This is a genomic window from Candidatus Thermoplasmatota archaeon, from assembly GCA_030018475.1.
In the GTDB taxonomy this organism is placed as follows: Archaea; Thermoplasmatota; JASEFT01; order JASEFT01; family JASEFT01; genus JASEFT01.
In genome coordinates this window covers 7853-65523 of the sequence record JASEFT010000001.1, presented here as the reverse complement: position 1 = coordinate 65523, position 57671 = coordinate 7853, and the positions used below count along the sequence as shown (strand labels likewise).

Genomic DNA, 57671 nt, shown 5'->3' with positions numbered 1-57671 from the left:
GAACCTAGTTTAGAACTAGCAAATGCGATAATAGAGAGTGCTCAGAACGCATGTAACGACCCTAGATTTGAGCCTTTAACTGAGCAAGAAATTGATAAAATAGTTGTAGAATTAAGTATTTTAACACACCCTGAGCTAATTGAAGTCAGACATCCTCTTGAATACAAAGAGAAGATTAAGATTGGCGTTGACGGACTAATTGCAGAGAAAGCTCTTTTTAGAGGTATTTTGCTACCGCAAGTTCCTGTCGAGTGGAAGTGGGATGAAGAAGATTTTCTTACACATGTGTGTATGAAAGCAGGCTTACCACCAGATGCTTGGCTGAGTAAAGACATCAAAATTTATAAATTCCAAGCTCAGATATTTTCAGAGGTCTCGCCTAGAGGGAAAATAGTTGAAAGGAAACTTGTTGAGGAATAATTATGAGCTATCTTGTAATAGAAGGTAATCTCTGGCTTGGTGGCGAGTACGAGTTAATGAAGTGCTGCGTTGGAATTGAAAACGGTAGAATTGTAGAAATAAAAAAAGTGCTTAAGGGAGAAAAAAACTTAGATTTCGGCTCTAAACTTATTTTACCTTCAGGTGTAGATGTTCATGTGCATTTTCGCGAGCCTGGTTTAGAGCATAAAGAAGATTTTTTCACAGGAAGTTTAGCAGCTTGCTTCGGAGGTGTAAGCTATGTGGCAGATATGCCTAATACAATACCTAAAGTAGATTCTGTAGAAAGATTTCAAAATAAGTTAAGAATTGTAAAAAATAAGTCGTGTATTGATTTCGGGTTATACGCTAGCGCAGTGAGCAAAGAGCTAAAAAAACTTGCTAAATTAGCTACCGGCTTTAAAATCTACCTGCCTGAAATTGATTTCTCAGTTTACGAAGAAACTCTAAAATTGATAGAAAAAGAAAATATTTCTAAGCCTTTGCTGGTCCATGCAGAAGATAAAAATTTCATTAAACAAGGGCATGCAAAAAACTTGAATGAGCACATGAAGCTTAGTTGGAAAGCTGAACCAGAAGCTATAAAAAAATTATCTTCCTTTACCAAAAGACCTCTACATATATGCCATGTTTCTGCAAAGGAATCGCTCCCTTATCTAGAAAATAAAAATTTTAGTTCTGAAGTTGCACTTCATTATTTATTGCTAAATTCAAACTCAAAACTGAAGATAGAAGGCTTAGGTAAGGTTGTACCTCCTCTTAGAACTAAGGAAGACAGCAACGCACTCTGGCAAGCGCTAAAAGCAAATGAAATAGATATTATTGCAAGTGATCATGCTCCGCATACACTTGAAGAGAAAAAAGATTTTTCAGAAGCTCCGCCAGGCATGCCTGGCGTAGAAACAACCTACCCTTTGCTTCTGAATTTGGTGAGAGAGCAAAAAATATCTTTAGCAAGAGCTGTAGAATTGTTTTGTGAAAAGCCTGCCTCGTTCCTCAAATTGAAAAAAGGTAAAATTGCTAAAGGCTATGACGCAGATTTGATACTAGTTGACTTAAATGAAGTGCAAAAAATCAAAAGCTCTAAGCTACATTCTAAATGCCAATGGAGCGCGTTTGAAAATTTTTCAGTGGTATTTCCGCTATGGGTATTTATAAGAGGCACACCTATAATTGAGAATTTAGAGTTCGTTGGCGAAAAAGGCTATGGCAAGTTTATAAGTAATGAATAAAAAATTAAAATGCTAGAACTGACACCGCATCTAATAATATTTATCATCTCAATGATGCCTTTCGCAGAGCTCAGAGTAGCAATTCTAATGGGACTTCTCTATAACCTACCGCTGTGGCAAGTTTTTTCAATTTCCGTGCTCGGCAATATTTTACCAGTACCTTTCATCATATTATTTTTTAGTTATATAGAAATATTACTGCGCAGATACAAGCGCTGGGATAGAGTTCTTACAAGGCTTTTCGACCGTACAAGGAGGAGAGCAAACCCAAAAATCCAGAAATATAAAACTCTAGGGCTTATAGCTTTCGTAGCTATCCCATCACCATTTACAGGCGCTTGGACCGGCTCCTTAATAGCTTATCTTTTCGGACTTAAACTTACAAAGGCTATATTAACTATCTCAATAGGTGTAATTATTGCAGGCTTGCTCGTAACACTGCTTTGCTTGACAGGAACTGTGTGGCTAACTTCCTAAAAGAGTAAGTAAATTTAAATAACGAGTCTGAGTTATACAATATTATGATACTCTTAAGAAACTGCTCTTGGGTAGTGACTCAAAATGCAAATCGTGAAATTCTGCGCAACGTCGACATTTCTATAGAAGACGATAGAATCGCTGGGATTGGCTGTAACTTAACCACCAAGGACTATATAATTGATTGCAGTGATAAAATAGTGCTGCCAGGCTTGATTAATTCTCACACCCATTTACCAATGACTCTTTTCAGAGGTTATGCTGATGATCTTTTACTACAAGAATGGCTTGAAGATAAGATATGGCCTTTAGAATCAAATCTAACTGAAAAACATGTTTATCGCGGTGCTGTGCTAGGAATGCTAGAGCTCGTCAAAGCTGGAATTACAACTTTCCACGATATGTATTTTTTCGGCACCGCTGTTAAGCGTGCAGCTGAAGAAAGTGGGGTGAGAACTTTCTTCGCTCAAGCTATTGTCGATTTTCCAACTGCTGAGTTTAGGAATTCATCAGGAGCTTTCAGAGCATTTGAAAATTTAGCGAAAAGTAGCTCTGAGCTATTTACCCCAACAGTAGGAACGCATTCTCAATACACCTGCTCTACAGAAACTTTACTAAAAGCGAAAGAGCTGGCGAGAAAATACGAAACTTTGCTACATATCCATGTAGCTGAGACAAGAAAAGAAGTTTACGAATCGTTAGAAGAGCATGGCAGAAGACCTGTTGAATATCTCAACGAAATTGGTTTTTTAGATAAAAATGTAGTTGCAGTCCATTTAGGTTGGATAACTAAAGAAGAGATTTCGATATTAAGCAAGACGGGCGCTAAGGCAGTGCACTGCCCTGTCTCTAATATGAAATTAGGCGTTGGTGGCGTAGCGCCACTTGCTGAGATGTTTGATAACAGCGTAGCTGTTGCTTTGGGAACTGATAGCCCAGTCTCAAATAATAGCTTGGATTTATTTGAAGAAATGAAAGTAGCTGCTCTGTTACAGAAAATGCATAGATGGGACCCTAGAGTAATACCAGCGCAAATAGCGCTGGATATGGCAACTATAAACGGTGCTAAAGCGCTTGGAGTAGAGCATTTATTAGGCTCAGTCGAAGTAGGTAAAAAAGCAGACTTGATATTATTGGAGCTGACGAGCCCCCATTTAACGCCGTGCCATGATATTGTCTCTAATCTAGTATATTCTGCAAAAAGCTCTGATGTAGCTACAACTATAGTTAATGGCAAAATATTAATGGAAGATTATGAAGTTAAAACTCTAAACGAGCTGGAAATCTTAGCAAAAGCTTCTGAATCAGCTCTCGAGTTAGTTAGTAAATTAGAAAAATGAAGCTTGGGGTACTGACTTCGGGAGGCAAAGATTCCTTATACGCTGCCTATATTATGCATTCTCAAGGCTTTGAGTTAAAGTACCTTATCACACTACTGCCAGAGAATCCCTACAGCTATATGTTCCATTACTATAATGCTAAGCTGACGGAATTTCAAGCTTGCTCTATTGGAATTCCATTAATTCAAAAATCCACTAAAGGTGAGAAAGAAGAAGAATTAAAAGATTTAGCTGAGCTAATCAAATCGGTAAAGGATGAGCTTGACGGAATAGTTACAGGAGCTATAGCCTCAGAATACCAGAAGCAGAGAATAGATTTTATTTGCGAAGAGCTTAGCTTACGTTCTTTTGCGCCATTATGGCACAAAGACCAAGAAATGCTGTTAGAGGATATGCTGAGCGCTGGCTTCGAAATAATCGTTACAGCAGTCTCCGCCTATGGATTAGATGAAAGCTTGCTCGGCAGGAAAATCGATAAGAAACTTGTTGAAGATTTAAAAGCTGTTAACAAAAAATATAAAATTCAACTAGCTGGCGAAGGCGGCGAATACGAAACTTTCGTTCTAAATATGCCATTGTTCAAATACAAATTAGAAGTTAGCAAAGCTAGAAAAGAGTGGTCTGGGAGTTCAGGCGCTTGTATAATTGAAGAATTAGAAACAAAAAAATAATAGGGGCTGGGCAATAAACGCTTTCCCAGAGCCCGCCTTAGGGCGCTATATATCTGGGAAGCGCAATTACGAACTCTGGTTAGGATTTTGGAGTATTTAAAGCTTAGGTGAACCCGGCTAGAAAAATGGCGAGTGCTCTTAGAGCTCCTCAGCGACGTGAAAGCCACTCGCCACAAGATGTCTAGTGCTATCTAGCTAATCTCTTTAATTCTTCTTCCAGTTTCTCTTCCAGAACGCTTCCAGGAATATCAGTTAAGTAAATATGACTTGTCAAACCTTCTTTTGTAGCAGATTTCTTAGTGTCTATAAAGCCGTGCTCTTTTAGTTTCTCGCGCATTCTCAGTAACGTTCTAGAGCTTAACTTTTCTAGATTATATTCTTCGCACACAACAAGATATAGATTATCAACTTCACCGCTTGTAGCGTAAGGCTCTTCTTTGACTTTTAGCTTTCTTGCTACAGCCAGCAAGTATGCTTTTTCTTGGTCACTTAGTTCTCTGAGCTTATCATAACTATAAAAAGGATATATTTCTGCCTGCGTAGCTCTAACGCACTCCGGAGTTATCTTGTCAAGATAATTATTTATTGCATACCAGCCTGCGCCTCTAAGCAATTCTACTGCAATTCTAGCGCTCCCCTGCTTAGCTGCTAGTTTTGCAATTAGGTCTATAGAAGCACTTGTAATGCTTTTTGGATAAAATGCTAGCTCGACTCTTTGCTTGATAATATCTATAAGCTGCTTCTCTGTGTAAATGTTCAAATTTATTCTATTCATTACTCTAAACGTATCCTGAGTTGCAATATCTAAGTAATGAAGAATATCGTAAACAGCTATGAGAATTACAGAAATATTGCATTTTGCAATCTCCTTTGCCCTGCCAATAAGATACAGAAAATCTTTCTCTTTGGTTGCTAAAATGTTTGCTTCGTCAAGAACAAGCAGCAAATGCGCTTCGCGCTCTTTTAAAATTTTAACTAAAGCCTTAAAATTTTCGTGCATAGAGAAACCTTTGCCTCTCGCTCGCGCTTCTTTATCAAATTCAGCTATAGTCTCTGTAATTGCACTTACACCGCTCGGCACAACTCTGCAATTTAAGTAAACTGGTTTTACATGCGCTTTCTCAGCTACAATTTTGCTAAATAGTTTTGCAACCGCTGTTTTGCCTGTTCCGGGAGCGCCTGTAATTTCTGCCTTGCATGGAATATTTTTTTCGAGCATCGGCGCGAACGTTTTCTTAAGGCTCTCAAGCTCTTCTTCACGATGAGGCAACTCGTCAGGCACGTAATAGTCAACGAAAAGTTTTGATTCGTCTTTGAAGGAGAAGGGCATACAGAGGAAAAGTAGTTGTGGGATTATAAATGTAATGTGTGAACTGCGTTGAACGAGATCGCTTTTTAGACGGGCTCACGGGGATTTTCGAGACATAGCCTTGAAAATGAGTTGAGGCGTGAAGCGCCTCAACGCCAATCGAACCCCGACTTCCAGGTCTCTCCAGGAAAAAGAAAAGAACTTTCGTTAGTTACTACGCAATTAGTACTAGTAATTGCGTAGCAATCTTCGTATTATTAAGGGATTACGAAGTAATCCCTTGTTTCTCTTTTCTTCCCGCCAGTCGCTTTCTTTTCTCTTTTTAAGAGAAAAGAAAGGGCTGGTCCGAAGCCTGGTAGGCTATCCTTTACCTCATGAGCCCGCGTAAGCAGAGGCGAATGATAAGAGGAAAAACGAAGTTTTTCCTTGATAGCTAAATCGCGATAGCTAAATAAACGTTCCAGTATATTATAGTTTTTAGAATGTGCCAATTCGTAGAAAGATTATTCCCGGCAATAGAAATTAAATTCAAAGACGATAAGAGGCTCAAGCAAAGGTTTAATGTTCTAATGAAAAAAGATAATAATTACAGAATAGGTTCTGTGAATCTAGAGCCTAGTGAAGAGTTTTTGGATGTAATTTTTCAAGAAATAGCGCTTATCGCAGAAGAAACAATTAAGAATTCAAAATGTGAAGTACAAAGATTTGTATTAGAGGAAGGCGAAAATGTAGATTTAGGAGTTAAGCAGGCAGATATCCTTAAAGGGCTGATTTACGAAATTTATTGCTATGATTGTAGCTCAGTGATTTTTCTGAGAATCCTTGCCGAAAGAGCCCTTTTCATTGACAAAAAATGGCTCTCCTTAGATTGCGATGAAATAAAAAATACATTGTGGTTTAGAGAGTGAGATAAATGGTAAAAGCTGTGTTTTTTGATTTTGGCGGTACTCTTATGAGCACCGAGAGTGATAGGAAAGCTCATTGGAAACTAATGAAAGCCGTAAAACGGAGATACAATCTTAGAGCGCCAATAAAAGAGCTAGTAGAAAAATACGAATACTGCACCCATACTTACCCAAACCCTTTAAAGTATGAGCAATCGCATGGCTTGAAGAACATAAATAACGCATTCTCACAAATATTAAAAGAAGAAAATAAAATTCCTGACTACGATTGGTTTTGGGAAGAGTATCTCAAAGCTCATTTGAAAAACGTACGGCTTAACAAACGTGCAAGAGTTATATTAAGAAATATAAAAGCTAAAAAACTTCATTTGGGGCTTATATCAGATGTAGATAATGCCTATCTTCACGAGCAATTAAAAGCGCTAAAAATACTGAAATTTTTTGATTCTATAACTACTTCTGAAGAAGTTGGGGTTAGAAAACCTTCCAAGAAAATTTTTAAAATTGCACTTAAGAAAGCAAAATGTGAGCCTCGAAATGCGCTTTATATTGGCGATTCGATTGAGCGCGATATTTTAGGCGCAAGAGCTGTCGGTATGATCCCAATATTATTTTCCAGCAACTTGAGCTCTAGCTCATTAAAAAGCCCAATAATAAAAATAAATTCACTGTTAGAGCTACGAAATATAGTTTCTGTACAAACCTGCAAGTTCCATGGATTAAAACCTTTCTAATTTATCTTCAAAATGTCTTTGGATATAGTATTTAAAATCGAGGTACTGTTTTATCACTTCTAAACACTTATAAGCCGACAATCTCATCGAATTGAATTTAATTCTGTTCTTAACTGGATTGATTTCTTAGTATATCAAAATTCTGCCCACGCATGCTTCAAACAAATGGGCGCAGTGGAGTGATAGTCCAGAAGTTGGAGTTGAAGGGGGGAACAGATTGCGGAGGTCAACCTAGGCAAACAATAATAGGGTTTTAAATTCTAGAAACGACAATTGGTAACCCCCAGCAAGATTCTTTTCGGAGAGTCCATTTCCATAACAAAATTTAATAAAACAAAAGTTAATCCACCAATTAATATTTCAGAATAGAAGGCGCCGCATGTTTATCCTGAGTCTCTTGATTATCCTCATTGCCGTGGGATTGGGGAGAATATTGTCAAGAGCAATAAAACAGCCGGTAATTCTTGGTGAAATAATTTTGGGCATGATTCTTGGGAACCTAGGCTATCTCGTTTTGGTAGGTCCTATACCTCAGCTTGTAGATATCCAAAGCCTGCAGAGCCTTATTTTCACCGAAGATGACCTAAAGATAATGTCTCATCTTGCAGATATCGGCATAATCCTATTACTATTTTCTACGGGCTTGGCAATAAATTTTGAAGAATTTAAAAGGCTTGAAATTGCTTCAAGCGTTGTCGCTTCCTTAGGCGTGATCTTTCCATTTCTACTCGGTTATTTGGTGGCAATCTTTTTTGGTTTTTCTACTATCATCGCGCTATATCTAGGCGTTAGTCTAGTGGCGACATCGGTTGGAGTCAACGCCTCAATTCTTACAGAATTGAAAATGTTAAGAACTAGGCTTGGCACGTTGATTATGGGCGCAGCAGTGGTAGATGATGTGATAGGCGTAGTAATGATAAGCGCTCTTGTGGGTATCGTGGTAACTGGTACTATACCTCTAGCAAGAATATCTCTACTTGTTGTTTTTGTTGTACTATTTTTCCTGATAGCTCTTACTTTGGGAATAAAAGGGTTTAGAAAATTCTCAGAAAAAATACATCTAGGAAAGGAAAGCGTTCTGTTGTTGGGCTTAATCGTGGTTTTACTCTTCGGGCTGATAACAGAAGAAATTGGGCTGGCATCTATTGTTGGCGCTTTTGTGGCAGGCTTGGTTGTTGGACAGTCCCGCTTGGCTGCTGAGGTTAGAGAACACGTATCGTTGATCGGTGGTGCTTTTTTCATACCTATCTTTTTTGTTTTCATGGGTACGAAGTTCGATGTTCGCGCATTCTTAACCATCGGGCTATTCGCAGTCGTTCTTCTAATTGTCGCAATAATCGGTAAGATTGTAGGTTGTGGTGGTGGCGCTAAGATATCTAAATTTAGCGGGCGCGAGTCCTTTGCTGTTGGTATTGCCATGATACCAAGAGCGGGCGTAGAACTAATATTGCTCAAATTTGCATTGGACTATAAGATTATAGGCTCGAATATAGCATCCGCTATACTTATCATGATTATCGTTACCACTCTTATCACACCTCCTTTATTAGTTAAAGCCCTGAAAATGATTAGAAAAGAAAAGAAAGAGAAGGAGAAGGTTTAATACATAAAAAGTCGGTAGAGGGGAAGTATATGCATGAAGAAAAAGTGGTTGTGCCCGAGTTCTACAAATTTACGGTAGAAGAAATTATGGACAAGCGTTTGTGGGACCTGCCTTTAATTGAAAAGGATACAGATGTGGAGCACGTGTTAGCTGTTTTGAGCGGGAAGAGCCACGTTTGGGTTGTCGAAAGTAAGGAAACTAAAAAATTGGTTGGCGTGATAACGGAACACGATATTCTGTCAATTCTCGCGCCTAAGAAGCTGCCATCTTATGTTTTCGGCATACCTGATGTTAGAACCCTGCACGAAGCAACTGCAGGTAGCATAATGTCAAAGAAGCTTATCAAATGCGCCCCAAAAACTACAATTAAAGCTGCACTGGATTTGATGTCAAGATACGGCGTGAGGCGCCTGCCAGTAACGGAGAATGACGTTATCATAGGCGAGATCACACTTCATCACATAATAGCAAGATATCATATTTTTGTTCAGTCTATAAAGAAACAGGAAAAAATAGAAAGAAAGTAGTAGGTAAAATTGGGCTGTTGGTTGGCTCTTAGTTTATCACTATTTACTCCAAACACCTACATTCACTCCACGTATTTAACCCCCGTCACCCCTGATGGCTCCCTTTTTGTTACATCAATATGATTATGAGTACTTAATTTTCACCTCCATTTTCTTCTCGGTTTTGGTATATGTCCCATTTTTAAGTAGCCTCCAGATCGTTTTAATGAAGGAACAAGTCCTGCATCAGAACATAATTTCTTTGAGTTAGCAAATCTTTCTATTTCTCCAATCTGTGCAGAGATAAAAAACTTTTTCCGTTTCAAATTCATTATCACACGGTGAGGTTTGATGGGAGAAGGCTGGGGCTTTGGGAAGGTGATTTTGTTTAACGAGCATTTTGTAAAGGAGACTTATGAGAAACTGAACACAGGTAAAGATCCGAATATTGTGGTTCTTGGTTGTCCGCACGCTTCATTAAGAGAAATATCTGTTTTAGCTGAGAAGCTAAAAGGGAAAAAAACCGAAGAAACCATTATGGATTTGCACCTCAAGGGTTATGAAGGAATGCGCTAACAGAATGGGTTATACGAAGATTGTAGAAAATGCCGGGAGTAAAATAGTTGCAGATACTTGCATGGTTGTTTCACCTATTGAAAGAATAGGCTACAAAACCACAGGTGTCAATTCAGGCAAGGCTGCAAATTATCTGCCTAGTTTTTGCAAGCAGAAGGTTGTTTTCAAAAATATTGATGAGCTGATAGCGAGGTTATTATGAGAGGGAGAACAATCTGTCCAGGAAAAGCAGAAGGTGAAGCGCTCGTTTCAAAAGAGCCTCTTGGTTTTTACGGCGGGATAGATGCAAAGACAGGTACCGTGAATAGAAAAGTGGCACGAGCTCGAGGGCAAATGTGTTAAGGATAAGATACTGGTGTTCCCATGCGGTAAGGGCTCTACAGCAGGCTCTTATGCGATCTACGGCTTGAAAAAGAATGGTGTAGCGCCGAGAGCGATTATAAATGAAGAAACCGAAACTATCGTTGCTACCGGTGTGATCCTACCAGGCATACCATGTGTTGATAAAATTAAAATAGAGCAGATTAAAACGGGCGATAAGCTGGTTGTGGATGCGGAGAAGGGAATTGTGGAACGAGTATAGGGGATACGTGTTTTACTCCATTGCCACGATAAGTTTACTTTTACCACCGGGTCGAATGGTGACACTTGTACCATCCTTTGCACCAACGAACTCAGCAATTGCTTTCGGTATTCGGATAATGAGCGAGTTCCCGGACCTTGAGATCTTTGTTTTTCGCTCCAGACCCCGTATTCCTATCTCTTTTGCCTTCTTTTCTATTTTATTCATAGCATTCTCTGTAAAGAAAGCCTCGCCGCATTGGTTGCATACATCCGCCTCGAACTTACCAAGATACAAATCCTCATACAAGTAGTCAATTTTTTTTTGATACAAGTTTTCCTTTTTGGCGGATAGGACATTCCATCTTATTCCCTCCAATAGGTCGTTATCACAAAATACAAGCAGGGCAATTTCTTCCATACAACCTCAAGTTTTTTGTATCTTGATATTATTCTATTCCATTTCACTGTCTTAGCACCTTTTAGTATAGTCTCTCGCAACTCTTTTGTAGAGATTCCTCTTTGTACGATTCTATACTCTCCACGTACTGAACCTCTAATAGAGCATTCCTTCACTTAGATATACATGGATATACAAGTATATAATTTCTAAATTGTCAAATAAGGGCGCAAAATTGCTCAGCATAGTCGCAAATATTATATACAACTGAGCACAATAAATTGACTGTGCATAAATTTGTAATTGTACTGGCTGTTTTAAGTTCTATAGTTGTCAGTAATATTACTCTCGTAGCTCTGAGTAGTTCTAACAGACTAACAACCTGGGAAGATCCTGTGAATTTGTCTAATAATACAGTCAGCTCAATGCATCCTGCAGCAGCAAGCTGGAAAAATTATGTTCATGTAGTTTGGGAAGATGCTCAGGGCATTAGGTATAATAGAAGTAGCTCTTCGGGATGCGTATGGGAAGAGGTAAATATACCTGCCTCTTCCTTGGGTCGTTCGCCAGCAATTGCTGTATGGCAAAATTATGTGCATATTGTTTGGGTCAAAGGCAATTTTATATATTATCTGAGAAGTAGTACGAATGGCTCTAGCTGGGATTTCTATCCTAAGACGATAATTTCAGCATATTGCTCTGAAGTAAGAATTGCGCTTAACGAAACCGAGCTGTACATAGTATGGCACGATCAGTGCTATATTCGCCTTGCTAACAGCAGCGATAACGGCGATAATTGGTCTCCTGCCTATACTATTGCCTATGGTTATTATATTAAGAACCCTGCAATAGCATGCTGGAACGATAGTGTTTATGTCGCCTGGCAAGAATCTGAAGATTTGTATACTTGGGATATATATTGTAGTTTTAGTACCGATAAAGGCTTGAGCTGGACTGAAAGAAGAGTAACTAACACTTTAAGCTGTTCAGAAAAGCCAGCAATTGCAGCAAATGAAACCGATGCTTGGATAGTATGGCAAGATAACAGAGATGGTAATTGGGAGATTTACTGGGCTAATTTAACTGCGTTAGAGCAAAAAAAGCTTACAACTACTAGCGGCGATTCTAAAAACCCGGCAATTGCAGTAAACGATACAGGTATTTATGTAGTATGGTCTGATAGTACACCAGGTAATTTTGAAATCTATCTTGGAGTGAGTTATAATGGCATTACATGGGACTGCGAAAGAGTAACATATACTAATATTTGCGTGTCAGATTGCCCCACGCTCTGTCTTGATAACACTACTAACATATTCTGGCATGATAATCTTGACGGAGATTTCGATATTTATTATACTAGACCTGAGAAAGAGCGTTATCAACTAAAGCTCGAATGCGAAATTAATTCTAAAGAGTTAAATTTTAACTCCTCTGTTAATTACACTATTATTTTAAAAAATCTAGGTAGCAGAGTTGATAATATAGAGCTGAGATGGGAGTTCTCTAATCAGCAGGTTGATACCCTCAACTGGAGTGCTTCCCTAAACTTAACAGCTCTAATTTTAGAGCCGAGAAAGGATGCAACTGTGAATTTAACAGTTACTGCTAGTACCCCAGATATTAACTCTAAAGCTTATATTTTAGTAATAGCCCACTCTAATTATGGCAATATCGAGGATTCTATAGAGACAGTTACAAGTATTATTCCGATCTACAATCTGGCTTTAGAATGTGAGTATAGTAGCAGTATTGTAGAAGCGGGTGGAATAGCTTATTACACTATATCGGTTCAGAATAGAGGAAATCGCAGAGATAATGTCTACCTTCTGGATTTAATTCAGGTAAGTGTGCCATTCGGCTGGGATTCATCACTTAGCGATTACGAACTGGTATTAGAGCATAGCGAAACTAAATATTTTTACCTTTGCGTTAAAGCACCTGAAGCTGATAAAGGAATTGCAGAGGTAAAAGTAAGAGCGCTTTCTAAATACGACAGTACCAAAAGAGATTACGTTACAACCTACACTGGGATCAAGAATTTTACAATAGATTTGTCTTGTGATGAAGCTACTAAATACGCAGTCCCTGGTGCCACTCTAAACTATACAATTAACGTTTGGAACCTAGTTGGAAGCGGCGAAATCAACTTTGAACTTAATACTACCTTATGGAACGCTTCCCTATCTGAAGATAGAATTTATTTAGCCACAGGAGCTAAGTCTCTAATTTATCTATACCTAAAAGTACCTGAAAATGCAATTAGTGGCGAGTGTTTGAAAGTCAATTTAACTTCAAAGCTAGAAAACTACACTGGCAATATTATTTTGACTGCAATAGTAGCTCCAATTTATAATATTACTGCAATTTATAACAAGACTTTTGTTATAGAGCCTGGCAAAAACGAAAGTTTAAATTTGGGCTTCAAAAATAATGGTAACGTAGAAAATTTACTTAAATTCAAGCTATTAGCAAAGCCACCTAACTGGGAAGTTAGTCTTTCATACTTGAATTTCTCAATACTTCCTAACGAGCTAAAATATTTGGAAATATTGATTTTCGCTCCAAGAGCAGCGTCTGCTGAGGAGGAATATTATTTAGAACTTAACGTTAGCGCCAAAAATGTTAGTTTTATATTGAATATTACAATTGAAGTGGCTCAATATTATGATTTTAATATTGCATGTGAAAAGCCGGTAGTAGCGGGAGCACCAAACACAACAGTAAAGTACAATATTGAAGTGGAAAATTTAGGTAATGGAAAAGATATTATTTTGTTAATAAGCAATTTTGGATGGTTAGAGAATACAAGCTCAGTGTTAAATTTAAGCGAGCGTAAAAATATTTCTGTACGAGTACATATACCTTTTAAGATAGATAATTTTAGCTATGAGTTTGAGCTTTTAATACAATCTTGCGGCAATAATAGTTTAGTCAAAAAAATTACTCTTAAACTAATACTGCTACTACCTGATTTTAAATTTGCAGATATAAAAATTTCTAATTTAAATCCTAAGGCTGGTGAAGAGGTGAGAATAAGGGTAGGTATAACTAACGAAGGTAATATTACAATGCAAAATGTGCTGGTATCGTTATATGAAAATGATGCTCTTTTTAAGAGTGAAGAAATTTCAGTATTAATGGCGAATGAAGTCGTCTACCTATGGTTTACATGGTATGCTAAACCAGGAAGTTATATATTAAGAATAGAGCTCGATCCCGAAAACAGGTTCCCAGAGCTTAACGAAGACAATAACGTTTTCATTCAAAAATTCGAAGTCAGCTTTATAGAGTTTTGGAATATATATCTATACATAGTAGTAGCAATTGCTGTAGCGATAACTATAACTTTAGGATTGAGGGAGCTAAGGAGAAGGAGTAAAAAGCGCCGAGCCACATACATTTATAGTTTGAAAAAGCAATTAATGAAAAAGCAATTAATAAAATAGCTATGAAGAAGCTAATACTTGCAATTCTCGCGCTTATCGCCATACTGTTTTTGATCCATTTTTTTCAGTTTTATCCTTTAAGGTATGCGCAACATGTATTTGAAGGCAAAGAGGAGCAAATACCACTTATAGATACAGATGAAGATGGACTACCTGATATAAAAGAGCTCGGCTATCCACCCGGCTTTCCTGCAACTAACTACACTAATCCGGATACTGACGGAGACGGTATTCCAGATGGGTGGGAAGTAAAATATCGATTATGGTTCGATATGGCTGAAGACAAATACCAGCCTGCAGACCCAAATCGTGCAGACTCTAATTGCGATATTGACAGCGATGGCCTTACAAATCTTCAAGAATATCTAGCTGACACGAATCCTGGTAATAACGATACTGATAGCGATGGCATGCTTGATGGCTGGGAAGTATTCTATGGACTAAACCCACTGGCTAATGACTCTTCTTTAGATTTGGATGACGATGGGTTATCAAACTTAGAAGAATATTTAGCAGGCACAAATCCTAAAAATAACGATACAGATAACGATGGTCTTGGCGACTACGACGAGATTTACATTTATAAAACAAATCCCACAAACCCAGATACTGATAGCGATGGCATGCCTGACGGCTGGGAAGTTTACTATTTACTAGACCCGCTTAGAGACGATTCAAGCGAAGATCCTGACAATGATGGTTACGATTTTGATAGGAATGGAGCAATCGACCAAGATGAAAAATTCACAAATCTAGAAGAATATTTAGCAGGCACAAATCCTCGCAATCCCGACAGCGATAGCGATGGCATGCCTGACGGCTGGGAAGTTTTTTACAGACTAAATCCCCTTGCAAACGATACCTATAGTGACGAGGATTTGGATAATTTAACTAACTTAGAAGAATACTTAGCACTCACAGATCCGAGACTAAACGATACTGATTACGACGGCCTTATAGATGGCGATGAGGTAAAACTTTACAATACATCTCCAATTAATCCAGATACTGATGGAGATGGACTAAACGATTACCAAGAAGTATTTCTGAAATTAGTGTTTCCTGAACTCTACAAACTTTACAATATTAGTTTTACGAATCCTTGCGCTAAAGATACTGATAACGATGGATTGACTGACTACGAAGAAGTATTTTTAAGAAGTTGTTTTAGAGCGCTAGTTTGGCGCTACCCAGATATTAAACCCACAAACCCATGTAATTACGATAGCGATAACGATGCGCTTTTGGATGGCGATGAGGTCAAAGCATGGCTCACTCATCCTAACAACTGGGATACTGATAGTGATGGTATGCCTGACGGCTGGGAAGTAAAATATGCAGTTTACAAAATTGATTTCTATTACTGGAATATCGACCCTAGAAGAAATGACAGTGCCGGCGATAGCGATAGCGATGCACTAACTAATTTTCAAGAATATTTGTTTAATATTCCTAATAACTGGAGTGTTTCAATGAATGGCGTTTGGTGGAACGGCACAAATCCAATAAATTGGGATACTGATAATGATGGTATGCCTGACGGCTGGGAGTTTTTCTATCAGCTAAATCCGCTTGCTAATGATTCTCTTTTGGATGCAGATAACGATAATTTAACAAATTTAGAAGAATATCAATTTAATCTCCCAACAGCCTGGGACGTTCCTTTGAATGGCGTTTGGTGGAACGGCACAAACCCAATAAATTGGGATACTGATAATGATGGTATGCCTGATGGCTGGGAAGCAAGCTATAATCTTAATCCGCTCAGCTCAATAGATTCAGGTAATGACGAAGACGAGGATAATCTCACAAATTTAGAGGAATATTTAGTTTCAATTCCAAGCTGGTGGGCTGTTCCTTGGTATGGCGTTTGGTGGAATGGCACTAGCCCATTAAATCCGGATTGCGACAGCGACGGCTTGCTAGACGGAGCTGAAATGAGCTCCTATTACCAAGAATCTGAAATAGATTGGGATGGCGATGGCAACCTAAATTACAATACCAACCCATTGTCTCCAGACACTGACAGCGACACTTTCCTGGATGGATATAATCTTATAGTGATGAATAACTCAGAGCTTTACAGGTATTTCTTAAATTATAGTATTGCGCATATCGACAACTTGGATGGTACCATAACGTTCTATGGTGAGCTAACTTTAGGGACTAACCCTCTCGTAAAAAATGAGACTGCAGATAGTGACGGCGATGGTCTGACTAACTGGGAAGAAGTAAATATTTACGGCACAAACCCTAACAATCCAGATACTGATGGAGATTGGCTCTGGGATGGCGATGAGCTTGGAATAGTAGAAAGAGACGGCTATCCCAACCTATATATAACAAACCCGCTAAATCCAGATAGCGATTGTTGCGGATGTTGGGATGGCTGGGAGGTTAAATATGGCTTTAATCCTACATATGGAAATGACGATTCTGAAGACCCAGATCTAGATGGCTTAACTAACAGATTTGAGTTCTTAGTAACTGACACAAATCCAACACATTGTGATACTGATTTGGATAGGCTGCTCGATGGATTTAATATAACTGTAAATACTGTAACGTGGACGTGTTGGTATATGTTATGCGATTATAATATAACTGAGACCGTAACGCCTACAACAACCGATCAAGGTTTGGAGCGGTATAATCATCTTATGAATCGTGGTATAATCTATAATTGCACCGATGCTCTGGTAATATTCATTGGCGAGCTGAGCATTGGCACAGACCCAACAAACCCTGACAGTGACGGTGGCGGTGTAAGCGATGGTACTGAAGTTGGGGGGGGCACAAACCCAACAAATCCTAATGACGACCAAACAGTTGGGAGATACGTTGCAGAAATTACTATTCTAGAGATTTGGCCTTTAAAAGATTTTTATTATAAAGGCGAACGTTTTTGGGTGAGAGGTAAAGTTGTTAATGCAAGTAATCCTACGCAGCCTATTCCAAACATAACAGTAACAATTTATCTTAATCAATCTGGAATCTCTTACGTTGTAGGTATAAATAAGACAAACGAATCAGGCGAATTTATTGTGGAATGCCAAGTACCTGAAAATATTAGTGCTGGTACTGCTACAATTGCTGCTAAATCAGAAGCCACCTATGAGTATTTAGAAGCTTGGGATGAATGGTAAAAAATGAAAAAATTTTTGATGTTTTCTGGAATTGTACTTTTTCTGTCAGTCTCAATAATGAGTTTAGAAAGCTCACAGTTTTCTGTTATTATAGCTCAAGTAGAAAGAGACGATATCAATATAACGTCAAACACAACAATACACTTATACACACGTGATTGGGTAGAGAACAACACAAGCTTAAGCGTTGAAGGCAGGTTATTTGAAGTGCCAGGCTATAACGGTGTTGGGGGCGCTACTCTAAACATTTCTTGGAATAATACAAAGCTATCAGAACTCGTTACTGTGCTGTCCTCAGACCCTGCTCTAAACGGCACGTTTAACTTTAGTTTTATTCCTAAAGAAAGAGCTGGCTGCTATCCATTAAATGTAAGTTTCGAGGGCGATACCTATAGAAATAGCTCTTGGAACGAGACTAAAATTAAAGTAATGCACCAAGTAGTGATAAATGTAGTGGAGAGCACAACTTCTGTGGTTGTCGGTAATAATATTTCTATTAGTGGCGAACTAGAGGATGATGATGGCACAGCGTTAGTGAACGAGACTGTAGAGTTGCTGCTAGACAATGTTTCAAAAAACGATACTAAAACTCTTTCGCAAGGCTATTTTAGAATTAATTACACTGTTCCATTGATTACAACTGCAGGCAATCATATAATACGTGTTTTTCACCCGCGCTCAGTGTACTGGCTTGAAAAGAGTGCTGAGCTGAATGTTACTGTACAAAGAAAAACTCAAATTCTTTTAAATTCTAAAGTTGTGGGAAGGAATAAAACTGCAGATGTTACCGGGACTTTAGTTGATAATATGAATGTTACGCTCGCAGACGAGAATGTGACTGTACGCTGGTGGGATAACAGTGAAAAAAACGCAACAACCAATGAATTTGGAAATTTCAGTGTAGAGTTCTACGTGGGAGCTCCTCCCTCGAATACTATAAACGTTACTGCTAATTTTAGTGGCTCAAATTATTATGAAAGCAGTTCTAATAATACAACTTACACAGTACAGCGAGGTGCTAATATTATTCTTGAAGGTAAAAGAGCTGTTCGTCGCTATACTACTGAGATTAAAGGTCGTGTCTTCGATGACGATGGAGAAGATATGCACAATGCTAATATCTCGCTGTTCTGGAACGAGGAGCAAATAGGTAGCAATATTACTAATTCCACAGGCTGGTTTTCCTACACCTATCTGGTACCTTCAGACCATTTTCTTGGAAATGTAACTGTAAAAGCAGTGTTTGAAGAGAACGAGACTTTCGCTCGCTCTGAGGCAATTGTAAATTACACAATAACTTCGGAAACAAGAATTGAGCTGAGGTTAGAGCCTAGTAGAGCTATAAGAAATAGTACTGTGGATATTGCCTGTAGTATTTTTGCAGATAATGGTATGATGATAAGTGACGAGGAATTAACAATTAGAATTTTCTGGAATGACAGTCTTATAAACACTACAACTACAAGCGTAGGTAAATTTTCTTTTGCTTGGCTTGTAGAATCAAGTCAGAGCCTTGGTAATGTAAAAATAAGAGCTGAGCTCAATCAATCTTCTAAATACGAATCAAATCACACGGAAGTATATTACGAAATCTACTCTGAGACATATATTCAAGTTGCTGGTAAAAGATCGATTAGAAACGCAACAGTAGAAATTTCAGGAAGTATAGTAGACGATCAATACGTGCCTTTAGAAGTTGATTTAGAAATCCATTGGAATACTACAACAATCACTGCTCATTCTAATTCTTCAGGCTTTTTCAGCTGTCTTTATCATATTCCTTACAATCATTCAGTAGGAAAAGTTAATGTAACCGTTAAGTTTTCAGGAGCAGACTTTTATAATAGCTCTGAAGCTACTGCCATCTATACTATCTATTCAAACACAACGTTAGTGCTTGCTAAAGCAGAAAAAATTTATAAAAATTCAACTGTAGAGATTAACGGTACTTTATTAGATGACCAATGCAGCATTGTTGCAAATCAGTTAATTAGTATTTTCTGGAGAGACAGGCAAATTGGAGCTGCAGTCACTAACTTTAGCGGGTTCTCGTTCTACTACAATATCCCTGCTTTAGATGCTGTTGGCGAGGCTAAAGTTAGCGCTAAATTTAGCGGCACCGATATTTACGAGCCTTCTGAAAATATAACGTATTATAAAATTTACTCAAACACTACAATTTTAGTGTTTATGCCTGAGCTGTTAGTTAGATACGAAAATTTTACGATAGAAGCGCTGCTTTTAGAAACCGATTCTTTACTGCCAATAGCTCGCAAATATATGTTGTTGAGCATTGCAAATCACAGTTTAGGAAATGCATGTACTGATATTAATGGCATTGCTAACTTTACTGGCATACTTACGGGCTCTATAAGCTTAGGCTGTCAAATTATAAAAATCGAATTTAACGGCTCTGGGTACTATGAAAGCTCTAAGTTTGAGGAGTCAATTGCTGTAAAAGAAAGAGTTAAAATTGCTATCGATACGCTACCGGCTATAGAAGCAGGCTGCGAACTTAAATGCTTGCTTTCGCTAAATCCTAGACTTTCAAATGCAAATATAAAGTTAAAACTGAGATTGGTTGATGAAGAGCTAGAAAATATTACAATTGTACTGAAGATTGGCAATAGAGTTGATGAGCTTTTAACAAACGAAACAGGTATGGCAGAGCGAATATTGCAAGCAGATAGTAAAGGTAATCTGAGCTTCTCTCTAATCGTTCCAACCTTTACAGGAACCCTTACATTAGAGGGGATAACTGAGTTTGCAGGTACTGAGTATTATGACTACTACATACCTTCGAGTATAGTTTGTAACGTTAGTGTTTACGAGAGGAAGTTATATGCAATCCCAACTTGGCTCTATCTACTGCCTTTACTAGCACTTCCAATACCTTTCGTGGGCTATTGCATACTACGAAAGCGCCAGATAGCTAAAATGCGCAAAATTATAGAATCTGCGAAAGGTGAGCTAGTTGCAGGAAGCGCTTATATCAAAACAATACTAGAGCTCTATCGCAAACTATGTGTGCATTTGAAAAAATTCGGCTTCTTGCGCAAAAGCTTTGAAACTTTTAGAGAGTTTGAATATGCAGTTAGAAAGGCTTTGCCTATAGCTGAAGAGTGCCTTGATAAGTTTATTGGTATTATAGAAGAAGTACGATACTCGCATCATGAAATTAGCTCTAAGCATAGAGATGCGGCAATAGCAAATTTTAATGCTGTAGAGCTTAGTATAAAAGAGTTAGAAGAGCGGATGAAAAGAAAATGAAGTTGAAAATTAAGATTCTAATTAGTATTTTCATAATAACAACTCTTGCAATTTTACTTATTCCTTCTTACAATACCAAGCAACTTTCAGGTTACGATACTAGCTGGGCAGATGTGTCAATTCTAAGAGAAGAGCTTAAAGCAAGGAACTACATTCCTAAATGTATTGTATCAACGCCCATATTACTACAGAATCTAAATCCCGCTGATACTTTACTTATTGTTACAGGTGTGGAGAAGCCTTATACAGAAGAAGAAGCCTGGGGTATTTACGAGTTTGTGCAAAATGGCGGCAAGGCTATAATTGCAGACGATACCGGCAACATAAGAAATTTAGCTGAAAAATTCAATTTTACATTTTACGAGCACAGAATATATTATGAAAGTTTTACTGATTCACCTGAATTTGTAAATGCTTGCGCAGTGCTCAACGGTAAAAAATATGAGCTTGTATTTAACATTCCTACAGGGTTTAGAATATATGGTGAAGAAATTGAAATAATATGTAAAGCTTTAGAATGTTATATCGATTGGAATGGCAATCGAATCATAGATTTAGATGACGAGCTTATTCAAGACATGCCCCTAATTCTAAAAATCAAGTTTGGCGCAGGCGCTATAGTTTTTATCGCCGATCCCAGTATATTTATTAATCGAATGATAGTGAAGCAAGATAATTTGGACTTTATTCTAGAGCTTGTAAGCTCGCTACTGCCGCAATCAGAGTATGCCGTTGTAATTTTCGATGAAAGCAGACACGGCAGCTATATAGCACTCGCTACCATAATATTCTTAACTTCGTACCAGTTATGGGTTGTATTAAGTTCTATTATTGTTGGTGCTGTACTTGCTTGCGTGATAATAAAATCAAAAGGCAAAATACCTTGGAAGCACGAGTTCAATATTAGAGAATTTAAGTCTTACGAGCCTCAAAATATTTACGAAAGAGCTGCAAAAGCTGTGGTTGAAAAAGTTAAAATAGCTTACAACATATCTCAGATTGAGCTCTTGAACGACAAACAACTAGATAGTATCGACCCTGTAGTTACTAAAATAGTAAGGGGCAAGAGTATTACTCGCGAGGAACTTGTTAGAGCTGTAAAAAAGCTGGGAGTGGGAAGAACATGAATAGTAGAGAGGAGTCGTGGAAAATATCAAATAATATAATCAAAGAAGCAGAGAAAGCAATAGTAGGAAAAGAAAATGTTCTGAAATTTGTTGTGGCTGGAGTACTTTGCGATGGGCATATACTTATTGAGGATTTTCCAGGCTTGGCTAAAACTCTAATGGCGAAAACACTTGCTCGCATACTAGGCTGTAGTTTCAGAAGGGTTCAATTTACACCCGATGTACTGCCGGCAGATATTATAGGTACTTATGTGTATGATGAAAGCTCAGGTGAATTCAAGCTTCGTAAAGGACCTTTATTCACTAATATTTTATTAGCTGACGAAATTAATAGAGCACCCCCTAAAACGCAATCAGCTTTACTTGAAGCAATGCAGGAGAGGCAAGCCACAATAGAAGGAATTACTCATGTATTACCCAAACCTTTTATTGTGATGGCTACTCAAAACCCAATTGAATACGAAGGTACTTACCCGTTACCAGAAGCTCAAATAGATAGGTTTTTAATGCGCCTAAGAATAGGGTATCCTGATAAAAAGGATGAGATTGAGATTATGCGAAGAAGAATAGCCAGGAAAAGCGAAGATGTAAACGTTGATCTTATAGCAAATCCTACGAAAGTACTTGAGTTACAGAAAGCAGTTGAAGAAATCCATATTGATAGCTCTATCCAGGAATATATTGTAGAAATAATCGCAAGGACAAGGGCTGATAAAAGATTGGTTTTAGGCGCTAGCCCCAGAGGCTCTTTAGCTGTTTTCAAAATTGCAAGAGCCATTGCTATACTTAACAACCGCGATTACGTTACGCCTGACGATGTGAAAAGAGCTGTAATCCCAGGGGTAGCGCATAGATTGATACTAAAGCCTGAGATTAGAGTAAGAGGCGTTACAAGCGAGAATGTTCTAGAAGATATTCTGAGGCAAGTACCGGTGCCTGCACTATGAGCAAAGCCAATGTGGACTGAAAAAAGTATTTTAATCTGCGTGCTCGGCATATTACTAATATTTCTTGCGCTTATTTTGAAAAATTTTTCACTTGCTACATTCGCAGTATTCATATTCTCAATGCTCGTAGTGGGAGCTTTTACTATACGAAAGCCCAACTTAAAAGTCACAAGAGAGCTTTCTACTGAAAAGCTGTTTGAAGAAGGCTCTGCAGAAATTACTCTTTATATTAAAGGTAAAGGAACTGTTGAGCTCAAAGACGAGCTTCCTAAAGTGTTTGCGTTGAGAGAAGGTAATAACTGCGCTACTTCAATATTAGAGCCTGCCAAAAGCTATGTTTTTAAATATTCTGTAGAGTGCCCTTTACGAGGCGTTTATACAATAGGCCCTTTGAGTGTTAGAACTGAAGACCCTTTTTCGATGTTTTACAAAGAGAGCCGGCTAGATATTATCTCAGAGCTTATTGTGTTTCCTAAAATAGAGGAGTTAAAAGAATTCGAAGTAAGAGCTGTAGTACCAAGAATGATACCAGGCACTATTCCTATAAAATATCCAGGCCGTGGATTAGAATTTTTTAGTATGCGTGATTATGTAAGCGGAGACCCTTTCAAAGACATCAACTGGAAAGTTTACTCTAGGCTAGGAAAACTCATGGTTGTGCAAAGAGAGCTAGAAACAATTTCTGATGTCACAATTATTTTAGATGCACGCAGCATAACTGGCACTGGCTATATAAATGCAAATCCTTTGGTTTATTCTGCTAGAGCTTGCGCTTCTATTGCCGCCTTCTTCATTAGAAGGAGATGCAATGTGGGATTGATAACTTATAGCAACGCTATTAAAAGTTTAGCACCAGGCTATGGCGAAAGGCAGCTTTACAAAATACTATGCGCTCTTGCTGAAATAAAAAGTGATGGTAGCATTGGTTTTTCTTCTGTAGCCAGAAGTTTAGTTTCTATAGCTACTCCACAATCTGTGATTATTTTGATTTCTAGTCTTGAAGAGGATGATAGTCTAAAGCAAGGTGTAAAGGAAATTTGCGATAGAGGTTATTCTCTTACAGTGCTTACACCTTCAGCTCTAGAGCTAGAGCGCGGACTTGCACTTGAGAGCTTAGAAATCCTAAAATTGGAGCGTGAAATATTAGTTACTGGTCTAAAAGAGTGCGGTGCTGAAGTTATAGAGTGGCGAGCTTCACTACCATTAGCGCCTGTATTAGAGGTGATGGAATCTAAATGGAAGCTAAGATTAACAAGATAGTTTTAGTACTTATTGCTTTTCTACCCTTTATTATCTATTTAAATTACTCACTGCACCTGCCGCAGGTGTTAGAAATAGCGAGCTACGAAAAAATGAGTTTTTTACAAATAATACTTGCAACTGGTTTGTTTTATTTGCCAATAATTCTAGGTATTTACGCAGTGGTTGCAAGAAGTACTTGGGGAGTAGTGCTTTTCACTGCCGCAATGCTCGCAATTGCAACGCTATCGCCAGTGCGTGAGCTGAAAATTATAGAAGTTGTAGAATTACTCATATTTTCGGTGGCGCTACTATGGTTCCTAGAATGGAGTTGTAGCTATGCAAAACTTGTCAATATTAAAGCTTGGGCAAAACTTGCTAAGCCTTATTTGAGTGCTACATCGCTGCTAATGCTACCGATAACTTTAATTGCAGCGTTTGTATTAGCATTTAGCAAACTTATTGCCTGCTTTAGCTTGAAACTTTCAGATTCGCTAGAGCTAAGCTCTGTGTACAGCATTCTTATAAGCTTGTGCATAGTTTTAGGATTTGTTGCTATAATTAAAATTTGGAAAAAGTAAAATGCCAACAATCGCAATAGATTTAGAAGATTTGAATACATTACTAGTTAAAAAGCCGAGCAATTTAGAGCTTGTGAAAATACTCTCGAGCTTAGGTGGCGAGGCTAAAATCATAGATAATAAATTAGAAGTTGAGTTTTTATCAAATAGACCAGACTTGTTCTCAGTGGAAGGTATTGCAAGAGCACTTAACTCCTACATTAACGTCACTGGCTTGGTAAATTACAAGCTGAAAAAATCTAATATAAAATTATTTGTAGATAGCTCTGTAAAAAGCATAAGACCTTTCATTGCTTGCGCACTGGTTAAGAACGTTAATATGACTAAGAGTGCTATTCTTTCATTAATGGAGTTGCAAGAAAAGCTCCATGCCACTATTGGCAGGAAGCGTAGAAAAGTTGCAATTGGAGTGCACGATTTCAATAGAGTTAAGCATCCTTTTACTTACAAAGCAGTTGTGCCTAGCGCTATAAAATTTGTACCTTTAAGTGGTAGTAGAGCTATGGATTTAAATGAAATATTAGCCTCGCATGAGAAAGGTATTGAGTACAAGGATTTGCTTGCCGGGTTCAAAAAATATCCGATAATTTTAGATTCTCATAATGAAGTACTTTCATTTCCACCAATAATTAACGGGGCGCTTACCGAGGTAACATCAAGCACTAAAAGCATATTTATAGAAGCTACTGGGTTGGATTTCAATACAGTAAGTTTTGCAGTCCTGCTTGTAGCTACCGCACTTGCAGAAAGGGGTGGTGAGCTCTATACCGTAGAGGTAGCAGCTGGCAAGAAGAAACTAGAACTTCCAAATCTAGCTACTGAGACAAAAGCTCTGAGTTTAAATGAAGCTAATTCATTACTAGGTACAAAACTTCAGCTTTCTGATGTAATAAAATGCTTGAGGCGTATGGGCTTTGACGCTAGAGCTAAAGCCAAAAATAGAGTGCTCGTTACAATACCGCCGTATCGTAAAGATATATTTCAAACTGCAGATTTAATTGAAGATGTAGCTATAGGCTATGGGTTTGAGAACGTTGCTCTCAAGCTACCTAAAAAATTAACTTTCGGCGAAGAAAGAGCTTTGGAAATTATAACTAACGAGTTAAGAGAAATAATGATAGGGCTCGGCTTCAATGAAGTGGTAACGCTAACACTTTCAAATGAAGAAGAGCAGTTCGATAAAATGCTATTACCAAAGAGTATGGAGGTAGCTGCAATTATCAACCCAGTAACCAAAGAGCATACTATTCTTAGAGTCTCGTTACTGCCATGCTTATTGAGCATTTTGAAATTAAACAAGCGCTACGAGCTACCACATAAAATATTTGAGATTGGAGATGTGATTATTAAAGGTGAAAATATAAGGATGCTCGCTTGTGTTGTAATTCATTCTAAAGCTAGCTTTGCAGAAATGAAATCGATTGTGAGAAGTTTATTAGAAGCTAGAAATTTGGAATATAAGTTAGAGGAGAGTGCACGGCCTCCTTTTATCACAGGAAGATGCGCATCTATAATACATAACAACAAGGAGATCGGCTATTTTGGTGAGCTGCATCCTAAAGTTATTGTAAATTTCGAGCTTGCGCATCCTGTAATAGCTCTTGAAATGCTCGCTTCCTAGAGTAGTTTCTGCATTACATAGCCATCTTCGCCGTCTTTGTAATAATGAGGTATTATTTGGACTATAAAGAACTTGCGCTTTTTGTAAAACTCTATAGCGCCGAGATTGCTAACTCTTACTTCTAAAGTCACTAACTTTACTCCTCTAATAATGCACTCATTTAAAAATACTTGCAGTAGTTGAGAGCCGATACCTTTATTACGATAGGGCTCTTCTACAGCGAGTATTAGAATTCTAGCTCTAGTCGGCTCAGGAAGACTGCCTACAACCAATCCCAAAATCTCATTATTTTCCTCTGCAACAATAAAGCCATCCCGCCACTCATTATAGAATCCGAATAGTATTTGAGGGTCGTAATCTTCTTGAAAAATTTCGTTGACTAGGCGCATCACTGTGAAGATATCGCCGCGCTTGAACTTCCTAATAAGCATTTAGAAAGAGAGAATTACGTAGGAAGATAAAAAACTTTTTCAGTTGTAAAGCCGATTAGAGTACTGAGAAGATGGATGTAGTTGTAAGAGCGTCTGTGCACAAAACAGAAAATGTAGATAAAGTCAGATCCGCGCTACTCAATATTTTTCCGGAGCTCGAACTCGATATTAAAGACAACGAGATTAAGGGCAGGACAAGTTCTATATCCAAATTTAAAGAGCTACTGAGATTACAAAAAATAAGGAAGGCAGCGAAAAGTGTATTGTTGAGCGCTAAAAGAGGCTCTAAATTAGAGTTCAAGCTCAGCAAGCAAGTAGCTTTTATAGGAAAAGTGAATTTTATTACTGATGAGCGTCCGCCTTTAGGTAGTATAGAAGTAAGTATTGCAGCTGAAAATATAGAGGAAGTAATAGAGGAATTGACGGTTTGAAAAAAAAATTAATATGTTTTAGCTAAATAGATAGTTGATTTTGCAGGCTTGCTACAATTAAGGCATTTCTCACCCTTTTCAAATGCCGCTACAGCCAGCTCCAATCCCAGAGTTTTAAAGTTTGTTCTACTCTCTAACTCAAGAGCACACTCTTTTTCGCCACACCATAAAACTTTATAAATAGCGTTCTCACTCAGCTCTTCTATACTAGTTGCAGATTTAATATTATTCTCTAGAAAATTTTTCGCTCTGAGACTGAGCTTTTCCTCTAGCTCCCGCAAAAGCGCCCTTGCACTCTCAACCAATTTATCTCTTTTGCACACTATTCTTTCCTTGCTTGTGCGCTTAACAAAACTAATTTCGTTAGCAGCGAGCTCTCGAGCTCCGAGCTCTATACGCAAAGGTACGCCTCTAAGCTCCCAGTAATAAAATTTGCTGCCGGGCGTGAGTTCAGCTCTACTATCAAGTTCAACTCTAAAATTATTAGATTCTAATTCTCGCTTCACACTATCAGCTTCTTTTAATATTCGCTCCTGCTTGTTATGGATCGGCACGATAACAACTTGGATTGGCGCAATTGCAGGCGGTAATGCAAGACCTCTTTCATCGCTGTGCAACCCTATAATAGCTCCTACAAGCCTTTCACTCATACCGTAAGTTGTCTGATGTACGTATTTGTGCTCGCCAGTGACTGTCTCGTATTTTATATTATAAACTTTAGAAAAGTTTTCTTTGTATTGATGCACTGAAGCTACTTGCAAAGTTTTACCTGTAGGCATAAGTGTATCGAATCCTATAGAGTAGTAAGCGCCTGGAAACTTATCCCAGTCTGGACGCTTAGTTGCTAAATAGGGAATGCAAAGCTTTTCCATTATTTTTTTAATAATTTCAAAATATTCTTTGATTTGCTCTTCTGCTTGCTCAAAGCTATCATGACAAGTATGAGCTTCGAAAAAATGTATTTCTCTAACTCTAATAAAACTCCTGGTTTGCTTGGTCTCGTATCTATAAACATTAACAAGCTGATAGAGTTTAAGTGGCAGATCTGCATGGCTTCTTATCCATAGCGAGAACATTGAGTACATTGCAGTTTCTGAAGTGGGTCTTAGTAAAAGAGGGCTTTCAAGCTCAGTAGTGCCTCCTTTAGTTACCCAATAGACTTGTGCATCAAACCCTTTTATATGCCCTTTCTCTTTACTAAACTGCTCTTTGGTAATCAAAGCTGGAAACATTACTTCTCGATATTTTTTTTTGTCAAGCTCTTCACGAATTAAATTATCGATATTGAGCATAAGCTTCCAGCCGTAAGGAAGCCATACATTCATTCCTTTGATAGGGTAACGCTTATCAGAAATTTCAGCTCTTTCAATAAGCTCGCTGTAGCGCTCGCTAAACTCTTCTTCACCTATCATTAGAAAATAATAATAGTGAATGAATACAAAAAGATATCGTAAAAAAAAAATCAAGTTTGCATTAATACCTTTTCTATTCTCGCTAGCTTAGCGCGCTCTTCAAAGCTCAAATCCTCGAGCGCTATTTTCTCGGCTAACTTTCTTAACTCTTCTTCATTACCCTGCTCTAAAATCTTTTCTGCTCTGCTTGCAAGTAGTTCTAAAGACTGAGCCCTATCGCCAGCCTGCAGATAATGGAAGGCAGCCTCAAGATAATCTTCAATCTCATCATAGTAGTGAGCAGCTGTTTTATGATGTAAAGCCAGCTCTTGCGCTGTTAGTCTGCTACAGAAGAAGTTTTTAATCAAATCATGGGTACTATAAGTATCATTCTCATATACATGGAGTAGTGATTTTTCTGTAAGAGTCTCTACAGTAGTAGGCTCTATACCTGATTTAAAGAGTACTTCTGATGAAAAAGGCGCTTTGAGCACAGAGCTCAAGCTTAGCGCTTTTCGCTCCTGCTCACTGAGCTTTGAAAATATCTCTTCTCGTATATATCTTGCGACATTGCGCTTAACACCTTTGTAATCAATTAGCTCAAGGCATAGCGGATGGCCAGCAGTACTCTCATAAAGCTTTTTCAGCTCTTTTACAAAACCTCTGGCTTTTAAAAGCTCAAAAGCACCTCTCTCATTCAAACCTTCCAGCGTAAGTTCCTTAACTGCTCTTTCTATAGCTACCTCTCTAACAGTATAAAGTTCTTTCAGCCATCTCCCAACAATTAAAAATTTTACTTTCTGGGTGTTTTTCAATCGAGCAAATAAAGATTTGAAAAATACTGCGACTTCGGATTGAGCTTTGTCTATATCATCAAATACCAAGATAGTATTAGTACCGTGAAGTTCGGCTTGCAATAATTTAGATATTTCTTCAAGCTGTGGTTCTTTAGTAGGACTCAAATAGTTGTTAAGTGCTGGCTTGTTCATAGCATACATAAATCGCGATAGTAGCTGGAGAATATCGGTCTGCGTAGTCCATTCTTGCACTGTATACCAAAAAACATTCCTTTCTCCTTTTACAATGTTGATAAATCGAGAGCAAAGTGCGCTCTTACCTATCCCTGCAATTCCTCTGATAGCAATAATTTTAGTCTCGCTATCTTCAACCCAGCTTCTCAGCAGCGCAAGTTCTTTATCACGACCGAAAAAATATCTTAGTTTAGGCGCTTGAGAAGAGAAATCAACAAATTGCGCTGCTTTTGCTAAAGCATTTAAATCTTCAAATGCTAAATACTCTTTTTCAGACGCCAGCTTTAGAATTTTGACAATAGAAAGTTCTGGCAACTCTTTTTTCAAATCACTAACTTTAACTTCCTTCAGTTTGCTATTAAAATCTTTCACAGTTAAAGTTAAATTATCAGCATCGCTCTTCAACTCTTTAGCTTTTTTTATACCTTCACTAGTTAAATAATAAACTTTTACTTTAGCTCTTTTTCCTATTACTCGCGCTGAAGTTGCAAGTATAAATTTTTGCTCCTCAAGCTCTTCAACAGCTCTAGAGACAAGACTTCTAGCAGCGCCAATAGCTAAAGAAATACCTTCTTGCGAATAGCTAGCGTCAATTTCACCATGCATGTCCTCTTTTGGCAATCCGCACTCTAAAAGATGGAGTAGCGTTCTCTCCTTTATAGTAAATTTTTGCACTGTTGGTTCATTTATCTAATAGCATATAAATTTTTGTACATTTACAAGAAACATTTATTAACTACCAAGTGAGATTAGGGTGCTAAAGCGCTAAAAATGGCAAAGGAAAGAAATGAGTGGAGAGAGATTGAGGATTTTATTGAAAAAGCACATAAAAAGAGGTTGAAAGAAATGGTGAAGAAGAAAGTTTTAATTGGCGTAGCGGTTGCTGCGGTAGCTATAGTAGTGGCTGCATGCGCAGTAGTTTTAATGAAGCCTTGGGTAGCGCCTACTGCTGCAGTATACGGAGTTGAGCTGAGCTGTGCAGAACCTGACAAAACCATTAATATCGGTGCTACAGCTACTTACCAAATATCTGTAAGAAATACTGGTAATGTAAAAGATACAATCTCTATTTCTAGGACTTCGCCCCCTACGGGTTGGACTGCTACACTTAGTAGCGAGTCTGTTATATTAGATGCAGGTGGAGAGACCACAATAACACTTAATGTAGTTGCACCACATGCTGTTGGTTCTGCAGCGATAACAGTAACAGGGACTTCTCAAGGAGATCCTACCAAGAGCTCTTCTATTTCTAGAACTACAACTGCAATATCACCTTATGGAATAGAGCTAAGCTGTCTGGAGCTTAGTAAGTACATAACTCGTGGCAGAAGTGTGATATACGAAATTACTGTAAAAAATAACGGAACTGTAAGCGATACAATTAACTTGACAATTACAAGAAGCTCTTTAGATTGGCCTGTGAGTTTTAATTTAAGTCCTGAGATCGTCTTTGCTCCAGGCGACTTTACGAAATTTGCAGAAAAGGCACTTGCGCCAGGCGATTTTGCTGAGCTCACACTTAGAGTCACTGCTGGCGATTTTGCTGAAGGTGCGCAGTTGACGGTCTGGGTAAATGCTACTTCTACTAGTGACCCTACCAAAAAAGATTCAATAGCGCTGACTACGAGTGTAAGAGCTATAACTGGGATTAGTATTAAGGTTGAAAAGAAAAATATCGACGGTATAGGCTACAATAACGATTTGCGCATATCTGTTTGCGATTCTAATAATTTACCTGTAGATAATGCTTCCATTTACATAGATAGAAAATACAAAGGTAAGACAGGCCCTGGCGATTTCGCGCCTGGCGATTTTGAAGCGCTCAACGTGGCTGATGGCTGGCGTGAAGTCAAAGCAATTTATCAAACTTTTGTCTCAAGTACAGTTATAGATGTAGGTAATACACTTTATATTACTACTGAAGTACTTCCCAGCACACGTGGTGTTGGTGGAGGATATTCGCCAGTAGTGACACATGTGTACAACGATACAGGTGCTGTTGCTGATGCAATTATATATATTAACAACAGGTATATGGGGAAGACTAACAGCACTGGGAACTTGAGAGTTACTCTCCCTCACGGTAAGCACATTATAAAAGCGGTAAAGGCAGGCTCTCTATATACTGGCAATGCAACTGCAGAAGTTGGATACTTTATTTATGCAGAATGGCTTTGGGATTGGAATGTATTAGCATTAGATAGCGGCTGGGTCTATGTGAAAGATTCTAATCACACGCCGGTAGCGAATGCAAGCGTAATATTAAACAGTAATTATAGAGGCAACACATCTGCAGAGGGTAAACTTTACCTTTCTAACCTCTCTCCGGGCAAATATAAAGTTGATGTGTACTATGCAACTCTATATGCCTATACAGAATTTACTGTCGGCGATTATATGACTACAGATTACACAATATCTGCCTTTGATGGAGATGGAATTTACAACGATGTTGAGTTCTATGTATGGAATAGCACAAACTATCCTATAAGTAATGCGAAAATATTTACTGACAGCGTATATCAAGGTAAAACTGTTAATGGTACATGCGCTGTCAAGAACTTATCTTCAGGCAACCATGAAGTGCACATAGTCCATGATAGCTTCTTCGACGTGTTCTTCGATATTTACATTGAAGGCGTTGTTGAGGGCTGGAAGAAAGGATACGTTTGCGATGCAAGCTCGTTTACTCCTATAGAAGGCGCATGGGTCTATGTATATTCTGCAGACTACTCATTCTATAACTATACACAAACAGATGCAAACGGCTCTTTCAAATTCAATCTTTCCGCAGGCAAATACGAAATTTACGTTTGGGCTGAAGGGTACTACTCTTATTACGAAAGTTTCAATTTGAAAAGTGGCGAGATTGTATTGAATAATATCCGTCTTAAAGCCCCGACTACTGTGGATGATTGTAGGAAAGAAGGATATGTATACGATAAAGAAAATCACATGTCTATCGAGGGCGCTTACGTGTACATTTATTCTACAGACTACTGGTACTACTGGAATTACACATCTACCGATAGTACAGGCTACTTCAATTTCTCATTGCCGCACGGCAGTTACTATTTGTACGTCTATGCCGAAGGGTACTATTCTTATTACGAAAATTTCACTTTAAATGCGAACGAGACTAAAACGAATCACTTAGCTCTAGAGAAATACTATATACCTAAAGAAGATTCTTGGAAGAAAGGTTATGTTTATGATAACGCAACGAACAGTCCTATAAAAGATGCATACGTTTACGTTTATTCTAAGAGCGCAACATGGTGGTATTATAACTGGACTTCTGCTAATGTTACAGGCTACTTTGAGCTTGGCATACCTAACGGCTCCTATTATATCTATGTATGGGCTGACGGGTACTATAGTTATTATGGCGAGTTTAGTCTCAAGCCAAATTCTACGGAATGGAATCTTATCAAACTAGAGCCCTACTATGTACCGAGAGAAGATTCTTGGAAAGAAGGTAAAGTATATGATAAGAGTACAGATAAAGGAATAAGTAATGCTTACGTATATGTATGCTCTTATAATCAAAGTTGGTGGTTCTATAACTGGACTTATACTAATGCAACTGGCTATTTCAAATTAGGGCTGGCACACGGCTCTTACTATATCTCTGTATGGGCTGAGGGATATTATTTATACTACGAGGAGTTCACTATTCAAAAGAATGACACTAAACAGAATAATATCAGTCTGGAGCCTTATTATGTACCGGAGGTAGACTGTTGGAAGGTGGGTTACGTGTACGACTCAGCTACAAATCAGTGTCTGCAAAATGTTTCTGTGTACATTTATTCCTATGCACCAGACTGGTCTTGGTACTATTATAACTATACTTATACAAACGGAACAGGCTACTTCGAGCTTGGTATTCCTCACGGCAACGCTTCACTCTATATCTACCATTTTGGCTACAGTAGCTACTACGAAGAGTTCGTAATAAAGAAAGGGGAAACATTAGAGAATAAGATATACCTAGTACCTTACGGTACTGAAAAAGATTCTTGGAAGAAAGGCTATGTTCGGGATAGTAGCACATCGGAGCCTATAAAAGGTGCTTACGTGTATATATGGTCTGAAGTAGGCTGGTACAATCAAACTTCTACTAGTGCAACAGGGTATTATGAGTTTTACATTCCGCACGGCAAGTATTACTTATATGTACGGTCTGCAGGGTACGAAGATTATTACGAAGAATTTACTTTAGCTCAGGGTAAGGTGCTTTGGAACAATATAACTTTAGAGCCTACGGTAGCTAAAGACTGCTGGAAGAAAGGCTATGTTTATGATAACGTAACGAAAGAGCCTATATCTGGTGCATATGTGATGATATACTCAAAGTTCTCTTACGAGTGCAACTATTCCTACTACAACGATTGGACTTATACAAACGAGTCGGGCTATTTCGAATTCCATATACCGCATGGGAGCTATTGGATTTACGTCTACGCAGAAGGTTATATATACTACTGCGAAGATTTTAATATCTCAGAGGGCCAGATAATTTGGAATTATATTTACTTAACTCCTATACCTGTTGCTAACGCATGGCTCTACGGATACGTAAAAGATGCGGTTACAAATACTGGTATACCTTACGCTTCAATAAGCGTATCTTGTTACGACCCGCAAGGAAATTATTGGTGGAATTATACATGGGCTAACGAAACAGGCTATTATAAGATAGGAGTGTTTGCAGGAAGTGTAGAAATTCACGTCTACGCAGATGGTTATTACTCTAACTATACCACAGTGACTGTTTCCCAAGGGCAATCGCTACTTCTGGATATCTACTTAACTCCTATACCTGTTGCTAACGCATGGCTCTACGGATACGTAAAAGATGCGGTTACAAATACTGGTATACCTTACGCTTCAATAAGCGTATCTTGTTACGACCCGCAAGGAAATTATTGGTGGAATTATACATGGGCTAACGAAACAGGCTATTATAAGATAGGAGTGTTTGCAGGAAGTGTAAAAATTCACGTCTACGCAGATGGTTATTACTCTAACGAGACCACAGTGACCGTTTCCCAAGGGCAATCGCTACTTCTGGATATCTACTTAACGCCGAAACCTGTTGCTAACGCATGGCTCTACGGATACGTAAAAGATGCGGTTGCAAATACTGGTATACCTTACGCTTCAATAAGCGTATCTTGTTACGACTCGCAAGGAAATTATTGGTGGAATTATACATGGACTAACGAAACAGGCTATTATAAGATAGGAGTGCTTGCAGGGAGTGTAAGAATTCACGCATCTATGTATGGAGCTTACTATTCCAATTATACAACCACATATCTTTTAGTAGGCAGTAGTTTACAGTTGGACTTAATGCTCGAGCCTATGCCTGTTGCTAACGCCTCAATTTACGGATACGTTAGTGATGAAAACGGTAACCCTGTACAGTATGCATCTATTAGTGTAATATGTTTTGATGCAAAAGGCTATCAATGGTCTAACTATACTTTTTCAGATTCTACAGGCTATTATAGTATAGGCGTGCTTGCAGGCAATGTGTTAATACTAGCCTCTTCGTATCCATGCAGCAACGCCGTTAGAGTCACGGTAGCTCAAGGCGGAAGTCTGGAATGCAAGATCATAATACAGTCAGGTACAGTTACGGTCTCAGGGTATGTTTACGATTCTGAAAACAAGCCGGTAGCAAATGGCATAGTATGGTTCTATAACAGCTCTAAGCTATACGGCGGTATGACAGACTCTACAGGCTATTATCAGGTTGCAGTTTCTCCAGGACATTATATCGGTATTGCAGAACTATTTGCAGAAATGCCGAGGGGAACAATAACGATTGCTTATCAAGAGATTGACGCGTATAATGATATATCTCTAAACTTTATTTTGGGGCATCCTGAACCAATAACAATGAGTGGCTATGCAAAATTCTATACTTGGGAGCAGTTATCGCTAACAATGAATATCCAGTTTGGAATAAACTGTAGTGCTCTTCTACGACTAATGATAGACTTTTTCGGTAACGGCGATTATATAGTAGATGAAAGTGAAGCTGAAAAGTTTCTGACAATGCTCTGGACAAGCCCTGAATTCGGTAGCCCTTATTTCAATACTGCTGATACACTCATTTTGGATAATCTATATTATTACATAACTCAGCCAGGCGGTATGACAACTGCTTTTAGCAATATTACAGGTATGTGGAATCTTAACGCACCAATATCGCTTACAGTCTCTTATAATATGTATTCTTCCGGAACACCTTCAGTTGGAGCTCATAACATCAAAGTAAAAATACCTTACACCCAAAACGCAATATTTACTATAGAGCTGCCGGCAGGCTATCTGTTATCTAGCTATTCTAGTGTGAATGTATCTGTTAGCGGCACAACTATAATCACGTTAGTTCCTGGCGGAGACCCTAATCCTTACGATGACGCATATTTTGAATGGGTAACTTTATACGTTGTAAGCTCTTATAGCGCTAAGAAATACGCTATCATAGTTGGAATTTCAGATTATAAAGTTATGAGTGACTTATCATACTGCGATGAAGATGCATCAGACTGGTATAACTTTTTTCGTGGCTCAGGGCTACACATGCTGGGTCTATGGGGACGGGAATATATCTAATTATCCTAAGTGGGACGGATATGCAACTGAATACAATATAAAGCAAATATTACAATACGTACTTTCAATTGCTGGCGAAAACGATATTATTGCATTTGTTTCTTCAGGGCACGGAGGTTACGGGGGCGCAAACTCGGCTTACCTCTGTATGTGGGACTCTGGTGCAGGAGAAAGTGGTGAGGACGGCAATTTATGGGATTATGAGCTGGCAGCTTTGTTTGCAAATTCAAAAGCAAGCCGAAATTTTATCTTTTTAGACCACTGCTACTCAGGCGGGTTTATTGATAATATTGCAGCGCTTCCAAACAATTCTACATTCTACTGCACTACAACATGTACCGTAACAGGCTTGGGCTATGATGTAGATGAATATCAGAACGGCGCTTGGACTTACTGGTTTTTAGAGTGGGGCTTGGTAAATGGAAATTCTAATTCTACAGATATGGAAGGTAATTTCGCAGCTGCTTGGAGCGCATACTATACTGATTATATTAATTGGGGCACGGATTGGGCAAACGATCAGCCGATGCAATTTGATGGCAATCCTAACGCTGATTTCTATCTCTAATTCTAATTAATCGCGCAATTGGATCACGCAGTACAAATTTCTACAGTTACAGGGCCGAACTGCTCACCAAAAAACTCTACATAATCTTTTATTCCTTTCATTTTACCGCCGCAAAGGCATGGATAAGGTAGTACTTTTTCCATACCAATCACCTCCCCCGATTGGAAACACAGTAATTGGATAAATTTTTCTCATTTTTTTATTGATTATTCTCTCTTCAAACACAACTTTGAAATAACTGAAGATTGCTTCATACAAATCTTTCTATGACCTCTATCCAGATAGTTGCTCTTTAATTACTCTTTCAACTTCATTCAAAAATTCTTCTTCACTGCCTTTAGGTATTGTAGCGCCTGCAGCAATATTATGACCGCCGCCGACACCGCCAACCACTTGCGCTGCCTTCGTCAGAGCTGCTGCTAAATCAATACCTTTGGCTACAAGTTCTCTTGTAGCTCTTGCAGATGCTTTTATTTGTTTGCCATCGTCAGTTTGCGCAAAAGCTAATAAAGGCAAATCTTGCGCTATGCCACTATTCAGCACCATACCTGCTACTATACCTACAATTTTCTCACCTATATTATCAAACACATGAAAATATTGCAGAAAATCTCTTCTAACAGTTCCTGACTCGTTTACAAAACGCAAGCTTTCAGCCAAAGTTTTACGATGCCCTCTAAGCAGAGCTCTTGAACGCTCTAAGTACTCAGCTCTGTCACCAAGACATACCTTATATCCTATCTCTGCTTTGCCATATCTTCCGCAAGCGTTGAGCAAAGTTGCAAACTCTTTAGCGTCATGAAGTTCTGTGCCCAAAGGCTCTTTACTCAGTGTATAAACTTCGCCTACAACGCGCTTTGCATTTCTATATCCAAAACCTTTTGATAGCAATAAATTAACGAGCTCTGAAATTATTTTGTGCTTCTCTTCTTTATTCAAATCAATCCATCTACGCCAATGCTCTTGAAATTTCAGTTCTATACCCAGCTCTATAAGGAACTGAATGCAATTTTCCTCTCTGCCTGAAAGTGTTGGTAGCAAAGGATCGCTCGCGTACTCTAGAAGTTTAAATACAGGACGAGACTCTCTACCGAAATATCTTATATCGATAAAAGAATCTATTAGATTTAGCTCTTTAGCTTCTTCGAGAATATTTCTGTTCAAGCCCACAAGCTTAGAGTAAGCGCTGTCCTGCAAATCGCCAACAGCGCCTACGATAGCAAGAGGTGCTAAATCTAAATTTTCTGAGCTCATTGCTCTTGCAACTAGATATGTAACTCCAGCGCCGCTAACAGCTGTAGAGCCGTCAAGCTGGAAAAAATGAGGATTCAGTTCAAGCTCATCTTTAGCGCTATAAAAATCAAGTAAGGAATTACCTTTGAGCTTGCGCATACTGGGCTTATGATGATCTGTAATAATAAAACGCAAGTCTTCCAAATATTCTATGACGCCGGAGCCTAAATCTGCAAACCAAATCAACTGGCTTTCGTTCTTCAACCTTTCAATTGTACACTCATCCAACTGCTTTACGAACTCTATGCTGTGCTCAACATTAGCTCTGCTCAATGCTGTACTAGCAATAGCTGCGGATGCAATACCATCTGCATCAATATGAGATACAAGTTTTACTTCTTTATGCGCTTTTAAATACGAAGCTATCTTCTCTGCTTTGGCAAGCATTCTCAGTAGAAAATGATTTTAGATAGATAAATAATATACCTGTACAATACAGCCAAAGCACAAAAATTTATTAACCATCTAACAAATTCTTACAAAGAAAAAAAATGCTTGTAAAAGATGTAATGACCAAATATGTAATTACCTTAGCTCCTGAGAATACTATTCGAGAGGCTTCTGAAAAGCTGGCTTCAAAAAACATTAGCGGCGCACCTGTTGTTGATAAAAACAATAAAGTTATGGGTATTTTAAGTGAAGCAGATATTCTAAGAGTTTTAAAAACGCGCTACAGCGCTCCCAATATCGTATTTTTACCTACGCCGTTCGATTTAATAGAGATACCTTTTCGTCAGGCTATAACGTTTGCAGAAGTTAAACTCAGTTTAGAAGATATTAGTAGGAAGAAAGTAACTGAGGTAATGACAAAGAATCCCATTGTGATAGGGTGCAATGATACTGTTGAGAAAGCTGCTGAGATTATGGTGGAAAGAAAAGTTAACCGACTGCCGGTTGTAGAGAACGACAAACTTATTGGTATAATCACAAGAGGCGATATTATAAGAAGTTTTGCAGGTAAGTAAAAAATGTCTATTAGAGTACTTGAAAAGATTCTAGAGGAGCTCGGAATTTTTTTAGATGAGCTAGAAAAGAGCTACGCTTATCAAGAGCTTGTAGAATATCTGGGGATTGCTGGCGGTGCTGATGAGTGCGAAGCCTTAGAGCAGGCATGGCTTAGCCCTGAGCACAGAGAAGCGATAGAGGAGTATTTGAAAAGATTGAAAAAAAGGAAGAAGAAAGAGATTTTAGCTGAGCATTAGAAAGAGGGCAAGCATTGCTATAATCAGTATTATAGCTAAAAGTAGTAATATCATTACCAAACTTCTATCAGTTCCAAATATTATAGGTATTGGCCCTAATAACACAATTCCGCCAGCCTTGAGCTTCTTCTCTCCTTTACCCGCAGGTGTTATTTCCTGCTCTTCTTCATAAACCAACCCTTTAGTGAAGCCAAAAACGAACAAGATTAAACTTAAAATTATGAACAGAGCGCCTAGAAATCCAAGTAGTCCCGTAGTATAGAAGACTGGTATAAAAAGAAACAATGAGATACTTCCACTTATTAAAGCACTTAATGCTATCAATATAATTCCCGATACAAATACTATAAACGCTAATCTAAAATAGTTCATGTTTTACAAAAATATTAACTATTATATAAACCTTAACCCATTATTTACTAAAGAATGCTTCATCCAAGCGAAGAGTTGCGCTCTACCAAAAGTGCTAAGCTAGAAGGTAAAACAATCGTTCTAGGAATTACAGGCAGTATTGCAGCTGTAGAGACTGTGAAACTGGCTAGAGAGCTTATAAGGCATGGCGCAGAGGTTTTTGCAGTAATGAGCTTTGAAGCTCATAAAATAATCCATCCCAATGCTGTTGAGTTCGCTACCGGCAACAAACCTATCACTGAAATAACTGGTAAAGTTGAGCATGTATCGCTATGTGGCTCAACAAAGAGTAAAGCTTCGCTTCTGCTTATTGCACCATGCACAGCTAATACTATTTCTAAAATAGCATGTGGTATCGATGATACGCCAGTAACTACATTTGCAACTACAGCGCTCAGCTCTAAAATACCAATTATCATTGTGCCTGCGATGCATTCTAGTATGTATGAACATGAAATTGTGCAAGAGAATATAAAGAAGTTGAAAAAGTTAGGTATAGAATTTATAGAGCCCAGGGTGGAAGAAGGAAAAGCAAAACTCGCTAGTATAGGAGAAATAGTTGAGAGAGTAATAAGGAAACTATGGAAAAACGATTTAGAAAACAAAAAAATATTGGTGATAGCAGGCTCTACCGCTGAGCCTATCGATGATGTGCGCTTTATAGCTGCAAAAAGTTCAGGAAGAACAGGTATAGAAATTGCAAAGTGCGCGTTTGAACGTGGTGCTGAGGTTGAATTACTTTACGGCTCAGCTTTAGAGCAAGCTCCGAACTACCTTAAAACAGAAAGATTCCAATCTACTGACGATTTGAGACGCAAGTTAAAAAATTTAGCTTCTTATAATGTTATTATTTGTCCTGCTGCAATCTCTGATTACATACCTAAAAAGGAAGCAGGTAAATTATCTTCCGAAAAAAAACATTTATTACTGAGCTTGACACAAGCTCCTAAGATATTAGAATTAATAAGAAAGGATTATAAAAAGTATCTTGTCGGGTTTAAACTAGAAAGTAACGTATCTAGAGAAGTGCTCTTAGAGCGAGCGTATAGAAAGCTAAAATCAGAAAAGTTAGATTTAATTGTAGCTAACGATTTGAAAAATATTAGCCATGAATCAAGCGAGGTTTTAATTATAGATAGAAATAAAAATTTTATTTTTGTCAAAGATAGAAAAGAAAAAATTGCAGATAGAATATTAGATAAGATAAAAGAAGATTTATGAGAGTTGCAAGAGCTTTCGCACCAGGGCATATTACAGGATTCTTCAGAATAGGCAATACTGCAAAAGATTTTCGCAGAAAAGGCTCTAGAGGCGCAGGTTTGTGCTTGTCTGAGGGAGTAGTCACAGAGGCAGAGGTGGAAAGAAGTGCCACTAGAAAAATAGTGATTTTTTTAAACAATAAAAAAGCAAAAGCTGAGGTAACTAGAAAAGTAGCTGAAGAACTTGTGAGTAATGAGAATTTAAATGTTAGAGTGAAGAGCTCATTCCAACTCCCTATCTCACAGGGTCTTGGCATTAGTGGTGCAGGCGCTCTGTCTACAGCACTTGCATTAAACGAAGCTTTAAGACTAGGATTAAGCTACGAAGTTCTTGTAGCTATAGCGCACAAAGCGGAACTTTATTGCAAAACAGGTTTGGGAGATGTGGTTGCGCAAAGTATAGGAGGATTTGAAATAAGATTGAAAGAGGGTCTGCCACCATTTGGCTTGATTAAAAATATCACATGGCACAATGGAAATAAAATTGTAATTTCTGTAGTAGGTAGAAAAATAGAGACAAAATCCGTTCTTACAAACCCAAGTTTAAGAGCTAAAATTAATTTCTGGGGCGAAAAATGCTTGAAAAAATTGATTAGAAAGATGAGTATCGAAAACTTTTTCGCTGTTTCAAATGAATTTGCATTAAAAACAGGTCTGGCACTAAAAAAGGTAATTGAAGTTGTAGAGAAATGCCAAGCACATGGTTACGCAGCCCAAACTATGCTCGGAAATTCTGTGTTCGCAATTGGCGATACTAAGAAATTGGTTGGGATGCTGAGAGAATACGGACATGTCTATATATGCTCTATTGGCGAAAGAGCGAAAATTTTGGTTTAAGAAACATTTCTGCCGAAAGATTTTTTAACAAGCTCATATATAATATTAGATGGCTAGGAGAAGGCAGATAGCTCACGGGAGCCCTTTTCTTTTTTCTTTAAAAGAAAAAGAAAAGCGCTCTGTGGAAAAGAAAAAGAAGCAAGGGATTGCCTTGCAACCCCTTGAGAATACGAAGATTGCTAATGCAATAACAATTACTAATTGCGTAGCTTCTTTTCTTTTTTCCCTGAAGGCTTTTTCTTTTCTTGGAAAGAAAAGAAAAAGGCTTCTGAGGAAAGTCCTCCCTCTGAGAGCAGGAGCGCAAGCGCAAGCTTGCAAGGCGAGAGCCTTAAGTTAAGCGCAGAAACGGCACAGCTCTTTAGTATATGATGATTGCAAGAGCATGAAGTTCTAAAGAGATTTGGTGAAACGGCTATCTTACTCTAGAGCAAGCCCAAAGAACAGGATGACTAGCTCAAGACTGTGAGTAGGGCGCTTAGTCACATGCTATCAAGCCTTTTTCTAGTAATAGGAAAGGCTGAACAGAATGAGGCTTACGTCCTTCACCTAGCCACCTTTCGTTTCTTCCCTTTTACCTTTGAGTTAAGGTACTGTATAATGGCACATAAAAGCGGTATTGACGAAACTGATAGGGGGAAAGGTTATCGACCAGGAAACACATTCGTACTTTTTGATCACATGATATACTGGGATGCTGTTTCGACAGGGGGCAAATATTGGAAAAGACAAGTACAGTTTTTTACGCATGAATTGGGGCATAACTGTGGTCTCTATGACACTACCTGTGGTTGTGCTATGGACGGAAAAGAACACTATCAGGGTAACATATCTTCGCTGAGAATGCATTATTGTTCTTCCTGTCTAGCACAACTCAATACAGAAATACAATTTGAAAAAATTTGGTGAAACAAGATGCTCTACAAGAAAAAGATTTTTATATTATTGATCGTGTCCTTGTGTTTGGTATCTTTGATTGGCGGGTATTATTATTTCTGGAAGCAATGGCGTGCCACACTAGGATTACGGGAAGAATGTTACTACAATTACACTGTCTGTATCTCTCCACCAAATAGTGAAAACTTTACCCTGCTTTTACCTTTGCCAGTGATAATCAACATTACCGATTGGTCAGAATTTATTGAGAACCCAAAAGTCGATGGGCAACTCCCACCTTTTATTGAGAATCTTACTATTTATGGAAATGCCACTTACGATGTAATTGATACAGAAAGAGGCAAAGCTCTGAAAGTTGTAGGAAATGGGAAAGTAGATATATTCACAGAAAATTATATCAAACACCAAAAAAAGTATATCGTATTAAGTATGATCCACAAAGAGCAGGGGGAAATATTCTATTACATTTATTCTAATGTATCTTTCCCATCTCCAGGATGCAAGATCTATATAGATTGGTGGTGTGATGTTCATCTGCAAGCCAAGGGAGATGGTTATTTTTATCCCGGAAGAATTACATGTGATATAGCACAGTATGATACTTGGGTGAAAGGAGTAAGAATCAAAGAGGCGGGGTGGAACTTAGTTACCGGATCATGTGGGTTAATGGTGGCTTAACTGTCGTGTTGGTAGCAGTCAGCATAGCGTTTTCATTAGCTGTTAGGCGTGGAAAAACGATAGTTTAGTATCTCTGAGGACAGGCCTTTGCTTTCTTGCACTCTTAACTTCTGCAAGGTCTAAAACACATTCTAAAACACAAGGTTTACCGCCTGCAGTTGCTATTAATTTTCCTAAAGGATTTATAACTCTGCTACCACCCCAAAATGTAAGTTTTTTTTCTCTGCTTACAAGATTTGCATAAACCAAAAACACTGTGTTTTCTAATGCTCTCGCTTGAGTCAAAACTTCAAAATATCTCTGGCTCTGCACTGGAGCTGCGGAAATACAAATTATAATATTCGCGCCTTTAAGGGCATAGAATTTAGCAAGTTCTGGAAAGAACAAATCGTAGCATATCATCATACCCAATTTGCCAAATTTAGTATTCGCAATAACAGGATCCTTGCCCTCCCTAAAATAAGATTTCTCTTTGAATTTCCAGAAATGCGGTAGATGGATTTTTCTATAGCTCTTTGCCAATCCATCGCATGTTACCAAGACACTGGAGTTATACACAGATTTTCCTGCTAACTCAGGCATACCGAAAATCACATAGCAGTTTTTCGATTGCGCAAGTTTTGTAATTCTACTCATACTTTCGCCTTCTAAAGGTTCCGCAAGTTCAGAAAATCTATCGTCACATTCATAGCCCGTAAGGAATAGCTCGGGAAATACTATTAGCTCTGCTTCGCTTCTTCTAATTTTACTCTCCATAAATTTTAAATTTTCTTCTTTGTTGCATGTTGAAGGAGCACCTTGAACTATCGCGACTTTTAGTCTCATAGAAAGGAAGAATATCTTTTGATTATATTTATTTATTCGTATACAGATTCTTTGCTATGAAAAAATCAGAACTTGAGGCACGATACGTAGAACTTATAAAATCGTTTATCAGAGCTAAAGTAAAAGAGGCAAATGCAGGAGGCGCAGTTGTTGGATTAAGTGGTGGATTAGATTCTGCAGTCACTGCCAAGCTGTGCATTGAAGCTCTAGGAAATAAAAATGTACTGCTGCTGATACTCCCTGGGAAAATTACAAAATGGGATGATACTAAAGACGCTATAGAGTTCGCAAAAACTTGGAAAGCGAATTATAAGGTTATAGATATTTCTAAAATCGCAGATAACTTTGTTTTAGAAAAAGCAACTCGTGAAGAATACGGTAATATACAGGCAAGGGTAAGAATGATTCTCCTCTACTTTTTTGCAAACAAGCTAAACTATCTTGTTGTTGGTACCGGTAATAAATCAGAGAGACTTGTGGGCTATTTTACAAAATATGGAGATGGCGCTTGCGATATTTTGCCCTTGGGCAATCTATATAAAACTCAGGTAAGAGAGCTAGCAAAAGGGCTGGGAATTCATCATAAAATCATCGCTAAAGTTCCTAGCGCTGGGTTGTGGAAAGGACAAACTGACGAGAAAGAGTTGGGTATAAGTTATAAGAAGCTTGATATGATTTTGATGAAATTAGAAAAAGGATTGAGCTGTAAAGAGATTGCGAAAGAGCTTGATTTGCCGTCAAGAGAAGCTGGGCGCGTAAAGAAGATGATAGAAAGTTCTGAGCATAAAAGGGCGCTACCAGCAATTCCTGAAGTCAGGTAATTAAGTTATGTAATAATACTCGCCTTTCTCCTTCTGCTCCCTGTCTAATCTTGATTCGGGCTTGTTTATCCTCGGTCTGTTGCTGTCAGCATCTCTTCTGAAAGTTATATCTAAAGATTTCAAAAATAGATTCATACCTGTGCGCATATCAAACGGACCTTGAGCAAAACCTTCTTTAGCTGGTATTCCTGAGAACACCACCAAACTATCAGCCACAAGATCTATCAAATAAACGTCGTGATCTACAATCATTGCGCTTTTACCTCTTTGCTCCATCATTTTTCTTATAGTTTTTGCAGCCTCCATTCTCTGGCTAGAATCGAGATAAGCGGAAGGTTCGTCAATCAAATAAATATCTGCTTCTTGCGCCAGCGCTAAAGCAATTGCAACTCTTTGTAGCTCGCCTCCAGATAGAGCATTTACAGATTTGTTGTACAGACTCTTTAAGCTCAGTCCTCGTTCAAGCTCTACTAGCAAACTTGCTTCAGCTGTTTTCTCGGTGAGCAGTTCTTTGACTTTTGCATCGCCTTTAAGATTTATATATTGAGGCTTGTAACTAATAGTAAGAGCAAGGTCAATTTTACCTTCGCTAGGTTTTAGCTTGCCTGCCAAAAGCTCCATAAAAGTAGTTTTACCAGTAGCATTGGGCCCTACAATACCTACAACTTCGCCTTTATGCACTTTACCTTCGCTTACTCTAAGTACGAATTTCTCGTAACTTTTTACTAAAGCTCCGTATTCAAAAAATACTCCGCTAGGCCATCTGCGTATTGCAGGCTTAGTAGCAAATTCAATCTTCCAATCCCTAAACCTCACATTTTCTTCTTTTAAATAGCCTTCAAGATAGTCGTTAATTGCAACCCTTGCCGTTTTAGGCTGAGCCACGATTCCGTAAGCGCCCTCACTACCGTATAAAAGACATATTTCGTCTGCTAGAAAATCCAGAACTGCTAAGTCGTGCTCTACAACAACTACTTTTTTTCGCTCCGCCAATACTTTTATAATTCTAGCTGCTTTTAATCTCTGGTATACATCAAGATAAGAGGAAGGCTCATCGAAAAAGTAAATATCCGCGCTTTTCAAAATTGTATTTGCAATCGCTACTCTTTGCAATTCGCCACCTGCAAGAGTAGCTAGGTAACGTTCCTTTAAATCTTCAAGCTCTAGCTGCTGCATAACGAAATTCAAATGCTCTTTAGAAGGATTGTTACTTTCAAGGAGCTCTATAACTTTTTTATTTGTGCAGGTATCGAGCAGTTTATCTACATATTGAGGCTTTATTGAGGCAGTGATTTTTTTAGTTGCAAGCTTGCTTAAATAGTTATAAAGTTCAGTACCTGCAAATTTTTTCAAGCAGTGCTGCCATTCAGCTGGCTTATAGCAATTTCCTAAATTAGGAACAAGGTCTCCGCACAGTATATTTAAAGCTGTAGTCTTTCCTATACCGTTAGGACCTAAGAGAGCAATAACTTTTCCTTCTTTTATAGACGGCAATCTAAACAATCTAAACTCGTTCCTGCCATACTGGTGCACAAGCTCCTCTTTCAGCTCTTCTGGTAAATTAATAATTTTAATAGCTTCAAAAGGGCATTTGTGCGTACAAATACCGCACCCTACGCAAAGCTCTTCTGAAATCGAAGGCTTGTCAGCTACTAGCACAACAGCTTCTTTACCGCTCCGAACCACAGGACAGTATTTAATGCATTCTAAACCGCAAATCTTAGAATTACAGCGTTCTTTTAGCAAAGCGGCAAGTCTCATTGATTTTAATGAATACATTCGTAGGATAAAAATTTTATATATTTTAAGCTGATATAGTACTGATGAAAACTGCGCTTTTAGCCTTCGTGATTATTTCTGTTACAATTAGTATTTCAGGGTGCTTAGATGTCCATTTAGGTAAAGAGCTGTTCGGTGGAAAGACTTTTCTTCCCGAGATAAATTATAAAATTACTGATAAAGCCAGTTTAGAATATACATTCACTACAATTATTCCAGAGCAGCAAACTGATGAGAAGCAGTTTACAATAATTGAAGGAACTTACTCTTTACGTATAGATATCAAGGTTAATATTAAGACTTTTCCGGAGATTGCAGAGCTTATACCGCTTACTGAGATAATAGCTCAGCAAAGGTATGTAACTGTATCTTTAGATTCGCCGGATGGCATATATTTTAACAAAACTTATAGAGAGACTGCGGAAGAATCTCCACTGATATCGAGCCCTACGCCAGGCATGTGGAAACTCAGAGTAGAAGCTTCAGGTATTGGTTATTCAGGTGAAAACGTGAGTTATAACGATTATTATTGCACAAAAGCATCTGCTAGAGAGCCGCTCTAGCCTAATATTGATTTTATTAGCTCTACCCCTTTTTCTATGTTTTCAATAGAATTTGCGTAAGAGAAGCGAATATGCCCCTTACCGCCTTCTCCGAAAGCTGTTCCAGGCAATGTGCAGACTCCTATTTTCTCTAATAGAAGCTCTGCAAGCTCTTCGCAAGTATAGTTTGTTTCTTCAATATTAGGGAATACATAGAAAGCGCCTTTGGGTAATAGGCACTTAAATCCTTTTACAGAATTCAATCCTTTAACTATAGCATCTCTTCTGCGCTTAAATTCTTTAACCATCTTTTTTACTTCTTGTTCACAACGCCTTAGCGCTTCTATACCTGCGTATTGAACGAAAGAGTTGGTACAGCTAACTGAGTTTGTAATGAAAGTAGTTATTTTTCGTGCAAGCTCTTTATTAGTAATAATATAGCCAAGCCTCCAGCCAGTCATTGCAAATGATTTAGAAAAGCCGTCTATAAGTACTGAGCGCTCAGTGCAAGCATCGTATTTACATGGAGAATAATGCTTGCCATCATAGATTATCTCTGAGTATATTTCATCAGATATTACGAACAAATCATGATCTTCAGCTAACTCAGCGATACCTTTCATATCTTTTTCTGTATTCGTTCCACCTGTAGGGTTTTCTGGTGAGTTTAGGATAATAAGCTTAGTTTTATTAGTGATTTTTTCGTTAATATCCTCAGGAGTCATTCTAAACTCTTCTTCATCTACAAGCTTTACAGGCACTTTTTTAGCACCCACGTAATCTATTAGGGAGTAGTAAGTTGGATAGCCTGGGTCTGGGTATATAACCTCGTTGCCTTTTTCCACCAAAGATAAAATAGAATAAAAAACCGCAGGCTTTACGCCAGGAGTTATTACTACTTGCTCTAGCTCTGGCTCAAAGCCTCTTTTAATTTTAATATATTCTCTAACACTCTCGCGTAGCTCTAAAAGCCCTGCTGAAGGTACATAGTGAGTGAGATTGAGGTCCAATCCTTTTTTAGCAGCTTGCTTTATAGCGCTAGGCGTATTAAAATCAGGCTCGCCTATTTCAAAATGTATTATCTTTTTACCTTCGCGCTCCAGCTGCTTTGCTTTAGCAAGAGTTTCAAAAGCAGCTTCGCCACTTAGCCTATACAACGATCTAGCAAATCTATTGCTCATATTAACGAAAAGGTTCTAGAGCGGTAAAAAGTTTTCCAACAATATTCACACCAGCAAATGCACATTACCAATTCTTACATTTTCTAAATATTTAGTTGCTATTTTATAGCATTTAAAAGCAAGCTCTTTTGAGGTTACGGGCATATCGGTCATATAAAACTGTGGATGAAATGCAAGTAAATTATATGGAATTTTTTTGCTTAGCGCAGAGATAAATTTTGCAATATTCTCGACTTCTTTTTCATCAACGTAGCCGGGGACAAGTAAAGTACTTGCGACTAGGAAATTATAATCAGAACTAAAGTTTTCTGCAAGCCATTCGAAATTAGCGAGAGTGTTTTTATTTGAAACGCTGCATAGCGCAATATTGAGCTCTTCAGTATGAGCTTTCAAATCGAATTTAATAGTACCTTTGGATTGGAAAGCTAGCTCAGCAGCTTTTTTAACTATACTTCTGCTCATGCTACCATTAGTTTCAAAACATATTCTTACATCATTTCTAGTTCCTAGAATAATTTTACTGGTTTCAATTGCATGCAGAATTTGAGGTGTAGGATCGCCGCCAAAATAGCAAACGCACTTTGTGCTTCCATCTACTTTAGAGGCGAGTTCATTTGCACTCATTACAGGTCTCAGCTCTTTCACTAAGTGACGATAATGCCAGTTCTGACAGAAAAGGCAATTAAAGCTACAAGCGCCATAAAACACCGCTAAGTTCTTGTACTGGTAGCTGAGCTTGCGATTTTCGCAGAACTCCATTGCAACGCAATTCGTTGGTAGAGCATCATAGTACCATTCTAGAACTGCATTATTATTGCCAACAAGACTTTCAATTCTACCGTTTCTATTAACTCTTATCCCGCAATACCCTATTTCGTCAGACTTGAGCTTGCAGTTGTTTAAGCATAGCCCGCAATCAATACCACCTTCACTTTTAGGTGGCTCAATAGGCATAGAAAATTTTCCCCTTATATTTGAGTGTGCTTCTTTAACCAAAGGCTCTGCCTCTTGCCATCTACTTTTAATGCAGTTGGAGCATACCGCGAGAGTTTTTGATGTTTCTATACCTTCTTTCCCACAGACCCTGCATTTGACTTTTTCAACACCAAAAGAATACAAAGATCTAAACATTCTTATTACGATTTAGCTCTACAAGAGTTGTACTTCCGTTAGGCGAAACTAAAATATTTGAGTCTTTGCCTACAAGTTCAAATGCTAAATTTAAGGCAGCCTCTATGTTCTTTGCGTACCTTAATTTAAAAACATGCTCTACAATATTTCTTTCTATTTCAGAAACTAAAATAATATTTAATTTTTCAAGAGCTTTAAGTAAATAATAAGCTTTATGCACACCCATAACAAAATTTTCAAGTAAATGAGCTTTTACCTCGTCACTACTACTATATTTTTGCATTGCTTGATAAAATATATCGCTTCCAATACCATTAGAGCATTTGCATACAAGAATTAGCACTCCACCTTCTTTTATAACCTCAATAACTGTCTGAATAGCTTTAATTGCTTGATAGAAATCAATATCGTGAGGATGACCATCAGCAGCTGCAACTACAATATCTGGTTTTTCAGATATTTTTACTTTACACATTCTATCAACGAGCTCAACGCATTTGTAAAAAGCGTCATGGCTACCAGCATACACGCCAACAAGTTTGCGCTGCGCATTCTGCACTACATTAACTAAAAAATCTACGTTTGCAAGCTCGTAAGCTTCTAGCATATCTAAATGAACAGGATTATTTTCCAAATTACCTAGTCTGCAGTTTCTATCGAACATTAGCTTGTGATTGCTCTGAATAGTTTCATGTGCAGAAACACCTGGCAAAATAGATTTTCTTCCGCCGCCATATCCTGCAAAATAATGGAGCTCTACATCGCCAATTAATATTCTAAAATCAGCTTCTAGATATGTTTTATTGAGCTTTACTTCAGTACCTCTTGAAGTACTACCTACATATTCAAACTCATTAGGATATTTAGAGCTACTAGAAATATAATTTAAAGGCATTCCTAAAAGATTTCTAGCATCTTTATCAGAGACTTTCTCATGACTGCCGCATGCGAATATCGCTGTAATACTCTTCTTGGGCAAATTCAGATTCTCTAGCAAAAAAGGCATTATCAATTTTGTTGGGCATGGCCTTGTATTGTCATCAACTACTATTGCAACTTTATCGCTACTTTCAACTTTATCTTTTAACCTGTCGGTTGCTAAAGGGTTTAGAATCGCATCTCTAATTGCGCTGGTATTTACAAGCTTTAGCTCGTTAGGCTTAACAATGCCGAGAACATTCTTATCAGGAATATCGACAGGAATATCCCTTTTACCATAAGGTAATCGCAATCTCATTAATCTATGATTAAGTCGGTAGGTGTATATTATGTTTTTGCTTTCACCACAAGAGAAGGGGAAAAAAACAATCTATTTATATTGGAAAAGAATTATTGATTTTGAGCTATGAAGAGAATTATTGTATGCTCTGTAATACTAATTTTACTACAGGCACTTTCAGGCTGCATAGAGCCCAAGATAGAAGTGCCTAAATATGTTTTAAAAGCTGTGCTAAAAATAGAGCCTCAAGTAGCTTATCCAAATCAGAGTATAATTTTTGATGCAAGCGCTTCGCAAGGCGAGATTGAAGAGTATTGGTGGAATTTTAACTTGACCACGATAGTATGGCAGCTCGGTGATAAAGTAATGACTTATAGCTATCAACAGCACGGAATATATAGAGTGGGATTGAAAGTTGTGGATAAGGGAGGTAATGAGAGTGCAACTGCAGATTTTGTTTATGTAAACTATCAAGCTACAATTTCTGGCAGCTTAGAAAAATCGCAGAAAAACGATACCTACATGCCGATAGGTACGCAAGTAAAGAGGGCTGTAATCACTCTGAATTACGAGCCGGAATATGCGCTGATCACTAAGAAACAGTTAGAAAATTTAGATCTATCTGCAAAAGTAAGGTGGGGTGATAATTATACGTATGTAAAATCAGATAATGCAACGCCCGACAATGGGACAGCTGTGGTTGAGCTGAGCAAATGGGACATCCTATTTAATGCCTATGCTGATAGTTGGTATGCGGAAGTGTATTATAATATTACCGTTGACGCACCCGGTAAAAGGCAAGAAGTTCACTACACTCTAAAAATAGAGATTTATTACAATTCTTAAATGAAGAAAAGAATAGCTGCTATAGAAGCTGCGGAACAGAAATATAGAGCCTTGGTTGAAGAGAGGGATAAGTTCAATCGGAATGCTAAATTAGTCGGAGATGAAATGAGATTGCTAAATGATAGTAAAGGAGCGCTTTTTAAGACTCTTAACGAGTTAAAGAGTAGCAAAACTGCTGCTATTGAGAAAATAAAATTGCATAAGAGTAAACGTGATGAATTGCATAAAAAAGCAAAAGAATTGCTAAGTCTAAGGAGGAGTACCAGGAAGAAAATAATCGAAAGTTTGCCTGAGGATCTAAACGAGTTAAAGAAAGAGCTCGAAGAGCTTGAGTTTAAGCAGCAAACTATGCCTCTAACTCTAAAAGAAGAAAACAAAATTATCAATAGAATAAGAGCTATGATTTTTAAAGCTAAAAATTTAGAAGCAGCTTTAGAGGAGCAGGAGCAACTAAGTATGGAGCTTTCTAATATAAATACAACAATAGACGAGCTTTTTAAAAAAGCTGATGAAGAGCACGCTGAAGTCGTTAAGCTCAGTGAAGAGGTTAAAGAGTTAAACGATAAGGGCAAGGCACTATTTAACGAAATTGCTGAGATTATTAATAAAATCAAAAAGAAGAACAAAGAATACTTAGAATTAAAGAGTAAAGCAGACGAATTCCATAAAAGAGCCTTGGGAATGAGAGCTACTGTGATTGCTTTTAAAAAAGAAGAAAGATTAAGAAGAGAGCTGGAGCGCGAAGCTTTGGAGAAGAGGAAATTAGAAGTAGAGACTCAACTTAGCGATAAAAAAGAGCTAGAAAAATTTATTGATAAATCGCTTGAAGATTTGAAGAAGAAGGGAAAGATAGAACTATAGTATCCAAAAAAGTTAATAGCTCTAAAAACCTTAAAATGAACGAATGGAAGACGTCTGGATTGAAAAATACAGGCCTTATAAACTATCGCAAGTTGTAGGTCAAGATGAAATTGTTAATAGATTAAAAGCTTACGTAAAAACTGCAAGTGTGCCTCATTTGCTTTTTGCAGGTCCGGCAGGCACTGGCAAAACAACATGCGCAATTGCCCTAGCGAAAGAGCTTTTTAGCGATGTTTGGAGAGAGAATTTTAGTGAGATGAATGCGAGCGATGAAAGGGGTATTCAAGTTGTACGCACTAAAATAAAAGATTTCGCAAGAACAGCTCCTTTAGGCAACGTGCCTTTTAAACTGATATTCCTTGACGAAGCAGATGCTCTAACACCAGATGCACAAGCTGCCTTGCGTAGAACTATGGAAAGATTTACTAAAACATGCCGCTTTATACTTTCTGCAAACTACTCAAGTAAAATCATAGAGCCTATTCAGTCGCGGTGCGCTGTTTTTAGATTCAGGCCTATTAGAGGAGAGGATACTAAAAGATATCTTAAATATATTGCGGAGCAGGAAAAATTAAAACTTACTGAAGAGGGATTAGAAGCGATAGTATACATTGCTGGCGGAGATATGAGGAAAGCGATTTCTGTACTTCAAGTAGCTGCGAGCATTTCCAAGAAAATAGACGAGAATTCTATTTACAAAATAGGCTCTACAGCTAAGCCTGAAGAAGTAAGAGCTTTATTAGAGCTTGCACTCAAAGGCGATTTTCTTAGAGCTAGGGATGCGTTAGACGAGCTTCTCATAGAATACGGGCTGAGCGGCGAAGATATTATCAAGCAAATTCACAGAACAATATTTGATTTGAATATTCCAGACAAAACTAAAGTAGAGCTCATTGATAGGGCTGGCGAAATTGAATTTAGAATAGTTGAAGGTGCTAACGAAAGAATCCAGTTAGAAGCTTTGCTCGCTTATTTCGCGTTAGCCGGGAGCAGAAAGAAATAAATTTATAAAATATAGCATAAAAAGGTTAAGAACTGAATGAGGCTAGCATTAAAATTAGCATACGACGGTAAAAAATTCTTGGGATATGCGAGGCAGAAAGAGCTTAGAACTGTAGAAGGCGCAATTATAAAAGCCTTACGAGAGTTAGATATTATTAATTTGAAAAGCTGCAAATTCCAATCTTCTTCAAGAACTGACAGAAATGTTAGCGCTCTCGGTAATGTGATTGCATTTAATACAAATTTTGATTACCGTGATATTATCAAAGCTCTAAACGTAAATCTTAAAGACATATGGTTTTACGCTAAAAAAATAGTAGCGCCGGACTTCAATCCTAGACACGCTGTTCAGCGCTGGTATAGATATTTTTTAATGAAAGATAAACTTAAAATTTCAAATATATGCAAATCAGCAAAGCTTTTTATTGGTAAGCATGATTTTTCTAGTTTTGCAAAGCCTTCTGAAAGGTGTAGCGTTAGAAAGATAGATTATATAGGAATAACTTCAAAAGAGCCTTTCTTAATTATAGATATTAAAGCACCCAATTTCTTGTGGCATCAGGTAAGGAAAATTGTGACTGCATTGCAAAAAGTAGGGCTTGAAGAGTTAAGCGCTAAGGATTTAAAAGAAGCACTTTCCGGAAGTAAAAAATTAGAGCTTGCACCTGCGCCACCAGAGAGTCTCATACTAATGGATGTTAGATATAATTTCAAATTTGAGGTTGACCGCAAAGCATTAGAGCTTTTAAGAAAATTTTTAAATTGGAAATTTGAAAGTTTAGAAGCTGAACGCAGTATAGTTGAGAGCTTGCTCAAAACCTTAAATACTATCTAGGACATAACTAAATTTAAAGAGGTGAAAATAAAATGATAGAACTTGCAGAGAAAAGAGTTGAAAAAATGCTTGAAAAGCTTGAAGGGCTTGTAGAGAAAGTACCTGAAGCTAGGAAGCTTGTGGCCCAGCTGAGAGAGCGACTACCGACTTTTGGCGAACGAACAGCGAAGGGAATAGCTGCTATTAGAGAGGCTATGCCTAAACTAGGCGATATAATCAAAGCTTTAGAAAATAAAGAGACCATAATAAAATGCTCTTTCAACAAACTTAATATTACGATAGACGGCGAAAAAACATTTTCTATTACTCTTTTAAAGACGGCTGGAAAATAAGAGCTATATGGAAAAGACTGCTGAGCTGCTGCTTAAAGCTTGGAATAGTATTAAGAGTGGCTCTCTAACTATAGAGCTGGCTCAAAATATCTGTATTGCCAAGGTCTCAATAGACACTAACAATTTTCAATTAGATATTTTTGAGCCTAAAAATTCTTTGTTGCAAGCGCTAAAAACATTTATACAGACAAAATCAGCCCAATTCGCAATTCCAGAACTTGCAGAGCTTGAAAAACTATCTAAAAAAGAGAAACTGAGTAGCCTTAAAGTGTTATTAAAAACTCTGGAGCCTTACGCTGAAAAACTATCGTTACAAAACAAAAATTTCGTTCTTAAATACAGAGGTAAAGAGATACTTGTAATAGGTGCTAATGCAAAAGCACCTTTACTAAAATTTATAGGGCTAGAAAAAATAGCGCTCCCTAACAAACTAGCACTTTTGAAGTTTATCAAAGAGCTGAAAATTTAAAAGATGGAGCTTTCTGCACCTGACGAGTTACTTGATAAAGTATTTCGTAAAATAGTTAAAATAAGGATACCGAGAGCTACAAAATTTTTAACTGCTAAATACACTGCAATTGCAAGAATCAACAAATTCGCTTCTTTAATAACGCTAACTCTCAACTCAAGTAAAGCTTTAGACTTTAGTAAAAATAAAATATCGCGTTTTTATTACGAGCTTGCTGATTTGCTCATCGGGGTTGAAAAACTAAACGCTGCGCAGCATGCCATTGCTAGCGCTATGAAAATTATAGAGAATCTTAGAGCTAAATACATAGCAGATATTAAATTAGCCAAAGGTATTAAAGAAATTGCAGTGCTGAGAAAAGAGGCTTACGGTAGAATCTGCTCTGTGGTTAAGAATCTAAAGCCAACACTAGAGTTTATTAAGGATGCAGAGTCAACGCTCAAAAATATCCCTGTACTTCAAAACCTGCCCACAGTTGTTGTTGCAGGCTATCCTAACGTTGGCAAATCTTCGGTTGTGAAAAAGCTCTCTAGTGCTAAGCCTGAAGTTGCACAATATCCATTCACAACAAAAGCTCTCTCAGTTGGTTATTTTGAGGTGAAGCGGAGAAAATATCAAATTATCGATTCACCAGGCTTGTTAGATAGAGAACTTTCTAAGAGGAACAAGATGGAATTACAGGCGATATTAGCGCTGAAACATCTTGCCCATTGTATTGTCTTCCTAATAGATCCAACATTTCATTGTGGCTATGCATTAGAGCCTCAACTAAGGTTGTTAGAAGAAGTAAATAGCAATTTTAATGTACCTGTGATTGAAGTAGAAACCAAACGCGATATTTTGAAGGCTGATAGCAACAGATTGAAGATATCTACAGAAACTGGTGAGGGCATGGAGGAGCTAAAGGAGCTAATTTTGAGATGCTTGAGTTGTTAAAGGGGGGAGAACTATCCAAAAAAACCGACCCTTTTTTTCTCGACGAGAAATTTTCAATAAGCTTTATTATTCATCACACCCATCTACACTTTGTAGTGATATTAGTAGTGATATGGCTATAATTGCAGAGGAGCTTGCTAAAAAGCAGAAGGAAATAAGCGTAGCAGAATTTTTCGAGCGCAATAAGCAAATACTGGGCTTTGATACTCTAACGAGAGCTATGCTAACATGCGTTAAAGAAGCTGTAGATAACTCTCTCGACGCTTGTGAAGAAGCAAATATCTTGCCTGAAATTATCGTTGAGCTCCGGAAATTAGAGAAAGCACGCGATACTTATATAATAAGCGTTGAAGACAATGGTCCTGGAATAGTAAGAGATCAAATTCCGCCTATATTCGGTAAAATGCTCTACGGCTCAAGGTTCCATGCAATACGCCAGTCTAGAGGACAACAAGGTATTGGTATCTCAGCAGTTGTAATGTATGCCCAGCTTACTACAGGCAGACCTGCAAGAATAACTTCTAAAATTGCTAAAGACAGACCATCTGTCCAAATGGATTTGATGATAGATACAAAAAGGAATGTACCTGAGATTTTGCGCGAAGAGCTTATTCATTGGGATAAAGATAGCGGCACTAAGATAGAGGTTACTGTCCAAGGTAGATATGTAAAAGAGAAGCGTCAAAGTGTAATTGAATATTTGAAAGCCTGTGCAGTAGTAAATCCCCATGCAAAAATAATTTTGATAGAGCCTGACGGTATTAAAACAGTATTCGAGCGCGCTACTGATAAAATGCCTGCGCAGACTATTGAGATAAAGCCGCATCCTGAGGGTATAGAGCTTGGCACTTTACTGAGAATGGCTCGTGCTACAGAATGCCATAAAATTACATCTTTCTTGGTAAATGAGTTTTCTAGAGTTAGTCCAGAGCGTGCTAGAGAGATAACTGAGAGAAGTTGCTTAGAAGAAGAGTTAAGACCACAAGACATGAGTAGAGGTCAAGCTGAAAGATTGTTGGAAAGCTTTAAAATAGTCAAAATAATGGCTCCGTCCACAGATTGCCTTTCGCCAATTGGCGAGACCCTTGTGAAAAAAGGAGTTAAGAAAGAGCTGAAAGCTGATTTTATAGTAACTTCAACAAGGCCGCCTACAGTCTATTCAGGTAATCCTTTTGAAGTAGAAGCTGGTATAGCTTACGGCGGAGAGCTTCCTAAAGAAGAGCCTGTCCAGATACTAAGATTTGCTAACCGTGTACCTTTGCTATATCAGCAGGGGGATTGCGTAATTACTCGTGCAATTGAAAATATAGATTGGCGTAGATATGGGCTAGAGCAAAGAGGAGGTATTGGTGTGCCTATAGCGCCTGCAATATTCCTTGTCCATGTGGCATCTACAAAAATACCGTTTACTTCGGAATCTAAAGAAGCGATTGCGAGCATACCTGAAATCCAGTCTGAAATTGAGTTGGCGTTAAGAGAATGCGCCCGTAAAATGCTATCGCATGTGAGGAAAAAGCAGAAACTTACAAAATTAAAGGAAAAAGAAGAGATTATAAAGAAGGTTCTACCTTTGCTCGCTGAAAAATCAGCTAGAATTTTGAACAAGCCTACGCCACCGATAGAGCAAGTAGTAGCTAAGATTATGAATTCTATTATAATTACAGATAGAATAGAATATGATGAAAAGAACAAAGTCCATAA

The 57671-nt window shown here is 38.0% G+C and carries 50 protein-coding genes, 1 other RNA gene and 1 pseudogene (1 of these 52 cut by a window edge); 39 read left to right on the top strand and 13 right to left on the bottom strand.

Going from position 1 to position 57671, the window contains the following annotated elements:
* The 5 genes in view from QMD21_00310 to QMD21_00290 are tightly spaced (at most 44 nt apart) and all read left to right on the top strand, a layout consistent with a single transcriptional unit that may run on beyond the window.
* Positions 1 to 420 carry the 3' portion of a TIGR00296 family protein gene (locus QMD21_00310; protein ID MDI6855214.1) on the top strand. The gene continues 183 nt to the left of window position 1, outside the view, so the window shows 420 of its 603 coding nt (coding positions 184-603); its start codon lies beyond the left edge, outside the window; it ends in the stop codon at positions 418 to 420.
* Positions 421 to 422: 2 nt separating this feature from the next.
* Positions 423 to 1670 carry a dihydroorotase family protein gene (locus QMD21_00305; protein ID MDI6855213.1) on the top strand — a complete coding sequence of 416 codons (1248 nt, stop codon included), beginning with the start codon at positions 423 to 425 and terminating at the stop codon, positions 1668 to 1670.
* Positions 1671 to 1679: 9 nt separating this feature from the next.
* Positions 1680 to 2147 (top strand): small multi-drug export protein, encoded by a 468-nt coding sequence (locus QMD21_00300; GenBank protein MDI6855212.1) that lies wholly within the window; start codon positions 1680 to 1682, stop codon positions 2145 to 2147.
* A gap of 44 nt (positions 2148 to 2191) precedes the next feature.
* Positions 2192 to 3487: an amidohydrolase gene (locus QMD21_00295; GenBank protein MDI6855211.1), complete on the top strand. Its 1296-nt coding sequence runs from the start codon at positions 2192 to 2194 to the stop codon at positions 3485 to 3487.
* Positions 3484 to 4158 carry a TIGR00289 family protein gene (locus QMD21_00290; protein MDI6855210.1) on the top strand — a complete coding sequence of 225 codons (675 nt, stop codon included), beginning with the start codon at positions 3484 to 3486 and terminating at the stop codon, positions 4156 to 4158. The genes QMD21_00295 and QMD21_00290 overlap by 4 nt, the downstream gene beginning before the upstream one ends.
* 187 nt (positions 4159 to 4345) lie before the next feature.
* Here QMD21_00290 and QMD21_00285 read toward each other — a convergent pair whose 3' ends face one another.
* Entirely contained in the window at positions 4346 to 5488 is a 1143-nt protein-coding gene (locus QMD21_00285) for an AAA family ATPase (protein MDI6855209.1), read from the bottom strand.
* Between the two features lie 461 nt (positions 5489 to 5949).
* Here QMD21_00285 and QMD21_00280 point away from each other — a divergent pair, with 461 nt between their 5' ends.
* The 4 genes from QMD21_00280 to QMD21_00265 all read left to right on the top strand — a co-directional run bounded on the left by QMD21_00280 (position 5950) and on the right by QMD21_00265 (position 9236).
* Positions 5950 to 6375, top strand: a complete 426-nt coding sequence (locus tag QMD21_00280; protein ID MDI6855208.1) for a hypothetical protein — start codon at positions 5950 to 5952, stop codon at positions 6373 to 6375.
* A gap of 5 nt (positions 6376 to 6380) precedes the next feature.
* Positions 6381 to 7106 carry an HAD-IA family hydrolase gene (locus QMD21_00275; protein ID MDI6855207.1) on the top strand — a complete coding sequence of 242 codons (726 nt, stop codon included), beginning with the start codon at positions 6381 to 6383 and terminating at the stop codon, positions 7104 to 7106.
* 379 nt (positions 7107 to 7485) lie between these two features.
* The gene (locus QMD21_00270; GenBank protein MDI6855206.1) at positions 7486 to 8709 is read left to right on the top strand and encodes a cation:proton antiporter; all 1224 of its coding nucleotides are present in this window, start codon (positions 7486 to 7488) and stop codon (positions 8707 to 8709) included.
* Between the two features lie 29 nt (positions 8710 to 8738).
* The gene (locus tag QMD21_00265; GenBank protein ID MDI6855205.1) at positions 8739 to 9236 is read left to right on the top strand and encodes a CBS domain-containing protein; all 498 of its coding nucleotides are present in this window, start codon (positions 8739 to 8741) and stop codon (positions 9234 to 9236) included.
* Positions 9237 to 9376: 140 nt separating this feature from the next.
* Here the strand turns inward: QMD21_00265 and QMD21_00260 are convergent, their stop codons facing one another.
* Entirely contained in the window at positions 9377 to 9547 is a 171-nt protein-coding gene (locus QMD21_00260) for a transposase (GenBank protein ID MDI6855204.1), read from the bottom strand.
* Between the two features lie 19 nt (positions 9548 to 9566).
* Between QMD21_00260 and QMD21_00255 the strand changes: the two genes are divergently transcribed.
* The 3 genes and pseudogenes from QMD21_00255 (at position 9567) to QMD21_00245 (ending at position 10374) form a co-directional block, all read left to right on the top strand.
* Positions 9567 to 9791, top strand: coding sequence for an aconitase X (locus QMD21_00255; protein MDI6855203.1), 225 nt, complete (start codon positions 9567 to 9569; stop codon positions 9789 to 9791).
* Entirely contained in the window at positions 9775 to 9993 is a 219-nt protein-coding gene (locus QMD21_00250; protein MDI6855202.1) for an aconitase X, read from the top strand. The genes QMD21_00255 and QMD21_00250 overlap by 17 nt, the downstream gene beginning before the upstream one ends.
* Positions 9990 to 10374, top strand: a pseudogene (locus tag QMD21_00245) (DUF126 domain-containing protein). Before QMD21_00250 ends, QMD21_00245 begins: the two are co-directional and overlap by 4 nt.
* 12 nt (positions 10375 to 10386) lie before the next feature.
* Here QMD21_00245 and QMD21_00240 read toward each other — a convergent pair.
* Positions 10387 to 10773, bottom strand: a complete 387-nt coding sequence (locus QMD21_00240) for an AbrB/MazE/SpoVT family DNA-binding domain-containing protein (protein MDI6855201.1) — start codon at positions 10771 to 10773, stop codon at positions 10387 to 10389.
* Positions 10774 to 11039: 266 nt separating this feature from the next.
* Between QMD21_00240 and QMD21_00235 the strand changes: the two genes are divergently transcribed.
* The 8 genes from QMD21_00235 to pheT are packed head-to-tail and all read left to right on the top strand — an operon-like array spanning position 11040 to position 26132.
* Entirely contained in the window at positions 11040 to 14201 is a 3162-nt protein-coding gene (locus QMD21_00235; protein MDI6855200.1) for a CARDB domain-containing protein, read from the top strand.
* A gap of 2 nt (positions 14202 to 14203) precedes the next feature.
* Entirely contained in the window at positions 14204 to 17347 is a 3144-nt protein-coding gene (locus QMD21_00230) for a hypothetical protein (GenBank protein ID MDI6855199.1), read from the top strand.
* A 3-nt stretch (positions 17348 to 17350) separates the two neighbouring features.
* Complete coding sequence (locus tag QMD21_00225; GenBank protein MDI6855198.1) at positions 17351 to 20617, top strand: hypothetical protein; 3267 nt, start codon at positions 17351 to 17353, stop codon at positions 20615 to 20617.
* Positions 20614 to 21744, top strand: a complete 1131-nt coding sequence (locus tag QMD21_00220; GenBank protein ID MDI6855197.1) for a hypothetical protein — start codon at positions 20614 to 20616, stop codon at positions 21742 to 21744. Before QMD21_00225 ends, QMD21_00220 begins: the two co-directional genes overlap by 4 nt.
* Positions 21741 to 22691 (top strand): MoxR family ATPase, encoded by a 951-nt coding sequence (locus tag QMD21_00215; protein ID MDI6855196.1) that lies wholly within the window; start codon positions 21741 to 21743, stop codon positions 22689 to 22691. Before QMD21_00220 ends, QMD21_00215 begins: the two co-directional genes overlap by 4 nt.
* Positions 22692 to 22700: 9 nt before the next feature.
* The gene (locus QMD21_00210; GenBank protein ID MDI6855195.1) at positions 22701 to 23951 is read left to right on the top strand and encodes a DUF58 domain-containing protein; all 1251 of its coding nucleotides are present in this window, start codon (positions 22701 to 22703) and stop codon (positions 23949 to 23951) included.
* Positions 23927 to 24511, top strand: coding sequence for a hypothetical protein (locus QMD21_00205; protein MDI6855194.1), 585 nt, complete (start codon positions 23927 to 23929; stop codon positions 24509 to 24511). The genes QMD21_00210 and QMD21_00205 overlap by 25 nt, the downstream gene beginning before the upstream one ends.
* 1 nt (position 24512) lies before the next feature.
* Positions 24513 to 26132: a phenylalanine--tRNA ligase subunit beta gene (pheT, locus tag QMD21_00200; protein ID MDI6855193.1), complete on the top strand. Its 1620-nt coding sequence runs from the start codon at positions 24513 to 24515 to the stop codon at positions 26130 to 26132.
* On the opposite strand, the gene QMD21_00195 is transcribed toward pheT, so the two are convergent.
* Positions 26129 to 26563: a GNAT family N-acetyltransferase gene (locus QMD21_00195; protein MDI6855192.1), complete on the bottom strand. Its 435-nt coding sequence runs from the start codon at positions 26561 to 26563 to the stop codon at positions 26129 to 26131. The two genes, pheT and QMD21_00195, sit on opposite strands and share 4 nt — an antisense overlap.
* Positions 26564 to 26634: 71 nt before the next feature.
* Here QMD21_00195 and QMD21_00190 point away from each other — a divergent pair, with 71 nt between their 5' ends.
* On the top strand, positions 26635 to 26994 hold the full coding sequence (locus QMD21_00190) for an RNA-binding domain-containing protein (protein ID MDI6855191.1): 360 nt from the start codon (positions 26635 to 26637) through the stop codon (positions 26992 to 26994).
* 8 nt (positions 26995 to 27002) lie between these two features.
* On the opposite strand, the gene proS is transcribed toward QMD21_00190, so the two are convergent.
* Positions 27003 to 28406 carry a proline--tRNA ligase gene (gene proS / locus QMD21_00185; GenBank protein ID MDI6855190.1) on the bottom strand — a complete coding sequence of 468 codons (1404 nt, stop codon included), beginning with the start codon at positions 28404 to 28406 and terminating at the stop codon, positions 27003 to 27005.
* A gap of 50 nt (positions 28407 to 28456) precedes the next feature.
* On the bottom strand, positions 28457 to 30091 hold the full coding sequence (locus QMD21_00180; GenBank protein ID MDI6855189.1) for an AAA family ATPase: 1635 nt from the start codon (positions 30089 to 30091) through the stop codon (positions 28457 to 28459).
* Between the two features lie 96 nt (positions 30092 to 30187).
* On the opposite strand from QMD21_00180, the gene QMD21_00175 reads away from it, so the two are divergent.
* Together QMD21_00175 and QMD21_00170 are read left to right on the top strand one after the other, a co-directional pair.
* Positions 30188 to 36049, top strand: coding sequence for a carboxypeptidase regulatory-like domain-containing protein (locus QMD21_00175; protein ID MDI6855188.1), 5862 nt, complete (start codon positions 30188 to 30190; stop codon positions 36047 to 36049).
* Positions 35967 to 36617, top strand: coding sequence for a hypothetical protein (locus tag QMD21_00170; protein ID MDI6855187.1), 651 nt, complete (start codon positions 35967 to 35969; stop codon positions 36615 to 36617). Before QMD21_00175 ends, QMD21_00170 begins: the two co-directional genes overlap by 83 nt.
* A gap of 273 nt (positions 36618 to 36890) precedes the next feature.
* On the opposite strand, the gene QMD21_00165 is transcribed toward QMD21_00170, so the two are convergent.
* Positions 36891 to 38297 carry a DHH family phosphoesterase gene (locus QMD21_00165; GenBank protein MDI6855186.1) on the bottom strand — a complete coding sequence of 469 codons (1407 nt, stop codon included), beginning with the start codon at positions 38295 to 38297 and terminating at the stop codon, positions 36891 to 36893.
* A 104-nt stretch (positions 38298 to 38401) separates the two neighbouring features.
* Here QMD21_00165 and QMD21_00160 point away from each other — a divergent pair, with 104 nt between their 5' ends.
* Both QMD21_00160 and QMD21_00155 read left to right on the top strand, forming a co-directional pair.
* Positions 38402 to 38875: a CBS domain-containing protein gene (locus QMD21_00160; protein ID MDI6855185.1), complete on the top strand. Its 474-nt coding sequence runs from the start codon at positions 38402 to 38404 to the stop codon at positions 38873 to 38875.
* 3 nt (positions 38876 to 38878) lie between these two features.
* Positions 38879 to 39112: a hypothetical protein gene (locus tag QMD21_00155; protein MDI6855184.1), complete on the top strand. Its 234-nt coding sequence runs from the start codon at positions 38879 to 38881 to the stop codon at positions 39110 to 39112.
* Here the strand turns inward: QMD21_00155 and QMD21_00150 are convergent.
* Complete coding sequence (locus QMD21_00150) at positions 39098 to 39484, bottom strand: DUF131 domain-containing protein (protein ID MDI6855183.1); 387 nt, start codon at positions 39482 to 39484, stop codon at positions 39098 to 39100. The two genes, QMD21_00155 and QMD21_00150, sit on opposite strands and share 15 nt — an antisense overlap.
* 54 nt (positions 39485 to 39538) lie before the next feature.
* Between QMD21_00150 and coaBC the strand changes: the two genes are divergently transcribed.
* From coaBC to QMD21_00130, 4 genes are all read left to right on the top strand, one after another.
* Positions 39539 to 40744, top strand: coding sequence for a bifunctional phosphopantothenoylcysteine decarboxylase/phosphopantothenate--cysteine ligase CoaBC (coaBC, locus tag QMD21_00145; GenBank protein MDI6855182.1), 1206 nt, complete (start codon positions 39539 to 39541; stop codon positions 40742 to 40744).
* Entirely contained in the window at positions 40741 to 41619 is an 879-nt protein-coding gene (locus QMD21_00140; protein MDI6855181.1) for a pantoate kinase, read from the top strand. The genes coaBC and QMD21_00140 overlap by 4 nt, the downstream gene beginning before the upstream one ends.
* A 256-nt stretch (positions 41620 to 41875) precedes the next feature.
* Positions 41876 to 42167: RNase P RNA component (rnpB, locus tag QMD21_00135), an RNA gene on the top strand.
* 364 nt (positions 42168 to 42531) lie between these two features.
* Entirely contained in the window at positions 42532 to 43191 is a 660-nt protein-coding gene (locus tag QMD21_00130; protein ID MDI6855180.1) for a hypothetical protein, read from the top strand.
* Between the two features lie 42 nt (positions 43192 to 43233).
* Here QMD21_00130 and QMD21_00125 read toward each other — a convergent pair whose 3' ends face one another.
* Entirely contained in the window at positions 43234 to 44016 is a 783-nt protein-coding gene (locus QMD21_00125) for a carbon-nitrogen hydrolase family protein (GenBank protein ID MDI6855179.1), read from the bottom strand.
* A 56-nt stretch (positions 44017 to 44072) separates the two neighbouring features.
* Here QMD21_00125 and QMD21_00120 point away from each other — a divergent pair, with 56 nt between their 5' ends.
* Positions 44073 to 44837, top strand: a complete 765-nt coding sequence (locus QMD21_00120) for an NAD+ synthase (protein ID MDI6855178.1) — start codon at positions 44073 to 44075, stop codon at positions 44835 to 44837.
* On the opposite strand, the gene QMD21_00115 is transcribed toward QMD21_00120, so the two are convergent.
* Positions 44838 to 46598: a ribosome biogenesis/translation initiation ATPase RLI gene (locus tag QMD21_00115; protein ID MDI6855177.1), complete on the bottom strand. Its 1761-nt coding sequence runs from the start codon at positions 46596 to 46598 to the stop codon at positions 44838 to 44840.
* A 62-nt stretch (positions 46599 to 46660) separates the two neighbouring features.
* On the opposite strand from QMD21_00115, the gene QMD21_00110 reads away from it, so the two are divergent.
* Positions 46661 to 47179, top strand: coding sequence for a hypothetical protein (locus QMD21_00110; protein MDI6855176.1), 519 nt, complete (start codon positions 46661 to 46663; stop codon positions 47177 to 47179).
* Here the strand turns inward: QMD21_00110 and QMD21_00105 are convergent.
* Genes QMD21_00105 through larA form a run of 3 tightly spaced genes read right to left on the bottom strand, consistent with a single transcriptional unit; the run spans position 47176 to position 50707 of the window.
* Entirely contained in the window at positions 47176 to 48339 is a 1164-nt protein-coding gene (locus QMD21_00105; GenBank protein ID MDI6855175.1) for a pyridoxal phosphate-dependent aminotransferase, read from the bottom strand. The two genes, QMD21_00110 and QMD21_00105, sit on opposite strands and share 4 nt — an antisense overlap.
* A 45-nt stretch (positions 48340 to 48384) precedes the next feature.
* The gene (locus QMD21_00100) at positions 48385 to 49470 is read right to left on the bottom strand and encodes a radical SAM protein (GenBank protein MDI6855174.1); all 1086 of its coding nucleotides are present in this window, start codon (positions 49468 to 49470) and stop codon (positions 48385 to 48387) included.
* Complete coding sequence (gene larA / locus QMD21_00095) at positions 49463 to 50707, bottom strand: nickel-dependent lactate racemase (protein ID MDI6855173.1); 1245 nt, start codon at positions 50705 to 50707, stop codon at positions 49463 to 49465. Before larA ends, QMD21_00100 begins: the two co-directional genes overlap by 8 nt.
* A gap of 108 nt (positions 50708 to 50815) precedes the next feature.
* Between larA and QMD21_00090 the strand changes: the two genes are divergently transcribed.
* From QMD21_00090 to QMD21_00055, 8 genes are all read left to right on the top strand, one after another.
* Complete coding sequence (locus tag QMD21_00090) at positions 50816 to 51535, top strand: PKD domain-containing protein (GenBank protein MDI6855172.1); 720 nt, start codon at positions 50816 to 50818, stop codon at positions 51533 to 51535.
* Positions 51536 to 52396 (top strand): hypothetical protein, encoded by an 861-nt coding sequence (locus tag QMD21_00085; protein ID MDI6855171.1) that lies wholly within the window; start codon positions 51536 to 51538, stop codon positions 52394 to 52396.
* 43 nt (positions 52397 to 52439) lie between these two features.
* Positions 52440 to 53399: a replication factor C small subunit gene (locus QMD21_00080; protein ID MDI6855170.1), complete on the top strand. Its 960-nt coding sequence runs from the start codon at positions 52440 to 52442 to the stop codon at positions 53397 to 53399.
* 36 nt (positions 53400 to 53435) lie between these two features.
* Entirely contained in the window at positions 53436 to 54233 is a 798-nt protein-coding gene (gene truA / locus QMD21_00075) for a tRNA pseudouridine(38-40) synthase TruA (GenBank protein MDI6855169.1), read from the top strand.
* Positions 54234 to 54265: 32 nt separating this feature from the next.
* The gene (locus tag QMD21_00070; protein MDI6855168.1) at positions 54266 to 54565 is read left to right on the top strand and encodes a hypothetical protein; all 300 of its coding nucleotides are present in this window, start codon (positions 54266 to 54268) and stop codon (positions 54563 to 54565) included.
* 7 nt (positions 54566 to 54572) lie between these two features.
* The gene (locus tag QMD21_00065) at positions 54573 to 55034 is read left to right on the top strand and encodes a hypothetical protein (GenBank protein ID MDI6855167.1); all 462 of its coding nucleotides are present in this window, start codon (positions 54573 to 54575) and stop codon (positions 55032 to 55034) included.
* 3 nt (positions 55035 to 55037) lie between these two features.
* Positions 55038 to 55970 (top strand): 50S ribosome-binding GTPase, encoded by a 933-nt coding sequence (locus tag QMD21_00060; GenBank protein ID MDI6855166.1) that lies wholly within the window; start codon positions 55038 to 55040, stop codon positions 55968 to 55970.
* A 112-nt stretch (positions 55971 to 56082) separates the two neighbouring features.
* On the top strand, positions 56083 to 57671 hold a 1589-nt coding region (locus QMD21_00055; protein ID MDI6855165.1), incomplete at its 3' end, for a DNA topoisomerase VI subunit B.

Coding starts and splice junctions, on each gene's coding strand:
- QMD21_00305 (MDI6855213.1), top strand. CDS start 423: ATGAGCTATCTTGTAATAGAAGGTAATCTCTGGCTTGGTGGCGAGTAC.
- QMD21_00300 (MDI6855212.1), top strand. CDS start 1,680: ATGCTAGAACTGACACCGCATCTAATAATATTTATCATCTCAATGATG.
- QMD21_00295 (MDI6855211.1), top strand. CDS start 2,192: ATGATACTCTTAAGAAACTGCTCTTGGGTAGTGACTCAAAATGCAAAT.
- QMD21_00290 (MDI6855210.1), top strand. CDS start 3,484: ATGAAGCTTGGGGTACTGACTTCGGGAGGCAAAGATTCCTTATACGCT.
- QMD21_00285 (MDI6855209.1), bottom strand. CDS start 5,488: ATGCCCTTCTCCTTCAAAGACGAATCAAAACTTTTCGTTGACTATTAC.
- QMD21_00280 (MDI6855208.1), top strand. CDS start 5,950: ATGTGCCAATTCGTAGAAAGATTATTCCCGGCAATAGAAATTAAATTC.
- QMD21_00275 (MDI6855207.1), top strand. CDS start 6,381: ATGGTAAAAGCTGTGTTTTTTGATTTTGGCGGTACTCTTATGAGCACC.
- QMD21_00270 (MDI6855206.1), top strand. CDS start 7,486: ATGTTTATCCTGAGTCTCTTGATTATCCTCATTGCCGTGGGATTGGGG.
- QMD21_00265 (MDI6855205.1), top strand. CDS start 8,739: ATGCATGAAGAAAAAGTGGTTGTGCCCGAGTTCTACAAATTTACGGTA.
- QMD21_00260 (MDI6855204.1), bottom strand. CDS start 9,547: ATGAATTTGAAACGGAAAAAGTTTTTTATCTCTGCACAGATTGGAGAA.
- QMD21_00255 (MDI6855203.1), top strand. CDS start 9,567: ATGGGAGAAGGCTGGGGCTTTGGGAAGGTGATTTTGTTTAACGAGCAT.
- QMD21_00250 (MDI6855202.1), top strand. CDS start 9,775: ATGAAGGAATGCGCTAACAGAATGGGTTATACGAAGATTGTAGAAAAT.
- QMD21_00240 (MDI6855201.1), bottom strand. CDS start 10,773: ATGGAAGAAATTGCCCTGCTTGTATTTTGTGATAACGACCTATTGGAG.
- QMD21_00230 (MDI6855199.1), top strand. CDS start 14,204: ATGAAGAAGCTAATACTTGCAATTCTCGCGCTTATCGCCATACTGTTT.
- QMD21_00225 (MDI6855198.1), top strand. CDS start 17,351: ATGAAAAAATTTTTGATGTTTTCTGGAATTGTACTTTTTCTGTCAGTC.
- QMD21_00220 (MDI6855197.1), top strand. CDS start 20,614: ATGAAGTTGAAAATTAAGATTCTAATTAGTATTTTCATAATAACAACT.
- QMD21_00215 (MDI6855196.1), top strand. CDS start 21,741: ATGAATAGTAGAGAGGAGTCGTGGAAAATATCAAATAATATAATCAAA.
- QMD21_00210 (MDI6855195.1), top strand. CDS start 22,701: ATGTGGACTGAAAAAAGTATTTTAATCTGCGTGCTCGGCATATTACTA.
- QMD21_00205 (MDI6855194.1), top strand. CDS start 23,927: ATGGAAGCTAAGATTAACAAGATAGTTTTAGTACTTATTGCTTTTCTA.
- pheT (MDI6855193.1), top strand. CDS start 24,513: ATGCCAACAATCGCAATAGATTTAGAAGATTTGAATACATTACTAGTT.
- QMD21_00195 (MDI6855192.1), bottom strand. CDS start 26,563: ATGCTTATTAGGAAGTTCAAGCGCGGCGATATCTTCACAGTGATGCGC.
- QMD21_00190 (MDI6855191.1), top strand. CDS start 26,635: ATGGATGTAGTTGTAAGAGCGTCTGTGCACAAAACAGAAAATGTAGAT.
- proS (MDI6855190.1), bottom strand. CDS start 28,406: ATGATAGGTGAAGAAGAGTTTAGCGAGCGCTACAGCGAGCTTATTGAA.
- QMD21_00175 (MDI6855188.1), top strand. CDS start 30,188: ATGGCAAAGGAAAGAAATGAGTGGAGAGAGATTGAGGATTTTATTGAA.
- QMD21_00170 (MDI6855187.1), top strand. CDS start 35,967: ATGAAGATGCATCAGACTGGTATAACTTTTTTCGTGGCTCAGGGCTAC.
- QMD21_00165 (MDI6855186.1), bottom strand. CDS start 38,297: ATGCTTGCCAAAGCAGAGAAGATAGCTTCGTATTTAAAAGCGCATAAA.
- QMD21_00160 (MDI6855185.1), top strand. CDS start 38,402: ATGCTTGTAAAAGATGTAATGACCAAATATGTAATTACCTTAGCTCCT.
- QMD21_00155 (MDI6855184.1), top strand. CDS start 38,879: ATGTCTATTAGAGTACTTGAAAAGATTCTAGAGGAGCTCGGAATTTTT.
- QMD21_00150 (MDI6855183.1), bottom strand. CDS start 39,484: ATGAACTATTTTAGATTAGCGTTTATAGTATTTGTATCGGGAATTATA.
- coaBC (MDI6855182.1), top strand. CDS start 39,539: ATGCTTCATCCAAGCGAAGAGTTGCGCTCTACCAAAAGTGCTAAGCTA.
- QMD21_00140 (MDI6855181.1), top strand. CDS start 40,741: ATGAGAGTTGCAAGAGCTTTCGCACCAGGGCATATTACAGGATTCTTC.
- QMD21_00130 (MDI6855180.1), top strand. CDS start 42,532: ATGCTCTACAAGAAAAAGATTTTTATATTATTGATCGTGTCCTTGTGT.
- QMD21_00125 (MDI6855179.1), bottom strand. CDS start 44,016: ATGAGACTAAAAGTCGCGATAGTTCAAGGTGCTCCTTCAACATGCAAC.
- QMD21_00120 (MDI6855178.1), top strand. CDS start 44,073: ATGAAAAAATCAGAACTTGAGGCACGATACGTAGAACTTATAAAATCG.
- QMD21_00115 (MDI6855177.1), bottom strand. CDS start 46,598: ATGAGACTTGCCGCTTTGCTAAAAGAACGCTGTAATTCTAAGATTTGC.
- QMD21_00110 (MDI6855176.1), top strand. CDS start 46,661: ATGAAAACTGCGCTTTTAGCCTTCGTGATTATTTCTGTTACAATTAGT.
- QMD21_00105 (MDI6855175.1), bottom strand. CDS start 48,339: ATGAGCAATAGATTTGCTAGATCGTTGTATAGGCTAAGTGGCGAAGCT.
- QMD21_00100 (MDI6855174.1), bottom strand. CDS start 49,470: ATGTTTAGATCTTTGTATTCTTTTGGTGTTGAAAAAGTCAAATGCAGG.
- larA (MDI6855173.1), bottom strand. CDS start 50,707: ATGAGATTGCGATTACCTTATGGTAAAAGGGATATTCCTGTCGATATT.
- QMD21_00090 (MDI6855172.1), top strand. CDS start 50,816: ATGAAGAGAATTATTGTATGCTCTGTAATACTAATTTTACTACAGGCA.
- QMD21_00085 (MDI6855171.1), top strand. CDS start 51,536: ATGAAGAAAAGAATAGCTGCTATAGAAGCTGCGGAACAGAAATATAGA.
- QMD21_00080 (MDI6855170.1), top strand. CDS start 52,440: ATGGAAGACGTCTGGATTGAAAAATACAGGCCTTATAAACTATCGCAA.
- truA (MDI6855169.1), top strand. CDS start 53,436: ATGAGGCTAGCATTAAAATTAGCATACGACGGTAAAAAATTCTTGGGA.
- QMD21_00070 (MDI6855168.1), top strand. CDS start 54,266: ATGATAGAACTTGCAGAGAAAAGAGTTGAAAAAATGCTTGAAAAGCTT.
- QMD21_00065 (MDI6855167.1), top strand. CDS start 54,573: ATGGAAAAGACTGCTGAGCTGCTGCTTAAAGCTTGGAATAGTATTAAG.
- QMD21_00060 (MDI6855166.1), top strand. CDS start 55,038: ATGGAGCTTTCTGCACCTGACGAGTTACTTGATAAAGTATTTCGTAAA.